Annotated in this window: 54 protein-coding genes and 1 tRNA gene (1 of these 55 only partly in view); 14 read left to right on the top strand and 41 right to left on the bottom strand. The window is 54.4% G+C overall.

Annotated elements, in window-relative coordinates:
* The 9 genes from pqqE to pedF all read right to left on the bottom strand — a co-directional run.
* On the bottom strand, window positions 1–857 hold the 5' portion of the coding sequence (gene pqqE, locus ACN0V1_RS16215) for a pyrroloquinoline quinone biosynthesis protein PqqE (RefSeq protein WP_417545986.1). It extends 301 nt beyond the left edge of the window; the window shows 857 of its 1158 coding nt (coding positions 1–857); it begins with the start codon at window positions 855–857; its stop codon lies off the left edge, out of view.
* Complete coding sequence (pqqD, locus tag ACN0V1_RS16210; protein WP_417545985.1) at window positions 854–1147, bottom strand: pyrroloquinoline quinone biosynthesis peptide chaperone PqqD; 294 nt, start codon at window positions 1145–1147, stop codon at window positions 854–856. The genes pqqE and pqqD overlap by 4 nt, the downstream gene beginning before the upstream one ends.
* Entirely contained in the window at window positions 1147–1902 is a 756-nt protein-coding gene (pqqC, locus tag ACN0V1_RS16205) for a pyrroloquinoline-quinone synthase PqqC (RefSeq protein WP_417545984.1), read from the bottom strand. The genes pqqD and pqqC overlap by 1 nt, the downstream gene beginning before the upstream one ends.
* The gene (gene pqqB / locus ACN0V1_RS16200; protein WP_417545983.1) at window positions 1899–2834 is read right to left on the bottom strand and encodes a pyrroloquinoline quinone biosynthesis protein PqqB; all 936 of its coding nucleotides are present in this window, start codon (window positions 2832–2834) and stop codon (window positions 1899–1901) included. Before pqqB ends, pqqC begins: the two co-directional genes overlap by 4 nt.
* A gap of 56 nt (window positions 2835–2890) precedes the next feature.
* Window positions 2891–2962, bottom strand: coding sequence for a pyrroloquinoline quinone precursor peptide PqqA (gene pqqA / locus ACN0V1_RS16195; RefSeq protein ID WP_007153157.1), 72 nt, complete (start codon window positions 2960–2962; stop codon window positions 2891–2893).
* Between the two features lie 344 nt (window positions 2963–3306).
* A complete protein-coding gene (locus tag ACN0V1_RS16190; protein ID WP_417545982.1) occupies window positions 3307–4827 on the bottom strand; it encodes an aldehyde dehydrogenase family protein in 1521 nt (506 codons plus the stop codon).
* Between the two features lie 189 nt (window positions 4828–5016).
* A complete protein-coding gene (locus ACN0V1_RS16185; RefSeq protein WP_417545981.1) occupies window positions 5017–6792 on the bottom strand; it encodes a PQQ-dependent methanol/ethanol family dehydrogenase in 1776 nt (591 codons plus the stop codon).
* Between the two features lie 212 nt (window positions 6793–7004).
* A complete protein-coding gene (locus ACN0V1_RS16180; RefSeq protein ID WP_417545980.1) occupies window positions 7005–7961 on the bottom strand; it encodes a transporter substrate-binding domain-containing protein in 957 nt (318 codons plus the stop codon).
* Between the two features lie 78 nt (window positions 7962–8039).
* Window positions 8040–8468 carry a cytochrome c-550 PedF gene (pedF, locus tag ACN0V1_RS16175; protein ID WP_417545979.1) on the bottom strand — a complete coding sequence of 143 codons (429 nt, stop codon included), beginning with the start codon at window positions 8466–8468 and terminating at the stop codon, window positions 8040–8042.
* Between the two features lie 392 nt (window positions 8469–8860).
* Here pedF and ACN0V1_RS16170 point away from each other — a divergent pair, with 392 nt between their 5' ends.
* The 4 genes from ACN0V1_RS16170 to ACN0V1_RS16155 are packed head-to-tail and all read left to right on the top strand — an operon-like array spanning window position 8861 to window position 12575.
* A complete protein-coding gene (locus tag ACN0V1_RS16170) occupies window positions 8861–10036 on the top strand; it encodes an ABC transporter substrate-binding protein (RefSeq protein WP_417545978.1) in 1176 nt (391 codons plus the stop codon).
* 42 nt (window positions 10037–10078) lie between these two features.
* Complete coding sequence (locus ACN0V1_RS16165; protein ID WP_417545977.1) at window positions 10079–11053, top strand: YVTN family beta-propeller repeat protein; 975 nt, start codon at window positions 10079–10081, stop codon at window positions 11051–11053.
* Window positions 11050–11775, top strand: coding sequence for an ABC transporter ATP-binding protein (locus ACN0V1_RS16160; protein ID WP_417545976.1), 726 nt, complete (start codon window positions 11050–11052; stop codon window positions 11773–11775). Before ACN0V1_RS16165 ends, ACN0V1_RS16160 begins: the two co-directional genes overlap by 4 nt.
* Window positions 11772–12575, top strand: coding sequence for an ABC transporter permease (locus tag ACN0V1_RS16155; RefSeq protein ID WP_417545975.1), 804 nt, complete (start codon window positions 11772–11774; stop codon window positions 12573–12575). The genes ACN0V1_RS16160 and ACN0V1_RS16155 overlap by 4 nt, the downstream gene beginning before the upstream one ends.
* 21 nt (window positions 12576–12596) lie before the next feature.
* Here the strand turns inward: ACN0V1_RS16155 and ACN0V1_RS16150 are convergent, their stop codons facing one another.
* The 3 genes from ACN0V1_RS16150 to ACN0V1_RS16140 are packed head-to-tail and all read right to left on the bottom strand — an operon-like array spanning window position 12597 to window position 15065.
* Entirely contained in the window at window positions 12597–13286 is a 690-nt protein-coding gene (locus ACN0V1_RS16150; protein WP_417545974.1) for an ATP-binding cassette domain-containing protein, read from the bottom strand.
* Window positions 13279–14067: an ABC transporter permease gene (locus ACN0V1_RS16145; protein ID WP_417545973.1), complete on the bottom strand. Its 789-nt coding sequence runs from the start codon at window positions 14065–14067 to the stop codon at window positions 13279–13281. Before ACN0V1_RS16145 ends, ACN0V1_RS16150 begins: the two co-directional genes overlap by 8 nt.
* On the bottom strand, window positions 14064–15065 hold the full coding sequence (locus ACN0V1_RS16140; RefSeq protein ID WP_417545972.1) for an ABC transporter substrate-binding protein: 1002 nt from the start codon (window positions 15063–15065) through the stop codon (window positions 14064–14066). The genes ACN0V1_RS16145 and ACN0V1_RS16140 overlap by 4 nt, the downstream gene beginning before the upstream one ends.
* A 272-nt stretch (window positions 15066–15337) precedes the next feature.
* Here ACN0V1_RS16140 and ACN0V1_RS16135 point away from each other — a divergent pair, with 272 nt between their 5' ends.
* Window positions 15338–16015, top strand: coding sequence for a response regulator (locus ACN0V1_RS16135; protein ID WP_417545971.1), 678 nt, complete (start codon window positions 15338–15340; stop codon window positions 16013–16015).
* 43 nt (window positions 16016–16058) lie between these two features.
* On the opposite strand, the gene ACN0V1_RS16130 is transcribed toward ACN0V1_RS16135, so the two are convergent.
* The 3 genes from ACN0V1_RS16130 to ACN0V1_RS16120 all read right to left on the bottom strand — a co-directional run bounded on the left by ACN0V1_RS16130 (window position 16059) and on the right by ACN0V1_RS16120 (window position 20834).
* Window positions 16059–18356, bottom strand: a complete 2298-nt coding sequence (locus tag ACN0V1_RS16130) for a NahK/ErcS family hybrid sensor histidine kinase/response regulator (protein ID WP_417545970.1) — start codon at window positions 18354–18356, stop codon at window positions 16059–16061.
* The gene (gene nosP / locus ACN0V1_RS16125) at window positions 18328–19491 is read right to left on the bottom strand and encodes a nitric oxide-sensing protein NosP (RefSeq protein ID WP_417546041.1); all 1164 of its coding nucleotides are present in this window, start codon (window positions 19489–19491) and stop codon (window positions 18328–18330) included. Before nosP ends, ACN0V1_RS16130 begins: the two co-directional genes overlap by 29 nt.
* Before the next feature lie 242 nt (window positions 19492–19733).
* A complete protein-coding gene (locus tag ACN0V1_RS16120; RefSeq protein WP_417545969.1) occupies window positions 19734–20834 on the bottom strand; it encodes a porin in 1101 nt (366 codons plus the stop codon).
* 373 nt (window positions 20835–21207) lie between these two features.
* On the opposite strand from ACN0V1_RS16120, the gene ACN0V1_RS16115 reads away from it, so the two are divergent.
* Window positions 21208–23325 (top strand): 4Fe-4S binding protein, encoded by a 2118-nt coding sequence (locus tag ACN0V1_RS16115; RefSeq protein WP_417545968.1) that lies wholly within the window; start codon window positions 21208–21210, stop codon window positions 23323–23325.
* A 124-nt stretch (window positions 23326–23449) separates the two neighbouring features.
* Here ACN0V1_RS16115 and ACN0V1_RS16110 read toward each other — a convergent pair.
* From ACN0V1_RS16110 to rpsB, 16 genes are all read right to left on the bottom strand, one after another.
* Window positions 23450–23526: transfer RNA gene (locus ACN0V1_RS16110), tRNA-Met, on the bottom strand.
* A gap of 67 nt (window positions 23527–23593) precedes the next feature.
* A complete protein-coding gene (gene rnhB / locus ACN0V1_RS16105; RefSeq protein WP_417545967.1) occupies window positions 23594–24283 on the bottom strand; it encodes a ribonuclease HII in 690 nt (229 codons plus the stop codon).
* Window positions 24284–25465 carry a lipid-A-disaccharide synthase gene (lpxB, locus tag ACN0V1_RS16100; protein WP_417545966.1) on the bottom strand — a complete coding sequence of 394 codons (1182 nt, stop codon included), beginning with the start codon at window positions 25463–25465 and terminating at the stop codon, window positions 24284–24286.
* A 20-nt stretch (window positions 25466–25485) separates the two neighbouring features.
* Window positions 25486–26277, bottom strand: coding sequence for an acyl-ACP--UDP-N-acetylglucosamine O-acyltransferase (lpxA, locus tag ACN0V1_RS16095; protein WP_417545965.1), 792 nt, complete (start codon window positions 26275–26277; stop codon window positions 25486–25488).
* Window positions 26277–26714 carry a 3-hydroxyacyl-ACP dehydratase FabZ gene (gene fabZ, locus ACN0V1_RS16090; protein ID WP_417545964.1) on the bottom strand — a complete coding sequence of 146 codons (438 nt, stop codon included), beginning with the start codon at window positions 26712–26714 and terminating at the stop codon, window positions 26277–26279. Before fabZ ends, lpxA begins: the two co-directional genes overlap by 1 nt.
* An 11-nt stretch (window positions 26715–26725) precedes the next feature.
* The gene (lpxD, locus tag ACN0V1_RS16085) at window positions 26726–27751 is read right to left on the bottom strand and encodes a UDP-3-O-(3-hydroxymyristoyl)glucosamine N-acyltransferase (protein ID WP_417545963.1); all 1026 of its coding nucleotides are present in this window, start codon (window positions 27749–27751) and stop codon (window positions 26726–26728) included.
* A gap of 48 nt (window positions 27752–27799) precedes the next feature.
* Window positions 27800–28294: an OmpH family outer membrane protein gene (locus ACN0V1_RS16080; RefSeq protein WP_417545962.1), complete on the bottom strand. Its 495-nt coding sequence runs from the start codon at window positions 28292–28294 to the stop codon at window positions 27800–27802.
* Window positions 28295–28341: 47 nt separating this feature from the next.
* Window positions 28342–30660 (bottom strand): outer membrane protein assembly factor BamA, encoded by a 2319-nt coding sequence (gene bamA / locus ACN0V1_RS16075; RefSeq protein ID WP_417545961.1) that lies wholly within the window; start codon window positions 30658–30660, stop codon window positions 28342–28344.
* A 44-nt stretch (window positions 30661–30704) separates the two neighbouring features.
* Complete coding sequence (rseP, locus tag ACN0V1_RS16070; RefSeq protein WP_417545960.1) at window positions 30705–32054, bottom strand: RIP metalloprotease RseP; 1350 nt, start codon at window positions 32052–32054, stop codon at window positions 30705–30707.
* Between the two features lie 48 nt (window positions 32055–32102).
* Window positions 32103–33287: a 1-deoxy-D-xylulose-5-phosphate reductoisomerase gene (ispC, locus tag ACN0V1_RS16065; RefSeq protein ID WP_417545959.1), complete on the bottom strand. Its 1185-nt coding sequence runs from the start codon at window positions 33285–33287 to the stop codon at window positions 32103–32105.
* Window positions 33288–33289: 2 nt separating this feature from the next.
* Entirely contained in the window at window positions 33290–34132 is an 843-nt protein-coding gene (locus tag ACN0V1_RS16060) for a phosphatidate cytidylyltransferase (RefSeq protein WP_417545958.1), read from the bottom strand.
* Window positions 34133–34153: 21 nt separating this feature from the next.
* Window positions 34154–34924, bottom strand: coding sequence for a polyprenyl diphosphate synthase (uppS, locus tag ACN0V1_RS16055; RefSeq protein WP_417545957.1), 771 nt, complete (start codon window positions 34922–34924; stop codon window positions 34154–34156).
* A gap of 70 nt (window positions 34925–34994) precedes the next feature.
* On the bottom strand, window positions 34995–35552 hold the full coding sequence (gene frr / locus ACN0V1_RS16050) for a ribosome recycling factor (protein WP_339782139.1): 558 nt from the start codon (window positions 35550–35552) through the stop codon (window positions 34995–34997).
* Window positions 35553–35594: 42 nt separating this feature from the next.
* Window positions 35595–36323: a UMP kinase gene (pyrH, locus tag ACN0V1_RS16045; protein ID WP_291948757.1), complete on the bottom strand. Its 729-nt coding sequence runs from the start codon at window positions 36321–36323 to the stop codon at window positions 35595–35597.
* Between the two features lie 181 nt (window positions 36324–36504).
* Window positions 36505–37374 (bottom strand): translation elongation factor Ts, encoded by an 870-nt coding sequence (tsf, locus tag ACN0V1_RS16040; protein ID WP_417545956.1) that lies wholly within the window; start codon window positions 37372–37374, stop codon window positions 36505–36507.
* 93 nt (window positions 37375–37467) lie between these two features.
* Window positions 37468–38220, bottom strand: a complete 753-nt coding sequence (gene rpsB / locus ACN0V1_RS16035) for a 30S ribosomal protein S2 (RefSeq protein ID WP_417545955.1) — start codon at window positions 38218–38220, stop codon at window positions 37468–37470.
* A gap of 260 nt (window positions 38221–38480) precedes the next feature.
* Between rpsB and map the strand changes: the two genes are divergently transcribed.
* From map to dapE, 6 genes are read left to right on the top strand one after another with little or no spacing between them, the layout of a single operon-like run.
* Window positions 38481–39251 (top strand): type I methionyl aminopeptidase, encoded by a 771-nt coding sequence (gene map / locus ACN0V1_RS16030; protein ID WP_417545954.1) that lies wholly within the window; start codon window positions 38481–38483, stop codon window positions 39249–39251.
* Window positions 39252–41897 carry a [protein-PII] uridylyltransferase gene (locus ACN0V1_RS16025; RefSeq protein WP_417545953.1) on the top strand — a complete coding sequence of 882 codons (2646 nt, stop codon included), beginning with the start codon at window positions 39252–39254 and terminating at the stop codon, window positions 41895–41897.
* Window positions 41894–43090 (top strand): succinyldiaminopimelate transaminase, encoded by a 1197-nt coding sequence (dapC, locus tag ACN0V1_RS16020; protein WP_417545952.1) that lies wholly within the window; start codon window positions 41894–41896, stop codon window positions 43088–43090. The genes ACN0V1_RS16025 and dapC overlap by 4 nt, the downstream gene beginning before the upstream one ends.
* Window positions 43091–43093: 3 nt before the next feature.
* Complete coding sequence (locus ACN0V1_RS16015) at window positions 43094–43435, top strand: ArsC family reductase (RefSeq protein ID WP_417545951.1); 342 nt, start codon at window positions 43094–43096, stop codon at window positions 43433–43435.
* A 17-nt stretch (window positions 43436–43452) separates the two neighbouring features.
* Window positions 43453–44481: a 2,3,4,5-tetrahydropyridine-2,6-dicarboxylate N-succinyltransferase gene (dapD, locus tag ACN0V1_RS16010; RefSeq protein ID WP_417545950.1), complete on the top strand. Its 1029-nt coding sequence runs from the start codon at window positions 43453–43455 to the stop codon at window positions 44479–44481.
* Complete coding sequence (dapE, locus tag ACN0V1_RS16005) at window positions 44468–45604, top strand: succinyl-diaminopimelate desuccinylase (RefSeq protein ID WP_417545949.1); 1137 nt, start codon at window positions 44468–44470, stop codon at window positions 45602–45604. Before dapD ends, dapE begins: the two co-directional genes overlap by 14 nt.
* A 71-nt stretch (window positions 45605–45675) precedes the next feature.
* Here dapE and ACN0V1_RS16000 read toward each other — a convergent pair whose 3' ends face one another.
* A complete protein-coding gene (locus tag ACN0V1_RS16000; protein ID WP_291946286.1) occupies window positions 45676–45894 on the bottom strand; it encodes a SlyX family protein in 219 nt (72 codons plus the stop codon).
* 194 nt (window positions 45895–46088) lie between these two features.
* On the opposite strand from ACN0V1_RS16000, the gene ACN0V1_RS15995 reads away from it, so the two are divergent.
* Window positions 46089–46634 carry a cold-shock protein gene (locus tag ACN0V1_RS15995; protein ID WP_417545948.1) on the top strand — a complete coding sequence of 182 codons (546 nt, stop codon included), beginning with the start codon at window positions 46089–46091 and terminating at the stop codon, window positions 46632–46634.
* Window positions 46635–46720: 86 nt separating this feature from the next.
* On the opposite strand, the gene ACN0V1_RS15990 is transcribed toward ACN0V1_RS15995, so the two are convergent.
* The 3 genes from ACN0V1_RS15990 to ACN0V1_RS15980 all read right to left on the bottom strand — a co-directional run bounded on the left by ACN0V1_RS15990 (window position 46721) and on the right by ACN0V1_RS15980 (window position 48985).
* On the bottom strand, window positions 46721–47095 hold the full coding sequence (locus ACN0V1_RS15990; protein WP_417545947.1) for a hypothetical protein: 375 nt from the start codon (window positions 47093–47095) through the stop codon (window positions 46721–46723).
* A complete protein-coding gene (locus ACN0V1_RS15985; RefSeq protein WP_417545946.1) occupies window positions 47067–48479 on the bottom strand; it encodes a hypothetical protein in 1413 nt (470 codons plus the stop codon). The genes ACN0V1_RS15990 and ACN0V1_RS15985 overlap by 29 nt, the downstream gene beginning before the upstream one ends.
* Window positions 48480–48544: 65 nt before the next feature.
* Entirely contained in the window at window positions 48545–48985 is a 441-nt protein-coding gene (locus ACN0V1_RS15980; protein WP_417545945.1) for a VOC family protein, read from the bottom strand.
* A gap of 111 nt (window positions 48986–49096) precedes the next feature.
* Here ACN0V1_RS15980 and ACN0V1_RS15975 point away from each other — a divergent pair, with 111 nt between their 5' ends.
* Window positions 49097–49993 carry a DUF1853 family protein gene (locus ACN0V1_RS15975; RefSeq protein ID WP_417545944.1) on the top strand — a complete coding sequence of 299 codons (897 nt, stop codon included), beginning with the start codon at window positions 49097–49099 and terminating at the stop codon, window positions 49991–49993.
* Between the two features lie 30 nt (window positions 49994–50023).
* Here the strand turns inward: ACN0V1_RS15975 and ACN0V1_RS15970 are convergent, their stop codons facing one another.
* The 6 genes from ACN0V1_RS15970 to ACN0V1_RS15945 all read right to left on the bottom strand — a co-directional run.
* Window positions 50024–50596 carry an AAA family ATPase gene (locus ACN0V1_RS15970; RefSeq protein WP_417545943.1) on the bottom strand — a complete coding sequence of 191 codons (573 nt, stop codon included), beginning with the start codon at window positions 50594–50596 and terminating at the stop codon, window positions 50024–50026.
* On the bottom strand, window positions 50586–50999 hold the full coding sequence (locus ACN0V1_RS15965; RefSeq protein ID WP_144779802.1) for a TA system antitoxin ParD family protein: 414 nt from the start codon (window positions 50997–50999) through the stop codon (window positions 50586–50588). The genes ACN0V1_RS15970 and ACN0V1_RS15965 overlap by 11 nt, the downstream gene beginning before the upstream one ends.
* A gap of 117 nt (window positions 51000–51116) precedes the next feature.
* Window positions 51117–52244, bottom strand: coding sequence for a hypothetical protein (locus ACN0V1_RS15960; RefSeq protein ID WP_417545942.1), 1128 nt, complete (start codon window positions 52242–52244; stop codon window positions 51117–51119).
* Window positions 52244–55717: a toxin VasX gene (locus tag ACN0V1_RS15955; protein WP_417545941.1), complete on the bottom strand. Its 3474-nt coding sequence runs from the start codon at window positions 55715–55717 to the stop codon at window positions 52244–52246. The genes ACN0V1_RS15960 and ACN0V1_RS15955 overlap by 1 nt, the downstream gene beginning before the upstream one ends.
* Window positions 55718–56542: a DUF4123 domain-containing protein gene (locus ACN0V1_RS15950; RefSeq protein WP_417545940.1), complete on the bottom strand. Its 825-nt coding sequence runs from the start codon at window positions 56540–56542 to the stop codon at window positions 55718–55720.
* Window positions 56539–57321: type VI secretion system Vgr family protein (locus tag ACN0V1_RS15945; protein WP_417545939.1), on the bottom strand; the 783-nt coding region annotated here is incomplete at its 5' end. The genes ACN0V1_RS15945 and ACN0V1_RS15950, both read right to left, overlap by 4 nt.

Raw genomic sequence — 57321 nt, 5'->3', positions numbered from 1 at the left:
ACATTGGGGAAGTCGATCGGCAGCAGGCGAGCGCTGTGGCAGGGTAAGGCGGTGCCGTCTGGAGCCACCGTCAAAAAAAGACTGCCCCAGCCATTCATGCAAGGTTTTGGGCGTTCTTCATAGTAATCGGGGGTAACAAAAATCAGCTTCATGGCCGAGCCTTCGTCCATCAGGCGGGCCCGATTCTGATTCACTTCATGCTCGGCTTTTTCCAGCTGTGCCCGCGACGGCATCAGCCCTTCACGATTCTTGAAAGCCCAGCCGTAGTACTGACACGTGGCCAGCTCGACGTAATCTGCGCCCAGGCGATCACACAATGCAACTATGTCATTCATCTGATGGATATTATGGCGGTGAATCACAAAGTTGAGAACCATGGGGTACCCGGCTTCTTTCACCGCGTGCGCCATCGCCAGCTTTTGCTCAAACGCCTTGCGAGAGCCGGCAACAGCATTATTCAATTCCGGATCTGATGCCTGGAAGCTAACCTGAATATGATCCAGCCCGGCTTCGGCAAACGACTCAACTTTGGCCTGGGTCAGCCCTAAGCCAGACGTGATCAGGTTGCTGTAATACCCCAGATGGCGTGCCTCGGCAATCAGTTCTCCCAGATCCTGGCGCACCAGCGGCTCGCCCCCGGAAAACCCCAGTTGTGCCGCGCCCATTTCACGCCCCTGGCGCAGCACCCTGACCCACGCCTCAGTGCTGAGCTCACTCTGGGTCTGGGCAAAATCCAGAGGGTTCGAGCAATACGGACATTGCAGAGGGCAACGATAGGTCAGCTCGGCGAGCAGCCACAACGGGGGGCCAATGCTGGCTGGCTTCTGTCCAGTCGAACTGGAGGTCAGAGAGGTCATGAGAGTTCAATCCAGTGTTGCTGCCTGGCGTGGTCCAGAAATTCGATCACGTCGCCTTCAAGAGCACCGGTTTGAGGAAACGCTGCCTCTAGCGCAGTCACAATATCCTGCACGCAACGCTGGCCGTCAATTTCGCCCAGTATCGCACCGGCGCTCTCATTAAGCTTCACCATACCCTCAGGGTACAGCAACACATAACCGTTCTGCGCAGGCTCCCACTGGAACCGAAACCCGCGACGAAAACGAGGGGTGTCTGTCGTTTTGATCGCATTTTCTGCCAGATTTGCCATTACAGCCCCCGATGCCAGATTTGCTGATCAGTCACCGTGTGAAACGGTGGTGTGTTATGGCTGTAAGCCATCGTGAGTGCGTCCAGAAGGCTCCACAAAATATCCAGCTTGAACTGCAGGATATCAAGGGCTCTGGCCTGCTCGGGGGCGGTGGTGAAATGCTCAAGCGTAATCGCCAGGCCGTGCTCAACATCGCGACGGGCTTCCGAGAGGCGCTTGCGGAAATAGTGGTAACCAGACTCGTCTATCCACGGATAATGCTGCGGCCAACTGTCCAGGCGGGACTGGTGAATTTCCGGTGCAAACAGTTCCGTAAGGGAGGAACACGCTGCCTCCTGCCAGCTGGCGCGGCGCGCAAAGTTCAGGTAGGCATCTACCGCAAAACGCACACCTGGCAGCACATGACGCTGGTCAATCACCTCTTTTCGGGTAAGCCCTACAGCCTCCGCCAAGCACAACCAGGCTTCGATGCCGCCCGCATCTCCGTGGTGACCGTCGTGATCAAGAATGCGTTGCAACCACTGTTGGCGAACCTCGGCGTCTGGGCAATTAGCCATGATGGCGGCGTCTTTGCGCGGAATCATGATTTGGTAATAATACCGGTTGGCTACCCAGCCCCGGACCTGTTCAGGGCTGCATTGTCCGCCATACATGGCCCGGTGATACGGGTGGTGAATATGGTAATACTGCCCCTTGCTGCGCAGCACTCGCTCAAACTCTGTCGCGTTCATGGCAGTATTGACGATGGCGCTCATAGCTTCTCCGACAGATCAATATGCATTCCGTCCCAAGCCACATCGATGCCGTGCTGAATCAATTGCGCTCGCTCATCAGAGTCTTCATTCAGAATCGGATTCGTGTTGTTGATGTGGATCAGAATCTTATACTTGGCGGGCACAGAATCCAGTACCTCAATCATCCCGCCCGGGCCACTCTGGGCCAGATGGCCCATGGCCTGACCGGTTTTGGTGCCTACTTTCTGGCGGATCATTTCGTCGTTGTGCCACACCGTGCCATCCACCATCAGAACGTCGGCTTTGCGCATCCACTGCAGAATGTTCGCATCGGGCTTACCTAGCCCGGGAGCGTATAGCACAGTGTTACCCGTACGTGTGTCCTCGATAAAAATGCCAATATTATCGCCTGGGTGGGGCTGATCCCTTCGCGGCGAATACGGCGGCGCATTACTCAACAGGGGAATAGCCGTCAGTTTCAGATTCGGGGCGCAAGGAACAACAAAGGCTTCTGGCGCTCCGTCATCAAGCGGGATTTCTTGCCAGCGCAACCCACCGTTCCAGTGCGCTAGCATCGGGAACAGCGGAAAGCCGGAACTGAGGTCTTCGTGTACCTGCGCCGTACACCATAGATCAAGTGGTAGCCCTTCTCGCAGCGTTAACAGGCCCGTCGTATGATCCACCTGGCTGTCCATCAGCACCACGGCCTCAATACCGGTATCACGCAGGGCGCGCGCCGGCTGCATAGCTGGAAACATTGCCAACTGAGCACGTATATCGGGGGAAGCATTGAACAGAATCCAGCGCTCGCCGTCTTGACTGACGGCTATGGACGACTGTGTGCGTGCACGAGCGTTAATAGTGCCCTTTCGCAAGCCATCGCAATTGGCGCAATTGCAGTTCCACTGAGGAAAACCGCCACCTGCCGCCGAACCAAGAACCTGAAGATACATAAGCAGAAGCTCCGAAAGTAAAGCGGCCGGCGCTTGGGCACTGGCCGCTTCAGTCTTCAGCGGTTGGCGAAGTACATAGTGACTTCGAAACCAATACGCAGGTCTTCATAAGCTGGCTTTGTCCACATAATGCTCACCTCTTTTGTCATGATTATTCGGGCATCAGGAAACGTTCGGTGATGGTCACCGCATCCCCAAACTCCATCCTAAAGGCAGCCGCAAGCCACCAACATGGTACTTTCGCACTGTTTTCAGGTCGCCTTTAGTTGCAGTCTGGCAGCAACTAAAGGGCGCAGAGCGATACAACAGCAATCCTGAGAAAAAAAAGGGCCCGCGAAGGGCCAAAAGAGAGCGACACAGATGCCAGGGTCTCCACAAAAACTCCCCGACAGACGCCGGGGAAAGAAGGCGCACATTCCCTGTGCAGTTTACCAACCAACCTGTGTGGAGGAGCTGGCCGGTAGCATTACAATCAGAAAAAGCCCAGCGGATTAATGTCGTAACTGGTCAACATGCATTTGGTTTGCTGGTAGTGATCCAGCGCCAGCTTATGGGTTTCGCGACCAATACCGGATTTCTTGTAACCACCAAAGGCAGCGTGGGCTGGGTACGCGTGGTAGCAGTTCATCCACACCCGACCGGCCTGGATCTGGCGACCCATACGATAGGCAACATGGGTGTCACGGGACCAAACCCCCGCACCCAGACCAAACTCGGTGTCGTTAGCGATGGCGAGCGCCTCTTCCTCGGTTTTGAAGGTGGTTACCCCCACAACCGGGCCGAAGATCTCCTCCTGGAAAACGCGCATCTTGTTATCGCCCTTAAACAGCGTGGGCTGGATGTAGAAGCCGTTAGCAAACTCGCCTTCCATTTGTTCTCGGTCACCGCCGGTCAACACCTGAGCACCTTCCTGCTTGCCAATTTCAAGGTACGACAGGATCTTGTCGAACTGTTCCTTGCTGGCCTGAGCGCCAACCTGCACATCGGTGTCCAGCGGGTTGCCGCGTTTGATTGCCTTGGTGCGGGCGACCACTTTTTCTATAAATTCGTCGTACATGTCTTCCTGCACTATCGCGCGTGACGGACAGGTACACACTTCACCCTGATTGAAGAAAGCCAGAACCAGACCTTCCACACACTTGTCGATGAATTCAGGCTCGGCCTTCATCACGTCAGAGAAGTAAATATTCGGTGACTTGCCACCCAGTTCCACGGTAGAGGGGATGATATTTTCAGCCGCGCATTTAAGGATGTGCGACCCAACCGGTGTTGAGCCGGTAAAGGCGATTTTGGCAATACGCTTACTGGTCGCCAGCGCTTGGCCAGCTTCAATGCCGTAACCGTTAACCACGTTGAGCACACCCGGCGGCAGCAGGTCGCCGATGACTTCCATCAACACCAGTATGCTCGCAGGTGTCTGCTCGGCCGGCTTCAGCACAGTACAGTTACCCGCCGCCAGGCATGGGCCTAGCTTCCAGGCAGCCATAAGTATTGGGAAGTTCCAGGGGATAATCTGCCCGACCACGCCTAACGGCTCGTGGAAGTGGTACGCCACGGTGTTGTTATCAATTTCGCCCATATGGCCTTCCTGGGCGCGAATGCAACCAGCAAAGTAACGGAAGTGATCAGCGGCCAATGGAATGTCGGCGTTCAGGGTTTCACGGACGGCTTTACCATTATCCCAGGTTTCCGCAACCGCCAATTTTTCGAGATTGGCTTCAATGCGATCAGCAATTTTCAAAAGGATATTTGAGCGCTCTTGAGCCGAGGTACGTCCCCACGCGGGGGCTGCCTTGTGCGCCGCGTCGAGCGCCAGCTCGATATCTTCTGCAGACGACCGCGGGATTTCACAGATAACATCACCCGTTACAGGGGTAATGTTATCAAAATACTGCCCTTTTACCGGGGCAACCCACTCACCGCCAATGTAATTTCCATAACGGGATTTAAAAGAAACGGCGGAACCTTCTGTTCCTGGTTGTGCGTAGATCATGGCTTCGACCTCATGTTTATTTATCACTCGCCAACGGGGGGGCAATCGCGTTTACCCATCCAATGTAGACACTAACTCTCACCCATTGAATGCTGCGATGGGGGCGAAAAACTCCTCCCTTGGTAGTAGATGCCAGCCGACCGATGTTGCCCGTGGCCTGCTGGCGCCCAATTTCATCGCATCCGGGGATTACTGACTTGCAACTCGGTCCTTTGGTAGCTTAAAGGTCCAGACCGTACCACCCTGGTTAAAATGCTTGACCACTTTGGCCACTTCACCCCCCCAAAGCGGAACCGCCCCACCCCAGCCAGAAGCCACTGAGACAAACTGCTCACCGTCCATCTGCCACGTAACCGGGGTGCCAACCACTCCGGAGCCGGTATTGAACTTGTAGAGCTCTTCACCCGTCTTGGCATCAAAGGCTTTCAGGTAGCCCTCTGGCGTGCCAGTGAAAACCAGGTCACCCGCTGTAGTCATTACGCCGCCCCACAAAGGCGCGGTATTTTCATAACGCCACACTTCCTCACCGGTTTTCGGATCCATGGCGCGCAAAACGCCAATGTAATCGTCGTTGGCAGGCTTGATTGTGAAACCGGCGCCTAAAAATGCTCCGCCTCTTTTATAAGAAACCGGCTCATTCCAGATATCCATGGACCACTCGTTAGAGGGCACATAGAACAAGCCAGTTTTCTGACTGTAAGCCATAGGCATCCAGTTTTTGCCACCGAGGAACGCCGGTTGCGCTACAACTGCTTCGCCTTTCGTGCCATCAGTGACAGAAGGATCTCCGGGGCGGCCACCCTCTGCATAAATCGGCCGGCCGGTTTTGGGATCGAGCCCCGTCGCCCACGTGATTTTATCTACAAACGGAAAGCCACGAATGAAGTCACCGTTTTCACGGTTCAAAACATAGAAAAAGCCATTTCGATCGGCGGTGGCCGCAGCCATCACCGTTTTTCCGTTTTCCTCGTAGTTAAACGAAATCAGCTCATTTACACCATCGTAATCCCAGCCGTCGTGGGGTGTGGTCTGAAAGTGCCATTTGATGCTGCCATCGTCCGGATCAATGGCCAGTCTTGAGGATGAGAACAGGTTGTCACCCGGGCGCAGGTGCGAGTTCCACGGCGATGGGTTACTGGTACCAAAAAACAGCGTATCGGTATCCTGATCGTAAGTGCCGCCCAGCCAAGGTGCTGCGCCGCCGGTCTTCCACATATCACCGGGCCAGGTGCGCCCGGCTTCGCCACCAGAAATACCATTTTCAACTTTTTCGCCATCTTCGTACACATACCCCATGTGTCCTTCGACCGTGGGGCGCGTCCAGGCCAAGTCACCGGTTTCAGCATCGTAAGCTTCCACTTTGCCAACAACGCCGAACTCGCCACCGGCTACCCCGGTAATTATTTTGCCTTTTATAATAATTGGAGCGGCAGTGATGGCGTATCCTGCCTGGTAGTCCGCCACCTTCTTAATCCACTCAGGCTTGCCTGTATCCTTGTTCAGAGCCACAAGCCTGGCATCCAGAGTGCCGAAGTATACTTTGTCGCCGTAAAGGGCTACGCCGCGGTTAACCACATCACAGCAAGGCATGATGCCGTCGGGCAGGCGGGCATCGTACTGCCAAAGCTCTTCGCCGGTTCTTGCGTCAATTGCGTAAACGCGGGAGTAGGAGGCGGTCACGTACATCACGCCGTCCTTTATCATGGGCTGGGATTCCTGGCCGCGCATCTTTTCGCTGCCGAAGGAAAATGCCCATGCAGGCTGCAAATACTGGATATTATCTGTGTTCAAGTCTTCAAGCGTGCTGAACCGTTGCCCTTGAGTACCCATACCATAGGTGACAACGTCTTCTGGCGTATTGGCATCGTTGAGGATATCTTCGTCGGTTACGGCCTGGGCGCCGCACGACACTGCCACCGCAAGGGTGCTGACTGCAATGCGAATGCCGAATCTGTTCAATCTCATGGTTGCGCTCTCCGAGTCTCTTGTTGTCGGTTTTCGGTGAACCGGGAAGTTTTCCCGCCTCTCTGCAGATTCTTCGCTTTGCCTGCCCAATCAACAATGATTCCCGAGGAGTGGTTTTCTCATCACTTGGTCGTACGACCCAAATAGAAAAGCCCACGCTGAATGCGTGGGCTTCGTCCGAATTCAAGAAAGTGAATCGCTCGCAACCAAGTTCAGGGCTGGCCCTCGGCTCGTGCAATCGCTTCGTCACCCAGGAACTCCCGATAATATTGGGGGACGCTGTAACTCAGGTTAAACTGAGAAAATAGCTCGCTGAGCTCGCCAGACTGCACCAGCTTGCCAACGATCTCCTCAAGGGCATAGCCCAGTTGTCGGTGTGTGTGCTTGATCGCCATACCCACATCCCAAACCTGCTTGTTGATACCCGGAAAACCATTACTCGCGTGCTTGAACTCACTGTTTTCCACTTTTGACAATTGATAGTCAATTTCTGCGCGCATGCCCATGACGGCGCTCACCCAACCATCGCGCATGGCACTGAAGGCGTCCTCCACGTTTGCGTAATGGCGTACCTGTTCGCGCAAACGACCATTTAACCCGGAAGAGAGATAGAAATCCGGCAAGGTGTCAATTTCCACACCAATCGGGTGGTACTGGAACATTGCGACAGTTTCCACCGAGTCCATCTTTTTCGGGTTGTAAGCAATTTGCCAGGTTTCTTGCTGGTAAGGCCCGAACAGCACCACCTGTTCGTTCATGTATTCGCCGGTGGAATCCTGCATATAGGCGTATTGTTTGTCGTAAGGCACCCGCATCATCACATCTGCAAGACGTTGTTTTGCCAGGTAATGGCCCTTCCAGACGTTGTTGCGCAGGTCGTCTCCCAGGTTTTCATCCGGCACGATCCAGTGCACTTTGAAATCCACACCCATGGCCTTCGCAATGCGTTTGCCAAGCTCCACATCAATGCCCTGAGGCGCACCGTTCACGGTGTAAGAGTATGGTGGGAAATTCTGGTAAACACCCACCTTCAAATAACCGGACTCCAGAATAATGTCGTAACTGCGCTCCGCAGGCCGGTTCAGCAACGCGTTCCCGTCATCCACTTCCTGGGCAAAGCCCGTTTGCAACAGCAGCATCAATGCGAATACTTGAAACAGCGCTTTCATTGTTACTCCCCCCAACGGCGACAGGCCGGCATATAGCCGACCCGAAAACAGCCCCTTGAATTTCGAAACCAGTGCCATTTACTCAGGTTTTGGCAAGGATTCGATGTAGGTTCTGATTGCCCAAATGGCATTTTGCTCCAGGGTTTTCTTCCACGATGGCATACCACGATCGGTGCCATTTTGAACGCGGCCCATATAGTACTCGTCGTCCCATTCTGTAAGCTCGCGCAAATCTGGTGTCAACCCACCAGACATTGCTCTGATACCGTGGCAGCCGGCACAGTTGCCAGCATAAGCACTTTCGCCAATCTCCACCGCCAGAGCGTTTGCATCGCCGTGTGAGCCACCCTTTCGGAACGGATTTTCTGCCAGGATTTCATCTCCGAGAACTGGAAGATTACCGGTATCCACTGGTTGTGGGGTGACATTGCCGTGCGCCATCACCAAGCCCGCTGTTCCCAGCAGGGCCGCCGTTGTCAGCGCTTTGAGTGAGAAGGAGATTTCCATTGCACTTACCTTTGTTGATTCTTCGTGCTCTGGCGATTGGAATCATGAAATGCCAGTTGTTGATACCCAGTCTAGAAAGCTCGGCGACCAATCCGAATGCCACTTTGGGGGCTTCAGCTTAGTTCCTTAGTCGTAGGCAATCAGGGCAAAGGCCAAAGCATGACAGCCTCAGCGCTTCACCTGAAATTCGCGCGGTATCAGCAGAAAAATTTTGTGAAAGGCCGTCATTGATTTATCCGTTCAAGGACACTGGAAACCCTACCGACCATGCTAAAGAGGCTGCTTCAGACCGGAATAGTCCTTTAGTACTGCCAGTTTGCTACTTTCTGAATATTCCCGGAACTTTTTCCCTTCTCTAAGCTGGTCAGACAATAAAAACCCCGGAGGGCCTCATGTTCCGACCCGCGTCTTTGATCGTCACGCTCGTTTTTAGTCTTCTAAGCGCGCTGCCACTCCATGCCTCTGAAACGATCGCCGTGAAGGTAGGGTATGTACAGTGGGCGCCAGACCAGGGTCCGGTGCTGTCCAACGTGCTTCCCGAGCCCGAGGATGCCGGCCTGCGAGGCGCCGAACTGGCGATTCGCGATAACAGCACCACCGGGAAATTCATGGGCCACACGTACACCCTCACGTCCAGAGTGGCCGAATCAGAGCAGACGGCGGTAGAGGCCTTTGAGGCGCTGCAGCAACAAGGGGTTGATCTTTTTGTCATCAATACGCCTGCGAGCACATTGACAGCGATGTTGGATAAAGCCGACACAGATACGCTGGTATTCAATTCCGGTAGCCCAGACGATGCGCTGCGCGCTAGCGAATGCAACCCGAACCTTCTGCACACTCTCCCAAGCTACGCGATGCTCACCGACGCTCTGGGCCAGTGGTTGAAAATGCGGCGCTGGAGTCGGGTTTTTCTGATTACGGGGCCAACCGCAGCAGACCAGGCGTGGGCCAGCGCATTTCGCCGCTCAGCCAAACGCTTCGGCGTAAAAATTATGGAAGACAAGCCTTGGACCTTCGATGCGGATCTCCGTCGCACCGCGGCCAAAGAGTTGCCATTGTTCACCCAGGCTAGCGATTACGATGCGGTGGTGGTGGCCGATGTGCGCGGTGATTTTGGTGAATACGTGCCGTTCAACACCTGGCTGCCAAGGCCGGTGGTTGGCACACAGGGCATGTCGCCTGTGGCCTGGCATCGCGTTGTAGAAAGCTGGGGCGCCGCACAGCTACAGAGCCGCTTTTACAATTTGGCCAGCCGCAACATGACCAGCGAAGATTACGCGGCGTGGGCGGCGGTTCGCTCTTTGGGAACGGCCGTTACCCAGCTTGGTAAAGCCGACGCCAAGAGTCTTCGCAGCTTTATTTTCAGTGATCGCTTTCAGCTGGCGGCGTTCAAAGGCCGTCAGCTGACCTACCGCTTGTGGAATGGCCAACTACGTCAACCCATTCCGCTGGTGCACCCAAGGGGTTTGGTGGCGAGTGCGCCAATCGAAGGATTTATTCATCCGAAAACGGAAATGGACACCCTCGGGCTCGATGAGCCAGAAAGCACCTGTCGTATCAACGGCTGACCGCCTGTGCGTTCGCCATCCAGAATAACAAGGAGTTCTCCAATGACATCGCTACTCAGACAAACCGCTTTGGCTGCCCTGGTAGGGCTGTCCACGCCGGCTATGGCAAGTCTGGCTTACGTATCCAATGAAAAAGACAACACCCTGTCTATTATTGATACGGAATCACAGCAGGTCATCGACACCATTGACGTTGGCGCACGGCCGCGCGGTATCTTGTTGTCAAAGGACTTCACCAAACTGTACATCTGCGCCAGCGACGACGACACCGTTCAGGTGCTGGATCTGGCCACCCGCAAGATTATCGACACCCTGCCCTCCGGTGAAGACCCCGAGCAATTCGCACTGCATCCCAACAACAAGCATCTTTATATCGCCAATGAGGACGACGCGATCGTCACGGTGGTAGATGTCACCACAAAAAAGGTTCTGGCCCAGATCGACGTAGGCATCGAACCAGAAGGCATGGCAGTGAGCCCGGACGGCAAATGGGCGGTGAATACCTCAGAAACCACCAGCATGCTGCACTGGATAAATACCGAAAGTTTTGAAATTGAAAAGAACATAGTGATCGGCCAACGGCCACGCCATGTGGAGTTCAGCAACGACAGTAAAGTTGCATGGACCTCAGCCGAAATTGGCGGCACCGTGCATATTATTGATGTCGATAAACTCGAACAAATTCACGAAATGTCGTTCAAAGTGCCCGGCGTCAACCAGGACAGAGTTCAGCCCGTAGGTATCGAGTTAACCTCTGACGGAAAATACGCTTTTGTTGCGTTAGGTCCCTCCAATCACGTGGCTGTGGTCAACGCAAAAACCTACGAAGTTCTGGATTACCTGCTGGTCGGTAGCCGGGTGTGGCAACTGGATTTGAATAAAGACGAAACTCAGCTCTACACTACCAACGGCGTGTCTGGGGATGTATCGGTTATTGATGTAAAAGCTATGAAAGTCATTAAATCCATCAAGGTAGGCCGCTATCCTTGGGGCGTGGTCATCGATCCCAATTCATGACTATCGAAGCCCGTAACATCAGCTTTCGCTATGGCAACAAGCCTGTGCTTCAGGAGGTCGGTTTTACGCTGACCTCCGGGGGGTTCCACGCGTTGCTGGGCCCCAATGGTGCAGGAAAATCCACACTGTTCGGATTGCTGACCCGGCTGCTGGCACTGCAACAAGGCGATATACTGCTCGCCGGGCAGTCCCTGAAGAAGCAGCCAGCTGATGCCATGCGTCAAATAGGTGTGGTATTCCAGCAGAACGCGCTGGATCTGGATCTGTCGGTTCGGCAAAACCTGATGTATCACGGCGCCCTTCACGGACTTTCGCGCAGAGAGGCTCGCAGCCGCGGCGACCAGGAACTGCAGCGGTTTGGATTACTTGACCGGGCGGGCGATGCAGTTCGCGAGCTTAACGGCGGTCATCGGCGCCGGGTCGAAATTGCCCGCTCCTTGCTACATCGTCCTTCACTGCTTTTGCTCGACGAGCCTACCGCCGGACTGGATGTTACCAGCCGCAGGGCCCTTAACGATCACGTGCGCAGGCTCTGCGAAAAAGATGGTCTGACGGTACTCTGGGCCACCCATTTGATTGAAGAAGTACGCGCTCAAGACCGGGTGCTCATTCTGCACCAGGGCCAGCTATTGGCAGACGCTAAAGGCTTCGAAATTTGCTCTGCCGACGGCAGCAAGAGCCTGGCCGAGACGTTTGAATCATTGACGGGAGGCGCGCCATGACACCTGCTCAGTACTGGCATTGTTTTGTCGGCATCCAGTTCCGTGAATGGCTGCGCTTTTGGCAACAACGCACCCGGTTTGCCAGCGCGCTGGTACGCCCACTGCTCTGGCTGGTCGTATTTGCCGCCGGTTTTCGCGCTGTCCTTGGCATTTCCATTATTCCGCCCTATCAAACGTATATTACCTACGAGACCTACATTGCACCCGGACTGTGCGGCATGATCATTCTGTTCAATAGCATGCAGGGCGCACTCTCCATGGTTTATGACCGGGAACTTGGCAGTATGCGGGTGCTATTGATGAGCCCGTTGCCTCGCCCCTTCCTGCTGATAAGCAAATTGCTGGCGATGGGTGTGGTTTCCGTTGGCCAGGTCTATGTTTTCCTCTTGCTGGCTTTACTTGTAGGTGTGGAACCGCCGCTTTGGGGGTATCTGGCTGTACTACCGGCTTTGATACTGACGAGCCTGATGCTTGGCGCGATGGGCCTGTTAATTGCCATGTGGATCAAGCAGCTGGAGAACTTTGCCGGGGTGATGAACTTTGTCATTTTCCCGATGTTCTTTATGTCCTCCGCGCTGTACCCGCTCTGGAAAATGAATGAGGCAAGCCCCTGGCTGTACTGGGTATGCCAGTTCAACCCCTTTACTCATGCAATAGAAGCCATTCGGTTTTCGCTGTATCTGGAGTGGAATCCTTTGGCCTGGGGAGTGATGACCGGGGTTACGTTGGTTCTGGTTGTTTTGGCCACTGCCGGCTTCCGGCCGCAAAGAACCAAAATACTAAGCAGCAAACCGGGCTGACCTGGAGCCCGCGAGCAACGCCTAATACCCGAACCTTTGTCTCTGGTCCGTTCGCTCAGGGTTTCTCAATGTTTCTAACAGATTTTCGACCAGACCGGCCTCTTCAACCGCACCATCCCACTGCAACTGCGCCGGCTTGCCATCGAGATACCACAGTCGATTGGCCAGAGTAGTGGCATCCCCGCCATCGTGGGTCACGCAGATCATTGCCATAGCGGGATTGGCCTCGAGAATCGCCACGATCAGCTGTCTAAGCTCACCAGCCATCACAGGATCAAGGGACGCAAAGGGTTCGTCCAGCAGCAACAATTGCGGCTTTATCGCAAGGCACCGAGCCAAGGCGGCACGACGGGCCATACCCAGAGATATCTGGTCAGGCAGGTAGTGGCCGTAACCGGCCAAGCCAACCCCGACAAGGTACTCCTCGGCCTCCGGCGCCGAGACACCCACAAGCTGAATATTGGCTCTCAGGCTGCGCCAGGGCAACAGACGATGCTCCTGGAACAGATAGCCTACCCCAATCTCTTCACGACCAATGATGGCGTTAGCCGGCACTTTCGAATCCAGCCCGGCTATGGCGTTCAGCAAGGTGGTTTTACCTATGCCCGAGGGCCCAAGCAGACAGATACGATCACCGGGATCCACCTTAGTGGCAATCCCTCCCAACACCGGCTGTGCAAAATCGCGGCCTGCGATGCGTAACTCAAGCATGGGTCTCCTCAGGCTGGCGCCAGCGGCTGGATCGGCGCTCCAACGGCTGCAGAATAGCCAGTTCTATCAGTTGAACCACGGCGATGAAAGCCAGGCTGTAGGCGAGAATGGTGGCCACGTCGAAGACCTGGAAGGCCAGTTGGAGCTGGAATCCCACCCCGCTGGAGCGGCCGAGCAATTCCACCACCAGTACGATTTTCCAGATCAGGGCCAAGCCACCTCTCGTGGCGGCCATCAGGTAGGGAAACAGTTGCGGCACCCAGACCTCCCGAAACCGCTGCCAACGGCTGAAGCGATAGACAGTTGCCATATCCTCCAGTCGGAAATCCAGGCTACGAGCCCCTTCCCGAACAGTCACAGCAACGTTGGGAACCTTGTTGATGACCACGGCCATAATTGCGGCCGACTCAACAAGGCCGAGCCAAACGTACATCAGGATAATGGTAACCAGTGCCGGCAGATTCAGCAGCAAAACCAGTAACGGATCAAAAAGAGCATTGATGGCAGTCGACCGCCCCATTGCCAAGCCAACCAAAGCGCCAAGCGACATGGCCAGAAAAAACGCCAGTACAACACGGCGCAGGGTGGCAGACAGGTGATACCAGAGATCGCCGGAACTGGCTTCCCGCATCAGGGTATCCAGCACATCAAGCGGAGAAGGTAGCAGTGCTGACTGGACAAACCACGATATCAAAGCCCACACCATCACCACTGACGGCAATACAATCCAGTAAATCCAGACCGGCGGTCGCCCTCGTTTCGCAGCGCCGCCGTTTGTCATGGTTGTTTCCGATAGAACAGGCGATCTGGCATAAGCAAACCCGCGTCTACACCTGTCAGGATCTGCAGCTCCTTTAAGTTCGCAACACGATGGTCCGTCAGCGGTTTCGGAGTTCCGGCAACGAAACCATCTCGCAAAGCCTTGAACACTGAGTCCTCAGGATTCCGTAGAAGTGGCCGTAACCGCTCCCAGGCAGACGGTCTCGCTGAAAGCTCTGCTTTTGCTTCAGCCACCGAAACAGCAAAACGGTCGATGAGTTCTGCGTGTGCGCTTGCCCATGTTTCAGGAAACACATACCCCAGTACAGGTAGATTGGAGTCCAGATTCAGGGCGACAAGCAAGTCGGCCATACCAAAAGCCGAGCGCCAGCCACCCTCCCCTTTCAAGCGAGCGGCAAAATGCCAGTAGGTGACGATGGCATCCATTTGCCCGCGTTTGAGCCCTTGGCTCAGCAACGGGGGTGCGGCAAACTGAATCTCGGTTGAGTCTGCCAGGTCGATACCCTGAAGTGACGCCACCTTCTGAAGCAACACCCAGCCTTTGCTGTCTGGCCCCCCGGCAACCCCGATACGCAGCCCCTGAAGGTCGGCCAGGCTATGCACACCAGAGTTTTCTGGCACCACGATGTCACCAATCCGGGATGAGAACGGTATGTAGAGATAGGGGCTACCAGCCTGATACCTTGACTGAGCCCACAGCAGATCTGCAACAGCCCCGTCCGCTGAGCCACTGGTCACAGCAAGGTGCGATGCCGAAAGATTAGCAACCACCCTCAGTGCCAGGCGGTAGCCATGTTTGCGATCCAGTTGCTGATGTGCAATATGATCCAGCTCCCAGTGCGCCGTACCAAACTGCAAAACACTAACGGACAATTCCGGCAGTTCTGGCTGTGGCTTATCCGGCCCGGCCAGAGCACCTAATCCATAGCACTGAGCTAAAATCAGCAAAGCGACCGCAGCAAGTGCAGACCGCCCCGACTTTCGTTGTGGTAAATTCATTCCTACACAATACGAACCCCGGTGATGCGCAAGAATAGTACTTTGGTGGCTGTTTTTTGGTGCGATGGTCGCATTCAACTAATGGCCGGGGTGGCGTGTAATGGAAGCATCACAATAATAACCCGGAGCTTAGCGTCATTCAGCCGAGCTAACGACCTTCTGAACTGGGGGCTGCCGTGCTTAACCAACTCAATGCTGTACTGTGTTCCGAAACCCACTCTCACGATTCGGGGAAAGTTCCCGATACTGAAAATAGACAGGTAGACACCCCCATGGAACCTGCGTACAAGATTCTGATCGCCGACGACCACCCGCTTTTTCGGGAAGCCATCAGCAACGTCATCGCATCGGGCTTTGAAGGCAGCGAAATCATCGAAACCGACGATCTGGACAGCGCGCTTAAGGTCGCTCAGGAAAACGATGACCTTGACCTGATCCTGCTGGACCTGAATATGCCAGGAATGCATGGCCTGAATGGCCTGATCACCTTGCGCAACGAAGCGCCAACCATTCCCGTCGTGATTGTCTCGGCTGAAGAGGAAAAACAGGTGGTGCTGCAAGCCATCACTTACGGTGCAGTGGGTTTTATTACCAAATCATCGCCGCGCGCGCAGATGACCGAGGCTATCCAGCAAATCCTCAACGGCAATGTGTACCTGCCCTCGGATATCATCCGTTCTGGCAAAGAAAGCGCCAGCCGGCGCAGACGTAACGACGACAACCCCATTTCTCCGGAACTGCTTAATTCCCTGACCCGACGCCAATTACTGGTACTGGAGCGGATGTCCAAAGGAGAGTCTAACAAGCAAATTGCCTACAACCTCAACATTGCCGAGACCACCGTCAAGGCCCACGTTTCGGCTATTCTCCGCAAACTCAGTGTGCACAACAGGGTGCAAGCCATCCTGTCCGCCAGCGATGTGGATTTTAGTGAATACCTGAAGCGTTAACACCTGAGCCAGGTTCATAAGCATACGGCGAGGGCGCGGCTACTTAGCGCTGGTTCCGCCGTTGCAGACTAATCAAATGACTGAGCGTACTTTTGAGCTTCAGCGGCTTGACCGGTTTGTTCATCAACACATAACCAAGGTCTCGAATGTGTTGTTTGAGTTCATTGGTGTAGTTTGCGGTAATCATTACCACTGGGGCCGGGTGAAGACGCCGCCCGTTAATGCTGGCAACAATATCTGCGCCAGTCTCATCGTTATCGAGATGGTAGTCGGCAAGGATCAAATCCACCGGGCTTCCAACCGGGTCTAACTGGCGCTCCAAATCCGCCAGCGACGTGGCACCGGTTACCCGACAATCCCAGCCTTCCAGCAGAGTTTTCATACCTGCACAAATTGCGTGATCGTTATCAATCACCCAGACCCTTGCGCCGCCCAAGCCCTGATCTGCCATCGCATTATGTAACACCTTGCCGGCAGTACCCACGCCTTTGGGCTGAAGTCGACCCATCGGTACGCGCACGCTAAACACCGACCCTTTACCTTCAACCGACGACACCGAAACATCATGGCCCAACATGCGTGCAATTTTATCTACGATGGCAAGGCCAAGGCCCAGCCCCTTGTCAGGACGCGAGCCCTCAGGTCGGATACGCTTGAATTCCTGAAAGATTTCGCTCAGTTTGTCCTGAGGAATACCCGGCCCGGTGTCCCAGACCTGAAGCAGTATGTGATCTTTCTGGCGCCGGCATCCCAGCAAAATCCGGCCACTGCCAGTATAGCGAATGGCGTTGGTTAAAAAGTTGCGCAGAATCCGCGCCAATAACTGAGAGTCTGATTCCACAATCGCCGAAGACGCCACAAAATCGAGCCTTAGGCCTTCCGCAACAGCCATTTGCTGGCATTCGCGGGCGATGTTATTGAGAAGATCACGCAAATCAAACGCGGTGACATCTGGCTTAATCACACCGGCATCCAGTTTGGAAATGTCCACTAAGGTGCCTAACAGACTCTCAACGTCATCCAGCGAGGCGCTGACCGAACGCACCTGGCTTTCGGCTTTCGGGCCAAACGATTGCTCTAACAAAGCACTGGTGAACAGTCTGGCAGCATTCAGGGGTTGCAGCAGATCATGACTGACAGCAGCCAGGAATTTTGTTTTCGACAGATTTGCCTGCTCGGCTTCCAATTTTGCCTCTTGCAAGCGCGCCTCTGCAGAAGCGCGCTCGCTGATTTCCTGACGCAACTGGCTGTTGGCCTCCGTCAGCGCCGAGGTGCGCTCTTTGATCCGGTGTTCAAGATCGTCATAAGCTTGCTCCAGCGCCAAGGCCGTTTTGCGGCGCTCGGTAATGTCGCGAATGAGCACAAAAAACCCGACCACATCGCCACGCTCATCAAAATTCGGCACGTAGGAGCGCAGCATGAAACGCACCAGCCCCTGTTCACCGGTTTCTTCAAACTCGAAGTTCACACTATGGCCAGCCAACACTTCCTGCATCTGTGGCAACAGGCGTTGATACAGTTCTGCCGAGTGCAGCTGATCAAGGCGCATACCCAGGGGTGACTCGCCGTTGCGGCCATACCAGGCTTCGTAAACCTGGTTGCAAAACTGAATGCTCAAGTCCGCACCAACGTAAGCAATCAACGCCGGAACGTGGTCAGTGACTACACGAATCCAGTGTTCGCTTTCTTCAAGCGCCTTGATGCGACGGGCCATTTCGCTATTTTTTACATCGGTTATATCCGAATACAACACCACCAATCCACCCTCACGGGTGGGTCGCTCAGTCATTTGCACCCAACGATCATTGGAAAGCAGAAACACGACACCTTCTGAGTCCGGCTCGCGATGTTCTTCCACAATCAAACCCGACGCGAAAGCCAGTTCTCGCACGCTCTCAATACTGGTACCTGGGGCTGGCATCGCAACACCGGCATGGCGCCAATAGCTGCGAAAACGGCTATTGCTTTGCACCAGTTGGTGGCGGTGGTCAAACAGCACAAACCCATCAGCAATACTCTCGATGGCATCACTCAGGCGCTGACGGGTTGTTTCCGCCTCTTCACGCGCCCGATTCAATGCCTTATTGCTGCCGCGAAGCTCCTCCATTGCCTGGTTAAGTGCTTCTGTGCGCTCCCTCACCTGTTCGGCCAGCACTACCGAGTGTTCAAACGCCGCGTAAGGTTCCGGCTTATGGGCCATTCCGGATTCCACCCGCACAATTAATGCGTCGCGAATTTTACACAGTCGTTCATTATCGGCTTCAAGCGCCGCGATACGCTCCCGCAGAGACGCATCCGGCTGCGACTGAGAGTTACAGGGAACTGGAATCAGGCTGGCCAATAACCACCCCCGTGAATGTTTGATTAATATGCATTCCGTTGAACTGCTCGCCGTAGGTGTTAAAACCCACTACCTTGTGATGGCGTAGAAATTCAGACACCGCCTCGACTTCCCCGGTCAGCTCCGCCTCCAGGCGACGTAGAAAACAATCACAACCGATAGTAATCAACGGCGGCCCGACCATGCCTTCGGAGATTTCGAGCTGCTCCCGCACGCTGTCCAACAGTGATTCGGGCGCCATAGCCGTCATTACGATGCCAGTCTCCACGGCGCAGTAAAAAGTCAGGCTTTTATCCGGATTGACACACTGTATCGACCGCACAAAATAATGGCCGCCGACTTTTACACCCAATGGCTGCAGCGCAAAAACCGTGCGATCCAGTTTATCGACTTCAACGCCCACGGCTCGAGCGTACGCATCAGCGGCGGGCTCTGCATTCAACTCATAAACCGTTCGGCTGTCAGAACAGGCGCTTGTAACAACCAGCTTTTCGTAACCTTCAGTCATGTGGTGACTGGAAAACACGCGAAAATCCAATGGCGTGTTAACCAACAGAACCATTGCTGCACCGGCGTGGAAACGACCGTCGTAAAATACGTGAGTGTTTGCAAGCCGCTCATCATCGCCTGCCGATCCGCCAAACTGCGGAATACTACCAAGTGCCGAATTCAGTGTCGCAAGTACCAGCTCTTCGCGGCTGGACAGCCCGTCCAGCAAGGTGATGGCAAAGGTATTACCTTTGATGGGCGCAATTCGGGCATTGCGACAATTCGTCAGCAGGCCGTCTATCACGCTTTGCGCATCCTGCAGGGAAAAGCGATCCATTTCACGGATCAGAGCACAGTCAATCGAGAAGAACCGGCTGTCAAAACCAATAGCCGTGATGCACCCGCGATCATAGCCGCGGGTGGTAATTTCACCCGCCGACGTACAGCCCGACAGGCGCACATCCGGGAAGGCCTGCGCAAGAGCCGGGCCCAGCCCGTCGAGATCGTATTCGGCGGAGCAGAAGAACAGAACGCACCCAAGGTGTGGATGGTTAAGTTGGCTGGCAAGATTATTTGCCGCCAGGACCGGCTCGCGAAGGCAAGTGCTGGCAACACGGACAGCAAACATTGTGGTTACAGGCGGCATGGGAGATACTTCCGCAAAAAAAGAACGCCCCCATAATTCTACGGGCTCGACCGGTTTCGCCAATGAGACTTCAGTGCTTTTTATCGGTGCGCCGAAATGATCGTAAGCCATTGATCAGACTACTCCATTGTCAGAGCCTGGCAGTTGGATGCATGCAATAACCCGAAAACCAGCACTTTAGTTCTAGATCATTACGCCGCGAGCGATAGAGCGCAAACCCAACCGCCCGCAGTATACGACGTCTAGAACGTGACAACGGCCCCAAGCGCGATGGTATTGATGTCCGAGTTGGTCATGCCCGTTGTACGATTTTCGCCCTCAAACATGTTGTACTCGGCAACCAGTTTGAAGTTGCTGTTCACATCATGAAAGAAACCCAGGGTCGTGCTTTCCGTTTCAAGATTCAGAATTTCAGCGTCAGTCTCACCATAAGACAACACTAGGCGGTTGGGCCCGAAGGCGTAGGAACCCTGAACCAGAAAGCCATCAGCGTCATCTTCAGTGACTGGGCTGTTGCTAATCAGCACCGGGTTGTCACCCTTTGAGGTAAAACCAGACGCTGCCAGAGTCAAACCCGCCAGCGAAGCTTTCACACCGTAGCCAAGGCCGCTGCTATCAACCGTAGTGCCGGCATTTTCAGCTGATTGATAACGGCCGTTTAGCCAACCGGTCAGCCCTAATCCGTTCACATCGGTGCTATAGGTTATCTCCGACTCAAACCGCGGAGCGGAATTCTCATCGTTTGCCCCGGTAACCGTATCTGCTGGATCAAGAACACCGACAGCAATATTGAATCCGGACATTTCCGGAGCGCGATAGGTTATCTGGGCTGAAGGCGTCGGGTACGGGTAACCAACACCGATGTTGCCGAAAGACACCCCACCGGCCGTACCCGGAGAACCAAAGCCCATCAGAATTTCATCAAGAAATATATTGGAGCGCGCGTAAAGACCAAAATCCTTACCGATCAATACCTGGCCAAAGCTACCGTCTACGGTGGCGTAAAACTGGCGCACGTCAATAGCGGTGTCAATTGGCGAGTCAAGGCTGTCGTTGATCGATGTCCAGAATGAAGAGCGACCTCCCAGAGTCAGATCACCCATTTCTTTGCTGAAATTAAACCCGATGGTGTTGGGCAAAAAACCCATCTTGATGCGGGAGTCTCGGGTGTCACTCAGATCATTGTCGCGATTTACATAAAATGCGTTGAAATAGCCATCAACAGAAAACGTTGTGCCGTCCTCGTTATACAATTCGACCGCCGCATTTGCTCCAGCACTGGCACCCATCGCCGCTGCCATTGCGATGAACAGTCTCGACCTTCTGATATTGTTGTTGTTCATAATTACCCCAGTATGTTCGTCATTCAGGATCAGGCGACCTTTAGCAAATGCCGCAAGCGACAGCTGTTGCCTGAACTTTATAATCGGCTACCAGAGAAACCGGAGGTATCGGCCGAGGGATCCGGTTTTATGCTTATTTGGGAGGGAGTAGAAATAGCACTTTTGGACTAAGACATTCATTCATCCGGTTTTGCGCCATCAATCGGAATCCTGTGCCACACATGGCCAATCACTCATCCAAATCAGTGCCTTATTTAATAGATGGACAAAATCAACCATAAAGTAGCAGGCGGCTGACTCCGAGGTCGTATTGAGTCAAAACGTAAACTCAATAGCATGGAAGGAACCACCCGAAAAATACCAGGAGTAACTCATGGTCGGGCGCATCGTGCTCTTTTTTCTGTATTTGTTTGTTTGTAATTCTGCAGCCCAGGCCGAGCTTTCTGAACAGAAAAAAGCCCTGATCCAGGAATTATTTCCGTCGGCGACGATTATCGATGAGAAACTGGAAGACTTCCCGGTTTATCCCGTTTACCAGCTTCAGGAGTTACTGGGCTACGCCTACGAGTCCGTTGATCTGAGCAGGCTTCAGGGATTCGCTGGCAAACCCATCAGCATGCTGGTCGGTATGGACATCCGAGGCCGTTTTACCGGGGTAAAAGTGCTAAACCATCACGAGCCGGTGTTTTTACACGGCTTGGGCGAAGAGCCGCTATTTGACTTTGTCGATCAATACGAGGGGCGGTCGCTACGTGAACAGATCATCATTAACACTTCCAACACCGGTAGCCAGGGGCGAACCGCCGACGGAAATTCAGTGTATTTTGACGGTGTCAGCAAAGCCACCGTCTCCGTTCTGATCATCAACGACACGGTTCTTTCATCCGCCTTAAAGGTGGCTCGCAACAAACTCTCAGGCTTCGCGCAAGCCGCACCAACAAGAGCAAAACCAGACTTCTTTGAACCACTGACGTGGCAACAGCTGCTCGATCGTGGCTACATTGGCCAGTGGCGTCTAAGCCGCGAGGCTATTGAGTCTGAACTCGGCCGACCCTTGGCAGATTATCCTCAGGATTTTGAAGGCTCCGGCAACGAACCATTCACCGAACTGTACTTCACGTACATCAATTCCCCGATGGTGGGTCGTAACCTGTTGGGAGAAAGTGGCTACCAAACGCTGATGGCGCGGCTGGCGCCAAGCGCTCAGGTGATGCTCGTGATGTCGCGGGGAGCCTTTCCTCACGTCTCCGAGAGCTTTGTACCCGGCAGCAATCCGCAGCGTCTGAGCCTGAGCCAGAACGGGCTGGCTGTGGAAATGCGGGATTTGAACCTGTCAGGCCAAGGTTTGGAATTGCAGGCGGCCGGCATACCCGACCTGGCCGCCCAAAACTTTTTTCGCACGGGCGGAAGCGCTGGTTTTAGTCCAGGTGCCGATGCCACGTTAAATTTCCACATCGAACTTTCCCGCAACCACCTGGTGCAAGACAGCGCCATTATCGAAGTGCCTGTTCGATTCAACCCGGATTTGTTTGAAGCAGTGGAACCGGCAGCGTCGCTTCAGGATGAGCGCGAACCTGTATGGATTGGCCTTTGGAAGCAACGTTGGTGGCAGATTGCGATTTTACTAACCGCGCTGGCTGTGTTGACCGTGTTTTTTGCTCGCCAGAAAACGTTGAGCCGGTACCCAAAACTGGTTCATCGGTTTCGTTGGGGGTTTCTGTTCTTCACCCTGTTCTTTATCGGCTTTTTCGCTCAGGGTCAGTTATCAGTGGTCAATATATACACGATTTTCCTCGCGATCTCAGATGGCCTCTCACTTAATGTCTTCCTGCTCGACCCCATTATTTTCATTTTATGGCTGTACACATTTATCAGCCTGTTCGTTTGGGGGCGCGGTCTGTTCTGTGGCTGGCTGTGCCCGTTCGGTGCACTTCAGGAGATGACGGCCTGGCTGGGGGGAAAGCTTGGCCTGCGTCAGATCAAAGTACCCGAGTATTGGCACCGTCGCCTGATTCTTATTAAATATCCTATTCTGATCGGCTTGGTGGGTACGGCTTTCTATTCGCTCGCATTGGCGGAAAAGCTGGTGGAAGTGGAACCCTTCAAAACCAGCATCACCCTGCTTTTTGTGCGCCACTGGCCATTTGTGGTGTATGCCGTTGGGCTGCTGGTTGTCGGGATGTTTATCCACAAATTCTATTGCCGTTATCTCTGCCCATTAGGCGCCGGACTGGCAGTTATTGGCCGCCTGAGGCTGTTCAGCTGGCTGAATCGAGTGGAGTTGTGCGGCAGCCCGTGCCAGCATTGCAAAAATGCCTGTGGTATTAACGCCATTCGTAAGGATGGCCGAATTGATTATGATGAATGCATTCAATGCCTGGAGTGCGTAGTCATACTCAACGACGATCAACAGTGCGTAGACAAGCGCGTGCAGAATAAGAAGCATCGGCGCCAAGCCAACATACTGGCCACCGATGCTGGTCACTCCTGACAGGTTTCAACCGAGCAACAACAAAGTTAATCGAATATTAAATAACTGGCTTGGTACAAAAAAGAGTTTCGAGGCTTGGAACGCAAAAAGGCAAATCAGTAACTTACTGATTTGCCTTTTAATATGGTAGCGGGGGCAGGATTCGAACCTACGACCTTCGGGTTATGAGCCCGACGAGCTACCAGACTGCTCCACCCCGCATCAAACTGGTTGTTACCGGGTTGCCCCGATCAACGTGCGCGTATAGTAAGGACTCGCGAGAGCATTGTCAATTACTGTTTTCAAAGAGGTCTGTTGGGTAATGAAGTTCTTGTGCCACTGTTGCCGCCGGTTTCTTGAAGAATCCGACCTGCTCCATCGCTTCCTGAACGGGCCGAAATGACTTGCGATGCTCTGGCGTTACGCCCAACCGGAACAAGGCTTCCATGTGCACGGGTGTCGGATAGCCTTTGTGTTTGGCAAGGCCGTAACCCGGATATTTCTGCTCCATCGCTTCCATTTCGCGGTCACGGGTCACTTTCGCGAGTATGGATGCGGCACTGATCGCTTCTACCCGGCTGTCTCCCTTTACCACCGGCTCGGAGGGCCAGTGCCACTTGGGGCACTTGTTCCCATCCACCAGCACGTATTCAGGTGCAATGCCAAGACCGGCAACGGCTCGCTCCATGGCAATCATTGTGGCTTGGTAAATGTTGATCTGATCGATCTCATGGGCCTCGCAGCGCCCTAAACACCAGGCGGTAGCGTGCTCAATAATTTCTTCATACAGCACATTACGCCTTTTTTCTGTGAGCTTTTTTGAATCCGCCAGCCCTACAATGGGCCGATCTGGATTAAGAATTACCGCCGCGGTCACTACCGCGCCGATGAGTGGCCCACGCCCTACCTCATCAACGCCGGCCAGTAGCCGGCCCTGATAGGCACATTCAAACGGAGGTAATGCTGGAGTGCGACCCATTCAGCGAACTCTCGCCTCAATAAGCCGCGAGATTGCCTGGGCAGCCTTCTCGTCGGCGTCCTGTCTCAAGGTGAGGTGCAGCTCTGTAAAGGCTTCCACCAGTCGATCACGTTCCTGCTGGTTTTCCAGGCGTTCCAGCACTGCAGAGCCAAGTGATTCCGGTGTTGCGTCGTTCTGCAAAAGCTCTGGAACCAGAGGCTGCTTTGCCAACAGGTTCGGTAATGACACATGAGGTACTTTCACCAGGCGGGAGATCAGTGCGTAGCTCAAGTTGCTCAACCGATAACCCACTACCATGGGTTTCTTCAGCAACATGGCTTCGAGAGTCGCTGTTCCGGAGGCCAGCAACACGACGTCTGACGCCGCCATCACTTCGCGGGAGCGGCCTCTCACTATAGTCACCTGCAGCTTTACTTCGAGCGCTTCAATAAGATCGCGAACCTGCTTTTCCCGTTCACGGTTCACACAGGGGATGACCAACTGCATATCCGGTCGCTTGGCCTGTATCCACCGCGCCGCTTTCAGGAACAGTGTACCCAGACGCTCAACTTCACCGGTTCTGCTTCCTGGCAGTATCGCCAGCAATGGCACGTTGTCATCAAGCCCCAGTTCCTGACGGGCTTTACCCGTTTCAGGGACCAGAGGGATACGGTCTGCGAGCGGGTGTCCTACAAATGCTACGGGTACCTGATGCTCTTCATAAAACCTGGCCTCAAACGGCAGCAGGGTGAGCATCAAGTCTACGGATTTGGCGATTTTGAAGATTCGTTTTTGGCGCCAGGCCCAGACGGAGGGGCTCACATAATGGACCGACGGGATACCCGCTTCACGGCAACGCCGCTCAATGGCAAGGGTAAAATCAGGTGAGTCAATTCCAATGACCACATCAGGTGGTGTGGCAAAAAAATAGCTCAGCAACCGGGACCGAATGCTGAAAAGCTCCCGGATGCGGCCAAGGACTTCCACCAGCCCCATAATGGACAGGCGTTCCATGGGCACCAAAGAATGGAAACCTTCAGTGATCATCTCATCGCCCCCGATACCGACAAATCGGGCGTTCGGGTACCGAGCGCGAAGTGACCGAATCAGGCCTGCGCCGAGAATGTCCCCAGACGCCTCACCTGCAATAATTCCAAAGGTTATTTTACGATCACTAGCAATCGTAGCCCGGGGGTGATCCATCAAACAAGGCTCCTGCCAGCTCAGCGGATAATGCCGCGATGAGCTCCGCGCAGGGAGTCGATAAGCACACGCACTTCCGGCGTATCGGCATAGGCATCTTCCAGCGCTTCAACAGCCTGCTCTGTTGTAAGCCCCTGGCGGTATATGATCTTGTAAGACCGGCGCAGAGTCATTAAAACCTCTTTGCCGAAGCCCCGACGTTTAAGGCCCTCAACGTTCATTCCGTGAGGCTCAGCCGACTGGCCAGCCGCCATAACATAAGCCGGGATATCCTTGAGCACGATACTGCCACCGGCCGCCATGCTGTGCGAGCCAATATGACAGAACTGGTGCACCATGGTGCCACCGCCCAGAATGGCGTAATCACCCACCGTTACATGGCCGGCAAGCGTTGCGCAATTAGCAAGAATGATGCTGTCGCCAATGACACAGTCATGGGCCACATGAACATAAGCCATCAACAGATTATTACTGCCAATACGGGTTTCACCCTTATCCTGCACAGTGCCCCGATGAACGGTGCAATTCTCGCGAAAAACGTTGTTGTCGCCGACCACTAATGTGGTTGGTTCCCCTGCATACTTTTTATCCTGGCATTCCTCACCGATACTGCAAAACTGGAAAATCCGGTTATTCCGGCCGATTACCGTTGGTCCTTTCACAACCACATGAGAAAGAATCTCTGTGCCTTCGCCAATCTCAACGTTCGGGCCTATGTAACTCCATGGGCCGACCGTTACGTTGTCCGCAAGCTTGGCTGATGGATCTACAATCGCCTGAGGATGGATACCCGACCAGTCATTTGTCGCCATTAAACTTCTCTCTCAGCGGTCAGTATCTCTGCCACGCAAACCACCTCACCATCGACCAGTGCGCGACACTCAAATTTCCAGATACCGCGTTTTCCCGAGATAAACTCCGACTCCAAACACAGTCGGTCTCCGGGTAACACGGGGCGTTTGAAACGCGCCTTACTGGAGCCGGCCAGATATTGGACTAACCCATCCGAAGGTTTCCGCCCCACCGTCACAAAACCGAGAATGCCGGAAAGCTGCGCCATGGCCTCAATAATCAGCACACCCGGCATAATCGGGTTGCCTGGAAAATGGCCGGCGAAGAATGGCTCGTTAAACGAGATGTTCTTGTAACCTTTGATCGACTTGGCCTTTTCAATCTCGGTAACCCGGTCCACCAGCAAAAACGGATAGCGGTGCGGCAGGTATTCCAGTATTTCATCGATGTACATCATTTTGATCGGCCTCAGCCCTTTGATTTCTTTTCCAGTTCCTTTATCCGCCGTGCCAGCGTATCCAACTGGCGGAAACGTACAGCATTTTTGCGCCATTGCCGATTCGTGTCTGCGCTGGTGCCAGAAGAATAGACTCCCGGTTCCCGAATATCTCCGGTTACCAGGGTCATGCCGGTAAGGTGCACCTGGTTGGCAATTTCCAGATGCCCGGCCACTCCGGCGGCTCCACCAAAAACACAGTGACTGCCAATCCGTGTACTACCCGCAATCCCGACCATAGCAGCCATGGCAGTGTGGTCGCCAACGCGAACGTTGTGAGCAATCTGAATGAGATTGTCGAGTTTCACGCCATTGCCGATAACCGTGTCATCCAGTGCGCCACGGTCAATCGTTGTATTCGCGCCAACTTCAACATCATCACCCAGGACAACACGCCCGAGTTGCGCGATTCTATGCCACTGGCCTTTCTCGTTGGCAAAACCAAATCCATCAGAACCAATCACCGCACCGCTGAGGATATGGCAGCGCTGCCCCACAACGACATCGTGGGCCAGGGTCACTCTGGGACGGATAATGGAGCCTGGGCCAATGCTGGTTCGAGCTCCGATAATGCACCCTGGCCCAACGACAACTTGCTCGCCAATCACAACATTCGCTTCAATAACGGCGTTAGGGCCGATACTGGCGCTGACCGCTATTGTCGCGCTGGCATCAACCACGGCCGAAGGATGAATGCCTGGCGGCGCGACGGGTGCAGGATCGAACCAATGACTGAGCCGAGCATAGCCCAGATACGGATTATCGAGTAACAGGAGATTGGTCGGACGATCTACCGCGGCCGCAGGCGATAGAATAACAGCTGCAGCGCGGGTATCAGACAGGTGCTTTGCGTAAGCGGGGTTTGCCAGAAAGCTGAGCTGATCCGGGCCAGCTGCCTCCAGAGTCGCGAGGCCTGAAATCCGGGTTTCAGGGTCGCCCCGGAGCTCTGCCCCCAGAGCTTCTGCGATCTCGCATAGCCGGTAAGACGTTTCTGTCATCACGCGCTCCACAACACGCTCGTGAACCCGAAGGCTCTCCGGCAGGATTTAACGGTTCAGCTTATCCAGAAGCTGCGGGGTAAGGTTCATTTCCGGCTTCACATAAACGACAGCTTCACTAGGCAGAATCAGGTCAAGGTCGTGCTCTTCGAGCAGTTCTTTCACCGCCGCATCTACCTCCGGGCGAGCCTCTTCAAGAAACGCCTGCTTCCGCTGGTTAACGGTGGAGTCGAGACGCTGCTTGAGAAAGTTGAACTCTTTAACCTTCTCCTGGAATTCACCGGCAAGCTTGTTACGCTCGCTCTCGTTCATCATCGCACCGTCTTTTTCCAGACGCTCTTTCAGTTTGCGGGCAGCCTCCTGAGTTTCGCGGACTTTCTCCTCGTCGCCAGCAAAGTCTTTCTGGAGACTTTCACTGAACGTCTTGGCATCCTCCGACGAAAACAAAGCCTGACGCAGATCTACAACACCAATACGGCTCTCGGCCACGGCAGGCATTGCCAGTGAAACAGCTGCGGCAAACATCAGCAAAGTTCTGAACATAATAAGGCTCCTGTTTTTCATTCGTTCTTGTTTCTTGTGTGTCTGATTCAGAATGTCTGACCCAGTGAGAACTGGAATATCTGAGTATCGTCACCAGGCTTGTCGTTAAGCGGTTTGGCCAGACTGAATGCCAATGGGCCTACCGCTGTAATCCACTGGAAACCGACGCCGGCCGATAAGCGCACCTCCTTCAGCTCTGGGCTAAATCCCCGGTCCGTATCGAATACCTGTCCGGCATCCAGGAAAAACGCCGTCCGCATCGAGCGGCTATCTCCGGCGAACGGGGTCGGGAATATCAGCTCCAGTGAACCCTCAGTAAGAAGGTTACCACCGAAAGGATCGGGGTCAGAGAAATCGTTGGGCGCGTTGGTGGCGCGCCTTCCGAGGGAGTTCGCCTGATAGCCACGGACCGAGCCGTAACCACCTGCAAAATAGTGTTCATAAAATGGCATGATTGAACGGTCGCCATAGCCATCCCCGTAACCAATGTCTGTTCTGGTGCGCAGCACCCAGCGATTGGTATCTGTGAGCGGGAAGTAAAAGTCGGTTTTGTGGCTCACTTTGTAGAACGTGAGATCACTGCCAGGCACCGCAACATCGAGTGACAATGAGTGGCTGTAGCCGTCTGAGGGCAACACACCACGGTTGAGTGTGCTGCGGCGCCAACCACCAAACAGGAAGTAGTTATTGAATGTGTCGCCTTCTTCATCTATAAATTCGCGCACTTCCTGCGAAGTGAACACGCCGCCGTTGACCTTGGAGAGCGTATATCCCGCCCCGAAGTTCAATCGCGTGATGTTGTCCGTAGGGTAACCAAACGTAAGACGTCCGCCATACTCATCCAGGAGATAGGAAGTAATATCCTCTTCTTCAAAGTCGGTTTCACGGGCAAAAATGCTGAATCCCCGGCTAACACCATCTACAGTGTAATAAGGGTCGGTGTAACCAATATTGGCACTCTTGACCGAATCACTGACATTCACACCAAACGATACGCGCTTGCCGGTGCCGAAGAAGTTATTTTCAGAGACGTTAGCACCAAGAATAACACCGGAATCCTGAGAGAAGCCCACAGAAGCAGAGAGGCTACCCGTTGGCTGTTCTTCTACGGAGTAGTTAACATCTACCAGGTCGTCCGTACCAGGCACGGGGACGGTTTCAACATTGACCCCCTTGAAAAAGCCAAGCCGTTCGAGGCGGGTTTTGGAAAACTCAATGCGGTCCGAGGAGGCAATACCACCCTCCATCTGAGTCATTTCCTGTCGCAGGACGTCATCACGGGTGGACACGTTGCCATCGAAGTTGATGCGGCGAACATAGGCTCGCTTACCCGGTTCAACAAAAAAGGTAACGGCTGCAGTGTTGTTATCGCTTGGCTCAGGCACGGCATTCACGCTGGCAAATGCATAACCTTCCTTCCCCAGCCGGAAGGCCAGGGTTTCCGAGATCGCCGTCATGCGGGCACGGGAGAACACATCCCCCTCATCTACCGGAATCAGCTTCCGCAATTCCTCCTCATCAATAATGAGATTGCCGCGAAGCCGGATCTCGGAGATCGTGTACTGAGACCCTTCGTTCAATGCGATCGCGATGAAGACCTGCCGCTTATCTGGCGAAATGGACACCTGGCTGGATTCCACATTGAAATCAAGGTAACCACGGTCGAGGTAGAAAGAACGCAGCGTTTCCAGATCGCCGCTCAGGCGTTCCCGCGCGTATTTGTCTGAATTCGTAAGGGAGTTCCACCAGCTACTGGTCCGCAGCTCGAAGAGGTCCCTCAGTTCCTCGTCGCTGAAGTCGCGGTTACCTACCAGGTTGATGTGCTGGATGGCGGCAACGGTACCTTCATTAATATCCAGTCGAATGGCTACGCGGTTGCGCGGCAGCTCTTCAGCCGTTGCTTTTACCCGGGCGTTGTAACGGCCCTGACCAATGTAGGAGCGCAAAATCTCCAGCTCAAGCCTTTCCAGCGTTGCCCGGCGGAACACCTGACCTTCCTGAAGCCCGGCGCCGGCCAGAGCATCCATCAGCATGTCAGTTTCGATGTTCTTGTTGCCTTCAATGTCGATCGACGTAATTGAAGGGCGCTCCCGCACGGTGAGGATGAGAGTACCGGCATCGCGGCTGGCATCTATGTCCGTGAACAGCCCGGTCCGGAAAAGTGACTTGATCGCCTCTGCCAGCTCGGTTTCATCCATCTGCTCGCCAATATTGACAGGGAAAGCGGAAAACACAGAACCCGCAGAAACACGCTGCAAGCCTTCCACCTCAATATCTGCAACCGTAAATTCATCTGCAAAAGCTGGCTTCATGCCGGTTGCGGCAACAGCGAGGCCAACGGCTAGACCTAGAAGAGAACGTCTCATTCAATTATTTCGCCTGGTTAATGCGCGTAAGGAGCCCGCAATTCTCACAACCGCATCAGGTCGTTGTAAAGAGCAAACACCATTAATGTGAGAATCATTGCCATACCAATTCGTAACCCAAGCGCCTGAACCTCGTCCGAGAGCGGTTTTCTGCGGATTGCCTCAATGGTGTAATACACTATGTGACCACCATCCAGAACCGGCACTGGCAACAGGTTGAGAATACCTAGGCTGACACTGAGATAAGCCAGAAAACGAACAAAATCTTCAAATCCCGAACTGACACTGGCCTCGGCCACCCGGGCAATTGTAATCGGACCACTGAGGTTACTGGGCGAAAGCAGCCCTGTAACCATTTTCTTGATGGCAACCAGGGTAAGGCGTGTATCCGCCCAGGTTTCATCCAACGCAATAGGGATCGCCGCCAGAGGACCGTAGCGAACGTCTCGCATCACACTGTCAGGCCAGGAAACCGCTTCAACACCGGCACCGACAAACCCGATTGTCTCTCCATTATCCAGTTTTTTTGCTTCCGGAGTAATCTGAACAAATCGCTCTGAGCCGGCGCGCTCAATGGTAAGAGCCAGCGTTTGTCCGGGAGCATTGCGAATAAAATCTACCAGATCAAACCAGGTACCCACTGGTAGATCATTCACCGCAAGAATGCGATCCCCTGCCTGAAGCCCTGCACCCTGCGCAGCCCCGCCATCTGAAATCTGGCCAAGAACAGCAGGCACATCCGGCCGCCACGGCGTAATGCCGAATTCTGCAAGCGGGTTGGGCGTGTCTTCACTCAGACCCCAGCCGCCGAGTTCACCACTCAGGACTCCCTGGGCTCCGCCGCTGGATACGTCCAGGGTTATCTCACCCTGTTCTCCCGCACGCTCGAGGATGCGCATGTTCACATCACGCCAGGAGCTTACCCGGTGGCCGTCAACGGCATGAATCTCCATACCTTCCTGCAGACCGACTCGCTCAGCAACACTCTTCCCGGCAACGTCGCCCACAATCGGCGCAACGTGGGTAACACCCACCACACCGAGCACCCAGTAGGCAAAAATTGCGAAAAGAAAATTGGCAATCGGGCCTGCTGCTGCAATAGCAATCCGCTGGGAGGGTGACTTGGAGGTAAATGCCTGGTCTCTGAGCTCTTCAGGAACCGGCCCTTCGCGCTCATCCAGCATTTTGACATAGCCACCCAGAGGAATAGCCGCTATGGCAAACTCGGTCCCATGGCGGTCATACCAAGAGAATAGCGGCTTGCCGAAACCCACCGAAAAACGAAGTACTTTCACACCACAGCGGCGCGCTACCCAGAAGTGGCCATACTCATGGAGGGTGACGAGTATGCCCAGGGTAAGCGCAAGAGCAAGTAGGGTTTGAATAATCTGCATAGCTTTCCTGGTATTGGCGCCAAGCCAGGCGAAAATCTTTATTTTATATCAGACAGTTAACAGCCCGATCTGTTCCCGCGCCCGCTGCCGTGCTTCCGAGTTTTTCGCGAATATGATATCAAAGCTGTCTGCGGACACCACCGGCGTAGCCGCAAGAGTTCTCTCAATAACAATCGGTATGTCTGTAAAAGCCAGGTTCCCGTTCAGGAACTCGGCCACTGCAACCTCATTCGCAGCGTTCAGCACCGCAGGCGCTGTACCGCCTGTTTTAAAGGCCTCGGCCGCTAACCGCAAACAGGGAAAGCGCAGCAGGTCCGGTCGTTCAAAATGAAACCGCCCTATCGTGAACAGATCGAGCGGCGCAACCCCGGCACCGATACGTTCCGGCCAAGCCAGCCCGTTTGCAATGGGCGTACGCATATCCGGGCTGCCCAGCTGAGCCAGCACAGAACCGTCGGCATACTCTACCATGGAGTGGATAATACTTTCCGGGTGAACGTGGACCTCTATCCGATCGGGCGTGATGTTAAACAACCAACATGCCTCAATCAGCTCAAGCCCCTTGTTCATCAAGGTTGCCGAGTCTACAGAGATTTTCTGACCCATGGACCAGTTCGGATGAGCACAGGCTTGAGCCGGAGTAACAGAATGCAGGGCTTCAGCGCTATGCTCACGAAAAGGCCCGCCGGAAGCCGTCAGAAGAATCCGGGTAATACCGGCACCATCCGGATCGCGAATCTTGCCTGCAGGCAAGCACTGGAAGATCGCGTTGTGCTCGGAGTCTATGGGCAGCAACTCGGCGCCGGAAGCCGATACAGCGTCCATAAACAGCTTGCCAGACATAACGAGCGCTTCTTTATTTGCAAGTAACACACGCTTACCCGCGTGGACAGCGGCAAGCGTGGGAGCCAGCCCGGCGGCCCCCACAATAGCAGCCATAACAGTACAGGCTTGCGGAGAGGAAGCGACTTCACATAAGCCGGCCTCTCCGCTTCGAACAGAAATGTCCGGGAAATCTGACAACAGTTCAGCGAGTTTTTGCGCTGCGCCAGCATCTGCCATCACCGCAACCCTGGGGTGAAACTCCCGGCACAACGCCGCAAGCTCTTCTGCACGGGTTCCGGCGGTGAGTGCATACACTGAAAAACGCCCCGGGTGGCGCCGAATAACATCCAGAGTGGAGAGCCCGATCGATCCCGTGGCACCAAGAACCGTAATGGAGCGAGCGGCCATACTCAAAAGTGCCCGACCGCTGTCAGCCAGCCGAGTTGAGTGATAATAAGCGCAAATACCGGAACCGCAGCAGTAAGGCTGTCGATGCGATCCATGATCCCGCCGTGTCCGGGTAGCAACCGACTGCTGTCCTTGATGCCTCTGAAGCGTTTGAGCATGCTTTCAAGCAGATCTCCAATCACCGACACCATGCCGGTTACCAGGCTCGCAATGACCAGCAAAACGGTTTCAAATGCGCCGGCCGAAGCAAGAACACCGGCAATAAAGGCAAAGGTGCCAACGGCCGCCAAGCCGCCCCATACGCCTGCCCAGGACTTACCAGGGCTGACTCTCGGCGCAAGCTTGGCCTTACCAAAGGCCCTGCCGGCAAAATAGGCACCTATATCTGCCACCCACACAACGCAAAACACATACAAAATGAGCAGCAGGTTGTTGTCGGTGCTGCCAAACTGGAATCCGCCTGCCCGGAGATGGTTCAGACCAACCCATGCGGGCACCAGCACCAGCACGCCCATAAGCGCCCTCACCGGCACACTGCCCCAACGCTCTGAACCTGCTGGATAGCTGCGAACCAGTAAAAAACAGACAATCCACCAGACAAGGGCAAGCCAAAGCACTGCAACAGCAGGCACACTCAGAAGGCCGTAAAGAACGAGTGCGATCACTATCGCATAGGCAATCCGGCCCGGCTGCTGCTCAAAACCGGACATGTTGGCCCACTCCCAGGCACCCAATGTGATAATCACAGCGGTAAACAGCGCAAAACCCAAGGGCGGCAGGAAAAAAGTGCCGCCAATAGCGATGGGGGCAAGAACAAGAGCGGTTATGATCCGGGTTTTGAGCACAGTAGGAGTCGCCGTGGTTCGTTATTGTGGTGACGGTTTGGCCGTAATCTGGTCATCCGTCTGACCAAAGCGGCGCTGGCGTCCGGCATAGGCCTGTAGCGCTTTGCGCATCTCGTCTTCTTTAAAATCGGGCCAGAATACAGGCGAAAAATACAGCTCGGTGTAGGCCAGGTGCCAAAGCATGAAATTGCTTATGCGTTGCTCCCCTGCCGTACGAATCATAAGATCCGGCATGGGCAGGTCACCAATACTCAGGTGCTGCTGGATAAGATCGTCAGTAATGTCGGATGGCTGAAGCTGTCCCGCCTTCACCTGCCCGGCAAGCTGTCTTGCGGCTTGAGCAATATCCCAGTGACCGCCATAGTTCGCGGCAATGACGAGCGTCATTCTGGTATTGTTACAGGTAAGCTCCTCCGCCTTGGCCATGAGTTCCTGTAACGTAGCGCTGAACTCGGAGCGGTCCCCGATAATGCGCAGGCATATGTCATTGCGGTGCAATTTTCTGACTTCCCGCTCCAGGGCAAAAACAAACAGCTTCATCAGAGCGGAGACTTCGTCCTTTGGGCGACGCCAGTTTTCGCTTGAAAAAGCGAACAGTGTGAGCACCTCAACCCCTTCCCGGGCACAGGTTTCAACAACAGACTTCACCGCATCCACTCCGGCTTTGTGCCCTGCCACCCCTTTTAACCGGCGCGCCTTGGCCCATCGGTTATTACCGTCCATGATAATGGCCACATGCCGGGGCCGGCTATCAGCCGACACCGGAATCTCTGCGGATACTGTTCCCGTCATGAAATCCCCTGTACCGCCAGCAGAAAATCCCCGCCAGCCGCGTGTTTCGCTTACAAGTGAACCGAGGCGATCAGACCGCCATCAGATCCTCTTCTTTAGCTTTGAGCATCTTCTCAACTTCAGCGATATAGCGATCTGTAAGCTTCTGGATTTCTTCCTCACCCCTGCGCATGTCATCTTCGCTTATATCTTTGTCTTTCAGCAGATCTTTCATCATGCTGTTTGCATCGCGACGGGCGTTCCGGATAGAGACACGACCATTCTCTGCGTCCGCTTTCGACTGCTTGACCATGTTTTTACGGGTTTCTTCGGTCAACATCGGCATCGGTATACGAATCAGATCACCGCTGGTTGCCGGGTTCAGACCGAGGTCGGCCATCATAATGGCCTTCTCGATAACCGGTACCAGATTCTTCTCCCAAGGGGACACAGCCAGCGTACGGTTATCCTCCACGTTAACGCTCGCGACCTGCTTCAGCGGCGTCTCCTGACCGTAGTAGTTAACCATCACACTGTCCAGGATGGAGGGATGAGCGCGGCCGGTCCGGATTTTGTTGAAGGCCGAGTTCAGAGCCTCAAGGCTCTTTTCCATTTTCTTTTCGGCTTCAGCTTTTATGTCATTAATCACGTGATTTTCCTCAATTCGTTCGTCGGGCTATTTTGAGACCCGTTATTCAATCAGTGTACCTTCTTTCCCACCAGTCACGATGCGCGTGAGGGCGCCCGGACGGTTCATATCAAACACACGCAGTGGCATTCCGTGATCACGCGCCAGACAGATGGCCGTCAGGTCCATCACACCCAGCTTTTTATCGAGTACCTGATCATAAGTCAGTTTGTCGTACTTTTCCGCCGTCGGGTCAAGGTGCGGATCTGCAGAGTAAACACCATCCACCTTGGTTGCCTTCAGTACGGCATCTGCTTCAATCTCGATACCACGCAAACACGCTGCCGAGTCCGTTGTGAAGAAGGGGTTGCCGGTACCTGCGCAAAATATAACAACGTCACCGTCTTTAAGATCACGGACAGCACGGCGGCGATCATAATGCTCAACAATACCACTCATGGGAATAGCAGACATAACGCGGGTACGGATGTTTGAGCGCTCCAGGGCGTCACGCATAGCCAGGCCATTCATAACCGTTGCCAGCATGCCCATGTGATCACCGGTAACCCGGTCCATACCAGCCTCACTCAGAGATGCACCCCGGAACAGATTGCCGCCGCCAATAACGAGGCCAACCTGAATGCCGATGCCGATCAAGGCACCGATTTCAAGTGCCATCCGATCCAGAACCTTGGGATCAATACCGAAATCATGCTCCCCCATCAGGGCCTCGCCACTGAGCTTGAGCAAAACACGATTGTATCTGGGCTGGTTTTTCGATGATGTCGGCATACTGGTCCCCTTTTCGTCTGTTAACTGCTATCCGGAGTGATACGCATTGCAGGCTTGCATCTGACATACTCCTTGAAAAAAGGGGATCTCAGATACAAGCCCGCCACGAGAGCCGGAAAATTCCAACCAACGTGGCAGACTCAGGTGGCACTGTAACTGGCCGTTACAGCGCCGAGAAAAATCAGGCCTTGCCTGTGCCAGCTGCAGCAGCAACCTCGGCAGCAAAGTCTACTTCTTCTCTTTCAATGCCTTCACCCACTTCCAGGCGAATGAAACCAACCAGCTCGCCGCCGGCGGACTTGATCAGCTCACCTACGGTCTGTTCCGGGTTTTTAACGAAAGGTTGTTCTACAAGGCTGTGTTCCTTGAGGAACTTCTTGATCCGGCCACCCATCATTTTTTCAACGATTTCGGCTGGCTTGCCTGCCATATCCGGCTGCGCCTTGATGACATCCTTCTCTTTCTCGAGCTCTTCAGCAGGCATATCTTCCGGCTTTGCAACGCGCGGGTTAACCGCAGCAGCGTGCATGGCGATATCGCGAGCCAGCTCGGCGTCACCAGCCGTCAGAGCAACAACAGAGGCAATTTTATTGGTGCTGTGGACATAGCCACCAACAACAGGGCCTTTGATTTCAACAACACGGCGCACAGTGATGTTCTCACCAATTTTCTGAACCAGCGCTTCGCGCTTGGCTTCCAGATCGCCTGCCATCAGCTTGGCAACGTCGGTCTCGCCTTTCTCGAAGGCAACGTTCAGAACGTCGTTGGCAAAATTAATGAAGTTGTCGTCGCGAGCAACGAAATCGGTCTCGGAGTTCACTTCAACAATGTAAGCAGCGGTGTTGTCGTCAGAAATCTTGATCAGCGAAACACCTTCAGCGGCTGTGCGGCCGGCTTTCTTGGCGGCTTTGAGGCCGGAAGACTTGCGCAACTCTTCAATCGCGGCGTCTACACTGCCTTCAGATTCAACCAGAGCCTTTTTGCACTCCATCATGCCAAGGCCAGTGCGCTCACGCAGTTCCTTGACCATTGCAGCGGTAATTGCAGCCATGTTCAATCCTCTTAACTTGTTCGAATTCGGTGGGGAAGCCTACCCGGAGACTCCCCCGGGCGGGCCTTACATCTTAAACGTGACGCTTATGCATCACTCAGCAGTCGGAGCGGTTCCTGCAGTTTCTTCACTGACTTCTACAAACTCGTCAGCGCCTGCGCCGCCAGCCTGTGCTGATTCAAGGCACGTATCAGCAACAGCTTTCACATAGATCTGGATCGCACGGATGGCATCGTCGTTGCCCGGAATCACGAAATCTACGCCGTCCGGATTACTGTTGGTATCAACAACACCGATAACGGGGATGCCCAGCTTGTTGGCTTCTTTGATAGCAATGCGCTCGTGATCAACGTCGATAACGAACAACGCATCTGGCAGGCCGCCCATATCCTTGATACCGCCAATAGAACGCTCGAGCTTATCCATTTCACGGGTGCGCTCGAGAGCTTCTTTCTTGGTCAGCTTGTCGAAAGTACCGTCTTTGCTCTGGGCTTCCAGATCACGGTAGCGACGGATGGACTGACGGATGGTTTTGTAGTTGGTCAGCATGCCGCCGAGCCAGCGGTGGTTAACAAAAGGCTGGCCGGAACGCTCTGCTTCTTCCTTGATGACCTTGGCCGCGGCGCGCTTGGTGCCAACGAACAGGATCTTGTTCTTGCTCTCTGTCAGCTTCTGAACGAAGTCGAGCGCTTCATTCATGGCAGGAACAGTCTGCTCAAGGTTGATGATGTGAATCTTGTTACGGGCGCCGAAGATGAACTTCGACATTTTCGGATTCCAGTAGCGAGTCTGGTGACCGAAGTGAGCACCTGCCTTGAGCAGGTCACGCATATTTACCTGAGCCATGATATTACCTTAGTTTAGCTTCGGGTTAGTCCTCCACGCGTCCGATTGCCCCAACCAGGCTCCTGTTAACACTTAAACAGGAGCAGGCACCCTGGGACAACGTGCTGACACGTGTGCGAATTTGCCGGATTTGTTTCCAGCGGGCGCGTTTATATCACAAAATGCAGGCCTCCCGCCATTAATTTTGCGCCGGGGCTTCCTTGTACCCAGAGCTCCAGCCCCTTAAAATACGCAATTGATACAAATTAACGGGAAGCCTAATGCAAGTATCGATCAAGACTCCGGAAGAAATTGCAAAGATGCGTGTGGCAGGCCGTCTGGCGGCTGAGGTTCTCGAAATGATCGGGGAACACGTGAAGCCTGGCGTTTCAACGGGAGAGCTCAACCAGATCTGCCATGACTACATCGTCAACGAGCAACAAGCGATTCCTGCTCCTCTGAACTACAAAGGTTTTCCTAAGTCGGTATGCATTTCAGTCAACCACGTGATCTGCCACGGCATACCTTCAGAGAAAAAGATTCTGAAGGACGGTGACATCGTCAATATTGACGTTACCGTTATAAAAGATGAGTACCACGGCGATACCAGTAAAATGTGGATCGTCGGAAAGCCAAAGCCCGGTACTGAGCGCTTGATCACCATCACTCAGGAATGTCTCTACAAAGGCATTGAGTTGGTTAAACCAGGCGCTCGCCTGGGAGACATTGGCCATGTAATCCAGCAGCACGCCGAAAAGCATCGCTATTCGGTGGTACGGGACTACTGCGGCCACGGCATTGGCAAAGTATTCCATGAAGAGCCGCAGGTTATGCACTACGGCAATCCGGGCACTGGCATGGAACTGCAAGAAGGCATGACCTTCACCATCGAACCCATGATCAATCAAGGTAAGTACCACACCAAGCTGCTACCGGATCAATGGACCGTGGTTACCAAAGACCACAAGCTTTCGGCACAGTGGGAACACACCATTCTTGTCACCGCCGATGGTTATGAAGTACTGACCAAACGGTCGGAGGAATCCTTCTAAGTGAACCTTGATGAACTGGAGGCCAGTATCAGCCGGGACCCATCCCCTGTGATGGCCGCCAGGGAGCTGTTAAAAAAACGCTATGACGCCGATGCCGAAGCCTTTAGACAGGGCGCCGATGTGAGGGCTCTGGTTCATTCCAGAGCCGAGACCATCGACACCGTACTGAGGCTGATCTGGAATCGCTACCCTTTCTCTGACTCAACCGATATTGCGCTCATTGCCGTTGGCGGCTACGGGCGAGGCGAACTCCATCCACACTCGGATATTGACCTGCTGATTCTGACACGCAACGGTATTGACCCGGGCTGGCAGGAAGAGCTTGGTGCCTTTGTCACTCTGCTTTGGGATCTCAAGCTCGACATTGGCCACAGCGTTCGCAGTATTGAAGAAAGCAAAGCTGCAGCGCGGGGCGATATAGCCACTCTGACCAACCTGTTGGAAACACGCACCATCGCCGGCCCCGATGAGCTGCGCAAAGAACTGAGCGAGCAAGCCTACTCCGACAATATCATCTCAGACCGCGACTACTTTATTGCCAAGCGTAAAGAACAACAGCGGCGTCACAAAAAGTACAGCGACACCGAGTACAACCTTGAGCCCAATGTGAAAAGCTCACCCGGTGCCCTGCGAGACATTCAGACCATCGGCTGGATAACCAAGCGGCACTTTGGCCTTCAGAGCATTGCCGACCTGACCCGCTTCAGCATCCTGACAGAAGAGGAACATCAGGTTCTTGTTCAGGGCGAAACCCTCCTATGGCAATTGCGCTACGGGCTCCAACTGATCGCGGACCGCAACGAAAACAGGCTGCTGTTTGACCATCAGCGCGCTCTGGCGCAGATGCTGGGCTACAAGGATGAAGGCAAACGGCTTGATGTCGAGCTGATGATGCAATCCTATTATCGCACTGTGTTGGCGCTGGCAGAGCTCGCCGACGTTATTCTCCAGTTTTACGATGAGGCGATTCTCGGCACCGGCACGGAAGACAACATTCAGCCTATCAACAAACGCTTCCAGATTCGCAACAGCTATATAGAAGCGATAAACAACCAGGTGTTTGCCTACTCGCCCTACGCGATTATGGAAATTTTTGTGCTGATGGCCCAGCACCCTGAAATAAAAGGGATCCGGGCTACTACCATCCGGTCTTTGCGGGCACACAGACACCTGATTGACGATGCCTTCCGAGCTGACCTTGCCGTGACATCCCTGTTCATGGAATTGCTACGGACACCCCATGCGCTGGATGAAACCCTCTCAGCCATGAAAAAGTACAATGTGCTAGGCCGCTACCTGCCAGAGTTCGGCCAGATTATCGGCCAGATGCAGCACGACCTTTTCCATATCTACACCGTTGACGCCCACACCATGCGGGTTGTACGCAATATGGTACGGTTGAACGGCACGGACGCCCGGAACGACTACCCCTTGGCAGCCCGGCTTATTCACGGGCTTCCCAAACGGGAGGTTCTTTATATTGCCGGGCTGTATCACGACATTGCCAAGGGTCGTGGTGGAGATCATTCAGAGCTTGGCGCTATCGATGCAGAGTCGTTCTGTAAACGTCATCATCTCGGGGAGCGTGATACCCAGTTGGCATCCTGGCTGGTGGAAAACCATCTGCTGATGTCCATGACGGCCCAACGCAAGGATATTTCTGACCCGGACATCATCCAGTCATTTGCCCGGGCTCTGCCCAGCCAGGCGCACCTGGATTACCTGTACATCCTGACAGTGTGCGACATCAGCGCAACCAACCCGAAGCTCTGGAACACCTGGCGGGCGTCCCTGCTGCGCCAGTTGTATATGGAAGCCAAACGCGCCTTGCGGAGCGGCACAGAGATTCCCGTTGATCGGCAGGAGTGGGTGCGCGCAACCAAGTCTGAGGCAAGAGAAATTCTCCACGCCCAGAACATTACCGACGAGCAGATAGACGCTATTTGGGATACTGTCGATGAAGACTACTTCTTGCAGGACTCCACGGTTGATATCGCCTGGCAAACTGCAGCCATTATTAACCATGGCGACACGCCAGGACCGCTGGTACTCATCCGGGATACCCACGGTGGCCCGACAGACGGCTATTCCCAGATCATTATTTACATGAACGACCGGGCAACCCTGTTTGCCGCCACAACTGCGGTACTGGAGCAGCTCAACCTCAACATTGTGGACGCACGCATCAGTTCAAACGAAGGCCCCTACACCATCAGCTCATATGTCGTGCTGGATGAAAAAGGCCAACCTCTGGGCGTCGACCCGGCCCGCAAGGAACGGGTGCGCAAGCGCCTGATCGAAGAGCTGGATGATCCGGAAGACTACCCGGACATTATTCACCGCCGCACACCACGGCACCTCAGGCACTTCGCGTTCCCGACAGAGGTAGTGTTCTCCAATGACACCATTAACGAACGCACGGTTATTGAAGTGGTAACACCCGACCGTCCCGGCCTTCTGGCGCGGGTGGGGCAGGTTCTGCTGGACCATCGTATACGCCTGAGCAATGCCAAAATTGCTACCTTGGGTGAGCGGGTGGAAGACGTGTTCTTTGTGACCGACGAACACGGCGAACCTATCAGTGATCCCGCCGTGTGCCTCGCCCTGCAGAAGGACCTATGCAAAATGCTGGATGACATTCAATGAATCCGAATCTGGACAAGCTCCACCCCTACCCGTTCGAAAAACTCGCCAAATTAAAGGCTGGTATAGCAACGCCGGACAATCTGCGCCCCATTTCCCTGGGCATCGGTGAACCCAAACATCCTTCCCCTGAGTTTGTGAAACAGGTGATTGCCGCCAACCTCGACCGGCTGGCCAACTACCCCACCACCAAAGGCCTCGACGAACTGCGGCAGACGATCAGCAAATGGGCCACGCGGCGGTTTAAACTACAAGCCGGATCCCTCAGCCCGGATCACAACATCGTTCCGGTGAACGGCACCCGGGAAGCTATATTTTCGTTGGTGCAGGCGGTGGTTGATGCGAGCAAGTCTGCAACGGTTGTTAGCCCGAACCCGTTCTACCAAGTGTATGAAGGTGCGGCATTTCTGGCAGGCGCTACGCCAGTTTACCTGCCCTGCGATGGCTCCAACGGTTTTATTCCGGATTTTGACGCTGCACCTGAGTCTGTATGGCGCGATTGTCAGGTTCTGTTCCTGTGCTCCCCAGGCAATCCCAGTGGCGCCGTTATGCCTCGGGAAATCCTGACGAAGGTTATTGAACTGGCAGACAGGCACGACTTCATTGTGGCTTCAGACGAGTGCTACTCCGAGCTCTATCCTGATGAAAACAATCCGCCCGAGGGGCTGCTACAAACCTGCGCAGCTATCGGTCGGCATGACTTCGCGCGTTGCGTGGTTTTTCACAGCCTTTCGAAACGCAGCAACTTGCCAGGCCTGAGATCGGGCTTTGTCGCCGGCGATGCGAGCATATTAAAAGGCTACCTCAACTACCGCACCTATCATGGTTGCGCCATGCCTGTTCACAACCAGTTGGCCAGTATTGCTGCCTGGCAGGACGAAACCCATGTGAGGGACAACCGCTCGGCTTACCGCGCCAAGTTTGAAGCTGTGGTACCCATTCTTCGTGAAGTCATGGACGTGGATTTCCCCGATGCCGGCTTCTACCTTTGGCCAGTCACTCCGATGGATGACGAAACCTTTGCGAAAGAGCTGTCGGCACAGCAGAACGTTCATGTGCTGCCCGGTCGCTACTTGTCCCGTAAAGTGGACGGTCACAACCCGGGAGAAAACCGGGTTCGCATGGCACTGGTTGCGCCACTGGAAGAGTGTGTGGAAGCTGCAAAGCGGATGGTTGAATTTGTAAAGGCAAACTGACCTATGAAGCTATATGGCCTCCGGAACTGCGACACCGTCAAAAAGGCCCGTAAATGGCTTGATGAACAGGGCATTTCCTACGAATTTCACGACTTCAAAAAAGACGGACTCGACGAGGCTCGACTGAGCCAATGGGAAAACGCGGTTGGTTGGGAGCTCCTTCTGAACCGCAGAGGCACTACCTGGCGCAAGCTCAGCGACGAGGTTCGTGATACCATTAGTGCCCAATCTGCCCATGGCATCATGCTTGAAAACACCTCCATCATTAAACGGCCTGTGGTCGAGTATGAAGGATCTGTTTATGTCGGCTTTAACGCCAACGACTGGGCATCACTGATCAAATAAACAGGAGCAATCACCACATGAGCTTTGCATTCGGTATCGGTATCGGCACCCAAAACAACCAGGGCGAATGGCTGGAGGTTTTTTACCAGCAGCCGATCATTACACCCGAAAAAGAGCTGATCGATGTGGTAGAAACTGCCCTCGACTACAAAGGCGGCAACCGGGCTATCCAGGCAACCGCTGAGCAGCTTGTGCAGTTTGCCAACGCGCTGCGTCAGATCGGCGCGAGCGATCAGGCCTCACTTGCGGAAAAAGCGGCCGGCAGTAAACGCCCGGTGGTCGTCACGATCCTGGAAACGGATGACACCGCCTCCAGCACGCCAGAGGTTTACCTTAAGCTGCACCTGATCTCTCATCGCCAGGCCAAACCTCACGGCGTCAAGCTCGATGGCATCTTCGGCCTGCTGCCGAACCTGGCCTGGACCAACGAGGGCGCCATTGATCTGAACGAACTGTCGGAGCGCCAGCTCAAAGCCCGCCTGGAAGGCCGCTCACTGGAAATAAAATCCGTCGACAAGTTCCCACAGATGACCGATTACGTGGTACCAAATGGTGTTCGTATCGCAGACACAGCCCGTGTGCGTCTTGGCGCCTATGTGGGTGAAGGTACAACCGTAATGCACGAAGGCTTTATCAACTTTAATGCCGGTACCGAAGGCACCAGCATGATTGAAGGCCGCATATCGGCGGGCGTTATGGTTGGCAAAGGGTCTGATCTTGGCGGCGGCTGTTCCACCATGGGCACACTCTCTGGTGGTGGCAACATGGTTATTTCCGTTGGTGAAAACTGCCTGATCGGCGCCAATGCGGGTATTGGCATCCCCCTGGGCGACCGTTGCAAGGTTGAGGCCGGCCTGTACATAACCGCCGGCACCAAGGTTGCCCTGCTGGATGACAGCAATGAGCTCGTAGAAATCATCAAAGCCCGTGATCTGGCCAACAAGCCAGACTTGTTGTTCCGTCGCAACAGCCAGACCGGCGCGGTTGAGTGCAAAACCAACAAATCCGCTATCGAGCTGAACGAAGAACTGCATGCAAACAACTGATTCTCAAACACTCGAACTGGCTACCGATCTGATCAGCCGGGCATCAGTCACGCCAGATGACGCTGGCTGCCAGAAACTGATGATGTCTCGCCTGGCCCCTTTGGGTTTTATTGGCGAACACATGCGCTTTGACGACACGGACAACCTCTGGGCCCGCAAAGGTTCTGAGGGGCCAGTGCTGGCTTTTGCAGGGCACACCGACGTGGTTCCCACAGGGCCGGAAAGCAAATGGGCACACCCTCCGTTTGACCCCGTTATCAAAGACGGTTATCTGCATGGGCGTGGCGCCGCCGACATGAAGGGCAGTCTTGCGGCTTTCATCACCGCCTGCGAGCGCTTTGTCAGTACTCATCCGGACCATCGCGGCTCTATAGCCTTGCTGATTACAAGCGATGAAGAGGGCCCGGCCCAGAACGGCACCGTGAAGGTAATTGAAGCCCTGGAAGCCCGCTCGGAAAAGATGGACTGGTGCCTGATAGGCGAGCCCTCCAGCACCCGGAACGTCGGAGACGTGATCAAAAATGGCCGGCGCGGCTCATTGCACGGTTATCTTACCGTTCAAGGGGTTCAGGGCCACGTAGCCTATCCGCACCTTGCGGACAACGCCGTTCATGCCGTTGCGCCAGCACTGCATACACTGGCTAACGAGTTCTGGGATAACGGCAACGATTATTTTCCGCCAACAACCTTTCAGATCACGAAAGTCGAAGCCGGCACCGGGAGCAACATCATTCCAGGCGAGTGCCTGGTGCACTTCAACTTTCGTTACTGCACTGAAAATACGGCGGAAAGCCTGGAAGAGCGAGTGGTAGCCGTTCTTGACCGGCACAATCTTAAGTACGATCTACACTGGCACCTCAGTGGCCGGCCCTTCCTGACCGACAAGGGCGCTCTGGTCGCGGCCTGCCAAAGCGCCATTCGCGACGTGACCGGGCGTGAAACGGAGCTTTCCACATCAGGCGGCACATCTGACGGGCGCTTTATCGCACCCACTGGAGCGCAAGTTGTGGAGCTCGGCCCGATCAACGCCACCATTCACAAGATAGACGAGTGCGTGAAAGCTGAAGATCTGGATACATTATCCCGGATCTATGAGCAGATACTTGTGGAATTGCTGGCTTGACTGGTTTTTTACAGACTGAATAGCGTACGCGAAATGCCGAGGCAGTTGCTTCGGCATTTTTTTATACAGCGTCAGTAATGGGGCGGAGGGGTTTCTTCCTCTTCACGCTTCAAGTGGGAGGGTGAAACATCTTTCAACTGGTTGTGTAATAACCGCTTTGCGTTCCAGAGCTCGCGGATATCCATTTCCTGTTTCGCTACCTGCTCGCTCAGGGTATTGATTATATCGTCCTGAAAGGCGAGCCGTGTTTCAAGCTCGTCCAGTCTGGCTTGCAGATCGTTATGGCTCATCGGGTACTGAAACTCCGTCACATATAATGGCTATTTGGTCAGCAGTCCGGATAATCTGCTATCATGCCGCTTTTGGCCGCCAGAGTTTCCGTTTTTCCGGAAATCAGGCGGTATTCACTGGCCGGGTGTGCGATTTTACCCGATATCCGGTTTTTTATCGTCAGCGTTAATAAATAATGGAGATTTCTCAGTCAATGCGTAATCCAGCCAAAGCGATCCTTGTTGCTCTCCTGATCGCGATTCCAGCACCATTGGTACTTGCCCTGCTGCTATCATTTACCCCCGCACCACTTCGCCTGATTGCCGTAGGCGAATTTGTAGAGGCTCTGGGCAGCACTCGTGGCATCGCCGCATACATCATCACCTTTATCGTTTTCGGCGTTGCCGGTTTTCTGGCCGTCGCCATTGCAGCCAGGCCCCAGCCTGCACGCAGCGCTTCACAGCGTGTAAGCTCGCCGTCACGGAATCAGGGTTCTACCCAGAACTATGCCGATGATGATGACGCCGACTATGATGACAACAGCCCGGAAGGCGACGAGGAAGGCACTGTAAAGTGGTTCAACGTTAAAAAGGGATTCGGTTTTATCGTTCGTGACAGCGGAGATGAAGTCTTCGTTCACTTCCGTGCTATTCGCGGAAGTGGTCGTCGGGTACTGCGGCAGGGCCAACTGGTTCGCTTCAGCGTGGTTGATGCGGACAAAGGCCTGCAGGCAGACAACGTTTCTATTCTGAGCGAATAAAACGTTCGTTGATGTAAAACAAAAGGCAGCCCTCAACTCATTGCGGGCTGCCTTTTTAATTTAACGCTATCCAGTTCCCTGTTATTTCAATTCCAGGCTACGAGCTGCTCACCCCGGCTGTCCAACCGCCACCACTTCTCATCTTCTGCAGGCTCACCCTCTTTCCACTCTCCCGGGCTGCAGCGGACTTCCGTATCCATAGCCCGCCATGCACTTCGGGCACAATCGAGATCACTGCTCCAGGGTAGCCGTTCGCCTTCGATAATCAGTGACGTATACCGCTTACCAAAAGCTTGCGGATACAGCGTTATTTTCAATTGGCCTTCATTAAAGTTGGCAGAGCCTTTGATGACCGACGAAACATCGCTGTCATCAAGCATTAATTGCCCAACATGGCTTTCCAGCCAACGGTTAACCGCGCCTGCTTCAAGGTCACGAATGTAGATTTCCAGATCCTGCACCCGCAGATTCTCCATGCTGATGATCACAATGGAGCACATAGTGAACCGGCCCGCGCCGCGCTGCAACCCAGCGCTCAAGTTCCTGGCGCAGATCCTCCAGAGTAAGCCGACGCAGCGCTCCGGCAGCTTTGCGCTCGTGCCATTCCACTTCCGTGGCGGCACGTAACAGGCTTACCTCTTCCAGTGCCTGCTCAATTTCATTCAGTGATTCCTGCCGTGCCAGCGCAACCAGGCTTTGGCGCCGGAGAGTGTTCGCCTGGCCAGAAAGCGCCACCGAATTTGCCGGGCCGCGACGGGCAAACAGGTCAAGTCGCGCCGCAGCGCGCTCCACCCATTGCAACATACCTCCTGGCGTGCTGACGCACCGGCTACGCCGGGAGGCCGCAAACTGAGCAACGGAGCAAGGCAACTGAATGTTCCAGCGGCGCTCAATAGCAGCCTGATGGGCGACAAGAATGGCCTTACGCTGCGCGACACTCGAAGGGCCCATGTTGAACGTCTCCAGCGCCCGGCCCAGCCGTTGTTCCAACAAGCCGCAGCTATCATCACTGCCCGATGTATCGGGCCCCAGAAGCAATAGCGGTCCCTGCCAGCGCAGAATCAGCTCCGAGGCAAGGCCGAAAGGACGCTCCATCAGAGCCAACAGGTCGGCCGGGGTTATATTATCAAGCACAAGAACGGGCCAGGGTGCTCTGGCAGCCGCCGGGATGACGGCAAGATCGCTGGCCATAAGCTCAGCTTCACGGCGCAGATCCATTTCAATATAGGGTTGCGTCAGCCACGACAGCAACGAGCTCAGCCAGGAGGACTTCCCTGCCCCGCGCTCACCTCTGATCCATACGAGAGAGTTCGGCGTTGCGGCAAGTGTGATGGCGACATCGTCCGCCAGCTCGGCCCATTCCGGGTCGATAATAACAATCGGCGCGGCTTCATGTTCTTCAATGCCGGATTGCTCGGGGCCTACAGCCGGGTCACCCGCTTCTGGCCAGCGTGAAACCTGTTCAAGAACCGCAACATAAGCCTTTCCCTGCAAACGTTCTGCCCTCCGGGCAAGCACCTCGAGGAGTTGAGGCCAGTCCAGCCAGGCGGGCGTGCCAAAGAATTCACGCGCGGCCGCCAACCAATAGATCAACTGGGAAGAAAGCAGGCCTTCACCACCCACCTCGGTCACAATGGGCTGCTCGCACTGGATGGTGCGGGTCAGCTCATCCATATCCACACCCGAGCCGCGCAGGAAGTTGCTCGCGGAGGGGCTGGAATCCAGCAGTGCAAGCAGGAAATCTTCTACCGTGATAACTGCCCCGCCACGGCGATCAACATGATCGCGAGCGCTCAGTAATGCAGTCTGACATTGAGGGGTAAGGCATCCCTGCCAATCTTCCATGAAACATCTCCCTGTTTTTTTGCATCATCCTGATGCCGTAGAAATTAAGTCGGTAATTTTGCTATTTACCAGGTTCCCGTATTTTCCATACTGACCCAAGGCTCCTTGGGCGCCAGCGCTTCACCTTTCTGAAGCAATTCCACGGATATGTTGTCTGGCGAACGGATAAACGCCATATGGCCGTCCCGAGGCGGGCGGTTGATAGTTACGCCATTCGCCTGCAGGGTCTCACACAAGGCATAAATATCATCCACCCGGTAGGCCACATGACCAAAGTTTCGGCCACCGGCATACTCTTCCGGATCCCAGTTGTAGGTCAACTCAAGCATTGGTGCTTTGTCTTCACGAGCACGGAATTCATCCTCACTCGCCGCAAGGAACACCAAGGTAAAGCGGCCTTTTTCGCTGCTCTTACGATCTATTTCGACCATACCGAGCAGATCGCAGAAAAAATGCAGTGTTTGCTCAAGATTACTTACACGGATCATTGTATGCAGATATTGCATGCCATCTCCTGTCGCTTCTTGGTTCATCGTGCCGGAGGCACCCGCGATTCAGCCACCATCCCGAAGTGCGCCTGGCCTTTATTAAGTAACAGTTTACGGTATTCTGAGCGAATGAATGCAAACCTTCCCTCTGAGCTGATTAATTCTTACCACACGCCAGCGATACGACACCTTGCATGGTTGTGTCAGGCACCGCAGCTGATGCGCTCGCCGATCACATTTGAGCCCGCACAACATGTGCCCTCAAACTATGCCGATATCCTCAAAGCCTGGGATCAGGATATTGAGGCAGCACCATCATTGCTGAGTGAACCACCGCAACGCCGGCTGGGTTTCTATTTCGAGCGACTCTACCAGGTTTTGCTCGAGGACTTGCTTGGCTGGCCTATCCTGCTGAAAAACCAACAGATCCAGTCAAGCGGGCGCACCATCGGCGAACTGGACTTCGTGGTGCACAACAAGAAAGATAATCGCATTGAGCACCATGAAATCGCGATCAAATTCTATCTCGGTGTTTCAGAGTACGCCGCTTCAACACTCTGGTACGGCCCCAACGCCCGTGATCGGCTTGATATGAAAACAACCAGCCTTCTCGAACAACAGAGCCGCCGCACACAACTACCCGAAACAATCGCACTGCTCGCGGAATCCCGTATAGCAGGCCCGCTGACCCCGCGAATTTTCATGCCAGGGTATCTTTTCTACCCCGACGATCAGCCTGCGGTAACGCCGAATTATGTTCCGGCAGGGCATCTTCGCGGGTGCTGGATGTACGCCCACGACGTGAGGGCGATAGACACGTCTCAATGGGTTGTACTAAACAAACCGCATTGGATTGGCAACTGGTTTCAGAGTGAGCCGCCGGAGACAGAGCATACCCGGGAAGCTCTGAAGCGTGTCGAGAACAAATCCGTTCCGCAACTGTTCGCAGTGCTGCGGGAAGATCGCCAAACGGGTAACTGGCTCGAAACCGACCGGGTGTTTGTGGTGCCAGAAACCTGGCCCTGAAATTCCTGCCAAGACTCTTGCGCAAAAACTTTATCCATCCAGCAAGTCTCGCGCCCATGCGGGCAACGTCTCACAGTAGCTCTGCCACTCGCCGTTTTCCCAGACGGCAACACGAACAAAGGGCTGATCCAGGCTGGAATTATCAACAAGATGTAGCTCATCCGCCAGCCCGACGCATTCACGCAAGTTGGCGTACGTTCTCGGAATCCTGCTCTCTATTTTTTTCTCCGGCACGTTGTGGCCACCAGACTGTACGCGAGTGGTGACGCGGGCCTTGTTCAGCGCGGTGGTTTCCAGATGAAAATAGAACATTCGGATACGGAAACCTGCCGCCTTCGCAGCCCCCAAAAAATCTATTTTAGAAGGGTGAGAAAAAACCGTTTCAAAACAGAAACTCTGGCGCTCTTTCAGAAGACGGAACCGCTCTTTCTCAGCAATCAGAGCCGCCTCGTAACTGTGCTTTTCGGGAAAATCAGGCCAAAGGCTGCGCGCAATATTATCTGCATTGACCAAAGGAATACTGCGCCGGGCAAGAAAGCGCTCATAAAACGTAGACTTGCCCGCACCATTACCACCAACGAGCAGCCAAAGCTCAGGCTGCATCGTCGCGGTCGCTCACGGCTTCAAACCGCCCATTGCGGAATTGGCCGATCTGGCGCATACCATCGGGGTAAATAGCTTCCAGGTACCCAGGTTTGTCAGCGGCGGCCTGATAAACCGTCCGCCCCCGAGCAATCGAGCGGCTCAATTCGCCGCTGTCGCGGGCCTGATTCACTTCTGCCCACAAATCATCACTCGTGACCGTTTCCGGAACCACTGGCTCCACCTTCACGCGCCGAATGCCCTGAAGAATGGCAATTAAATCCTCCGCGCTTACCTCCCCCGCAACCACACGACCTATCTCGGCCCAATACTCGATCTGTTTGGGTGTAGAGCGGCGGTGGACCTGCCCCTCGGCAGCGGCGTGACGGACCAGATTATCATCCAGACGAATGGCGATAGTCATGTGAACCTCCAATGGCTTGGCCTTTAATATTTACAGATTACCACGAGCGTTGCGCTTTGCAACAATTGTCACAAATAGATCATGCATCCAAGAGCTCAAGCAAGCCCTGTTCTTTGCTCATGCCGTCATCGCTCTCCTGGAGATGGCCTCGTCGCTTACGAGTGCAAAAATTTCCAGGGTGGACTTGCCGGGATGTATCTTTTGCAACTCCAATACACGCCTGCTCTGGCGCTTCAGCTCCTCGCTCGGCACCGCCCATTGGTTTTCCGGGAGTGCTTCAGACCAATCAGACATTGCCTTTGGCAAGGTCTTTCGGCTCACGCGTTTGATCTTTTGGACCTCCCATTCCACCAGCCGGTTCGGGATCGTCCAGAAGGTCACAAGGTGGTATAGGTACCAGCCGATCAGGTAGAACATTCCCCGCTTGCCTTGCCTGTATTCGCAATGGAGGCGTTTGCGGGCGTTGCGGAAGACATGAACGCCTTCCCACGGCGGATCGTCCGGGCCTTGAAGTTCCAGTGGGTCCTGGATTTCTTTCAGGGTGTGCACTTCATATTCCATGTACGCCCGGATCGCTTCCCAGTTGCTGATGGCCAGCGGCAGGCCCGGGGTTTCAAACTCCAGGGTATATTTCTCACCCGTTTCCGGGTGATAGAAGCCAATGCCGAAGCCGTACTGGCGTTGCACGCCATATTCCGTAGCGCCTTGTGCTTCTGTGACCCAGGCGACCAAGTCTTCCCAAGGGACGAAGATCGGTTCTTTCTGGCCCTCAGGTACAAAACATACTTCACGGCGTTGGCGATTGAAGCGGGTGGGGATTACGGATTCATGTTTCAGGTGCTCTCGGTGCCAGATACCAAGACCAACCAAGAGGAAGAAACTACATCCCCAAATGGCAAGTGGGAAAGTGATGTCAAAAACGCCCCAGAAAGCATGGACTCCATCAGGCCAACCGTTCCCTAACCAATAAAACAACAAAAAGGACATCAGGGGAATGATAAAAACTGTGAACAAAAACAATCCCAAAGGTCCGCCCAACACTATTTGCAAACCAAACACCGGCGTCACCGCCGTTCCAAAGTCCAGGTAGCCATCATTAACTTCCCCCACCGCATGGCCATGATCCAACGGCGGCAGGCCTGTTGGCAGCGGTCTGGGTGATAAAAAAGTCAGCCGCCCGCTTGGGAAAGGCTCGGAACGACCGGCACGTGGCAGTTGTTCTGACGGATTGGTTTTCGAGTTCATTAAAGGTTATCCATCACTAGAAGTGGCTGGCGGAGCTGCCACCAGGAAATCTCAGCTTTCGGTGTGTTTTGCACGGGTGTCAGGGGATATCGATTGTCTGGGGTGGCCTTCAGCATATACACAACACCTGAGTATGCCCCACTTGGTTGCAGAGTCTCGAGCTTGAGCATCAGGCCGAGATCTCGGGTTCGGATACCATGTTTAGTTTTCTCATGGGCCGGTGGCCTGAAATTCAGTTGCAGATGCTCGACACCATCCGGCTGTTCGAGGTTAGCCAGGATCGCACCGGTACAAGGTACCCAGGTTTCTGGATGGAGGAAAAACATCCCCCTCTGCCCTGGCTGGATTCGCCATGCGGCGACCGACACCCGGTGAAGCGGCTCACCCACCAGGGAATCCAGCAGGCTATCCGCAGGCAAGCCGTAGCAGTTTAACTGTAGCCTTGAAGGTTCTTCATCTTCCCCTGGTATTTCGTCAAGAGTGACACTGTCGCCAATCCGGGCAAAAGCCTCTCCGTAGTCTTCAAGCGACCCTTTGTGTATCTGCTCGGACTCCCGAGACCAAGGCGTAGTTTGCAGCCATTTATCCCGCTCGCTCAGATTGTAACGGTTATACACCCAGGTGCCGCCCAGTTCAAAAACCGTGAATATTAGTCCCGCCACGTTGAGACGAGCAAACAGGCCGGACAAGGTTCGGCCTGCAGTCGCCCAGGCTTTTGCCCGAGCGACTCCCTTACTGGCGCGGCTGACAGCGAGCCCCGAACGTGCGGTGCGCACAAATCCGTAAAAATTTGTAACGGCCAGTCCCCCGCTGCCGATCATACCCAACACCGCACCAGTCTGTGCTTCAGCATTGCCGGTCTGAACCGCTCGAAGCCAGTTTTCTCGATGTTTATAGGTGCTAAGAGCTGAACTGAAAGCCCCCGCTCCAAAAGCAAAAATGCCCAGCCCTAAGTGCAACTTACCCATCCGCATATGAACACGCTCAACAGCACTACTTTGCCAAGCACTGGCTAGAACCTTAACCCTTGCGTTGTACGCTGTATCCATCAAGCCCTGTGCGGCCAAGAAACCTGCACCTGATGTAGCAAGGGCACTTTCCGCAACTCGAACATAACTACGCTCAGCCACATTTTGGGCCCTGGCCTCGCCAACGGCACCAACAAGATTAACCAGTTGCGCTACGAACACCAAAAACCCAAGCCCATCCCCCATCAAATTCACCCGGGGAGCCGAGGCCAGACCCTGCCGGAAATGCCCGACCAAGCGCCCCAGCTCCTGCTGATCCAATGCCGGCAAAATCAACGTCAGGCCGGCACGGCCGGTGGTTGCTGTTTCCAGTTTCAGGCCGGTGTCGATTTCCTCAACCGGGCTGATAGCAGCGGCTACGTGCTTACCAATTTCACGGTGCTCTTCACGGGTGGCCTTGAATTCAGCCACCAGCCCTATGGCTCTTTCGGAACGATGGCCGTGTGTTGATTTGGCAACATCATGGTCGTTCTGCAGCTGTTTCATCCGTTGATCAAGCTGCAGCATCTTTCTGAGGTTTTCCCGGAACGTCGCCAGCTCAGTGCTCGAAGCGATGCGAAATTCCGCTTTACCCTGGCCTATGGCATCCAGCATGCCTCGCTTGAAAAAATACGGCAGATCCCGGAAGAGATCGTCCAGCTCAGGCAAGGTCTGGCTTTCGATCGCTTTGTACAGCTCGCCAATAGCGCGCCCCTTGGCCAGGGCAATAGCCGGAGTGATGGTATCCCCCACTGCCTCTGCTTTATATTGAATTAACCGCGAGTAGTTGGAAAAATCCGGGAGCTTATCCTTTTCTGCTGCTCTTATGCGCTTTACCCAGTCCGCCGCTCGAGTTACCACCGCATAGCCGGCAGAACCAACTGCCATATAAGCTTTCGCCAGTTCACCATCTGCGGACCGGTCGTTCTTTGGCAAGGTCTGAAACAATAGGCGACTGTACTGAGGGTTCTGTTTCAGCCACTCCAGTACGCCTTTACTCGCCTCATCAGAACGGCAGATGTCTTTAAGGCAGGCGTATTCCAGATCCAGGGCGGCCTCGAGTTGCGCCTTGTCTTCCGGGTCAAAATACCACGCTGCATCGTGATAGCGATTGTCTGTCAGAAGCTTGACACGGTCATCGGTTATAGCCGTCAGTAGCGCCTGCCAGCGAGCAAGCTTGGTACGCTGGGCAACCATGAACTGATCCATAGCGTCACGATCGATAAGATCATTGACCCCACGGTGGCCGAAACCTTGCCCTTCCAGAATCATCTTCAGGTGGTCGCGGTAGTTCTTCTCCAGAGCAGCAATGCCGTCAATGTGGGAGTCCACAAAATCCGGCGGCATCCCCTCCATGGCTTGTCGCAGATACCACTCGTCCACCGCTCTCTGCATTTTTGGAATAATGCTGTAAGCGTTAGTCCGGTTGGCTGTCCCCCGAATAGCTTCAACTCTCACTTTGACCTCAGCTGGAAGCGAGGGGTCGTTAGGGCCGGGCCGCTTCTCGCCTTCCAATTGTCTCAAGGCCGCCAGCAAGGCCGACTGGGTACCTGAACGATCGCTTTCAGACATGGCATCCAGATCCTGCTGCATGGACGCAATGGCAGGATGATCCGAGTTTGCCATCATGGAACCCAGGCCTTGTTCATCCAGCAAGGTCATGGATTCGATCAATGTGCCAAGAAAGTAATCTCGTTCGCTGTCTCCATCTTCTGTCCAGCTCTCAATCCATCCAACCACATCGTCCTGATGCTGAGCAAGATCCAGCATAACGCCCACATCGTCTCTCAAAACCAGGCAGAGGCAGTTGGAGGTATCGTCGATGTCTTGCTGCTTTATCAGCTTGCCGAACCGGCTTCTGTGGTAATAGGGCTGATTTTCCCAGTGATAGGGTTCGCCTTCCTGTGGATGGGCACCTTCGACTGACTCCGGCGAATCGTCTTCGGCAAATTCGGCTACTCGTGCTTTCGCCTGATCCGGTGTGAGAAGAAATTTTCCGCCACTCAGCGGTGAGGCGCTAGCGAGGTCGATTTTCTGTAACAATGCATCACGCTCTTTCGGGTCATCCAGTACCTGCGCTTTTTTGCGCGCTGTCCACGCCATCTCACAAAAAGTGACATACAGCGTGTGAAACGCAGGGTACTCGAGCCTGCCACCGTTATGCCCTGTCAGATCTCCGTCTTCATGCAGATATTCGTGAAGCTCCTCTGAATCAGCATCCAATACATAAATATAGCCATGCCGCGGAAGGCGATAACCGATGGGCCGGGAGCTCAACGAGTATGGATAGCCTGGGTCGGTATCGACGGGTGCGATTTCCACTCTGCCGTAACGAACAGGCAGCAGGTGAACAGTTTTCAGCAATGGACAGGAGGCAGGCTCATCAATAGACGTGCCTGGCTGTTCCCAGCACAACAGATCACTGCTTGTTCGGTCATTAACGGGGCGTTGTATCCTTGCCATCATTCATCCTCGATCCATCGGGAATGCGGGTTCAATAGCGGCCTTTCCGGCTGCTTGGCTGGGCAGTGTAGCGAACAGGAATTGCATAGCCTCTCGCAGGCTGCTGCATCCATTGCCAAGTGCCTCATCCAGTGTTTTACGGAGTGCCGGATAGGCCTCACGCAATTGAGGCCCACCTAACTGATTGCGTACTGGCTCCTCAAGGCTGTTCCATATGTGCAGCGCGTCTTTGCGCCGATTAAAGGCTTCGAAAGCACCCCTCAGTTCCTGCGAAACGGTAAGTTCTTTTATGTGATCAATCCCAGTGCGTGGCGCAACTGCTGGCGGCTTGATCGTTTGCCACTGCTCGCTGACAAGATCCGGAACGATCAGCCGATCCACGATACTACTTGAAGGACAGGTCAAATTGTTCCCGATAACCAACCGCGCCAGCGCCGGATGAGCAATACGCATCAGCTCTTCACACTCGGGGGCCGTTTTGATCTGCAGATGAGACCGCATCCAGCGGCTAAAGGTCGTACGATCTGTGGCAGAAACCAGCAAGTAGCCTTGCTCTTGTGTAGGTCCCTGCTCCAGAAACCCCTTCAGCACTGAGTCCTCCGGCCCGCTTAACCAAACGAGCCAGGGGGACAGGTCCGAAATCACCTCCCAGCGAGTTGCAGCGTACAAGCACTCTGCACTGATCGGCTGATCGCCAGCCCACTGGTATATCTGTTTGCCAAGCTCCGGGATAGCGACACCATCCAGGATAAGCCCAACAGCGGAATGATCCGGCCAGTGGAGGTGATCAAACGGCGAATCAGAAATCGGGAAGCCATCCGGATTCATGAGTTACTCGCCTCACAGAGAGGGCAAATTGCATTGCCTTTCCTGAGCGCAGCCACTTGGGACTCTACATTGATTGCCCGGGCGTTTTCTCTCTGCCCTACGCCCACTAACATCACGTTCGACGGCGCGACTGGCTGGTCGCCATCAATCAACTGCGGCATTTCCGGTATAACAGCCCCCTGCCCCGAACCACACCCCGGGCTCCCCCCGGAATTAATCTTGATCCCCGGCCCACTGAGCGTCACACCGCTGGGATCCAACTTTATAAAGCTGCCGCCGCCGACAATGGTGAGTTCAACACCTGCGTCCAGCACGACTTTGGCGCCAGCCTTGTAGTGAACCTCATTGCCAGCCTCACACAGCGTCGCGCTGCCGGATTTCTGGTGCAGAGTGCCACCAATGTTCCGGCTGCAATCAGCCCCAACGGTCTGCCGTTTTTCGCCATCAATGGTTGTGTGGTCGTTGTTTTTTACATAGCTGAAACGATTATTCTCAACGGTCAGGTGGCTGTCGTTGTTGATGACTTCCGTGCGGTTGTTTTCGGTGAGCAGGTCCAGATCATTCTGGGCGTGGATGTAGACCTGTTCTTTATCGGCTTCGTCTTCAAACCGCAATTCGTTGCTGCCCTCGCCCTTGTGGGTCTGGGTTTTCAGGGTGGTGCGGGTTTTGTGTTCCGGCAACGCATAAGGCGGAGTATTGGTAGCGTGGTAGGTGCGGCCGGTGATGATGGGCTGGTCCGGGTCGCCGTCGAGGAAGGAGACGATGACTTCGTTGCCAAT

The organism is Marinobacter sp. (assembly GCF_048266785.1).
In the GTDB taxonomy this organism is placed as follows: domain Bacteria; phylum Pseudomonadota; class Gammaproteobacteria; order Pseudomonadales; family Oleiphilaceae; genus Marinobacter.
The sequence above is the reverse complement of the archived record's forward strand: the minus strand, read 5'-3'. Positions and strand labels throughout refer to the sequence as shown.

Excerpts from the sequence above, each read along its gene's own strand:
- fabZ (WP_417545964.1), bottom strand. The coding sequence starts at position 26,714 with ATGATGTACATCGATGAAATACTGGAATACCTGCCGCACCGCTATCCG.
- ACN0V1_RS15985 (WP_417545946.1), bottom strand. The coding sequence starts at position 48,479 with ATGGAAGATTGGCAGGGATGCCTTACCCCTCAATGTCAGACTGCATTA.
- pedF (WP_417545979.1), bottom strand. The coding sequence starts at position 8,468 with ATGGAAATCTCCTTCTCACTCAAAGCGCTGACAACGGCGGCCCTGCTG.
- ACN0V1_RS15995 (WP_417545948.1), top strand. The coding sequence starts at position 46,089 with ATGCGTAATCCAGCCAAAGCGATCCTTGTTGCTCTCCTGATCGCGATT.
- nosP (WP_417546041.1), bottom strand. The coding sequence starts at position 19,491 with ATGCCGCCTGTAACCACAATGTTTGCTGTCCGTGTTGCCAGCACTTGC.
- ACN0V1_RS16000 (WP_291946286.1), bottom strand. The coding sequence starts at position 45,894 with ATGAGCCATAACGATCTGCAAGCCAGACTGGACGAGCTTGAAACACGG.
- ACN0V1_RS16135 (WP_417545971.1), top strand. The coding sequence starts at position 15,338 with ATGGAACCTGCGTACAAGATTCTGATCGCCGACGACCACCCGCTTTTT.
- ACN0V1_RS16080 (WP_417545962.1), bottom strand. The coding sequence starts at position 28,294 with ATGTTCAGAACTTTGCTGATGTTTGCCGCAGCTGTTTCACTGGCAATG.
- pyrH (WP_291948757.1), bottom strand. The coding sequence starts at position 36,323 with ATGCCGACATCATCGAAAAACCAGCCCAGATACAATCGTGTTTTGCTC.
- ACN0V1_RS16170 (WP_417545978.1), top strand. The coding sequence starts at position 8,861 with ATGTTCCGACCCGCGTCTTTGATCGTCACGCTCGTTTTTAGTCTTCTA.
- ACN0V1_RS16150 (WP_417545974.1), bottom strand. The coding sequence starts at position 13,286 with ATGCTTGAGTTACGCATCGCAGGCCGCGATTTTGCACAGCCGGTGTTG.
- dapC (WP_417545952.1), top strand. The coding sequence starts at position 41,894 with ATGAATCCGAATCTGGACAAGCTCCACCCCTACCCGTTCGAAAAACTC.
- ACN0V1_RS15950 (WP_417545940.1), bottom strand. The coding sequence starts at position 56,542 with ATGAATCCGGATGGCTTCCCGATTTCTGATTCGCCGTTTGATCACCTC.
- ACN0V1_RS15955 (WP_417545941.1), bottom strand. The coding sequence starts at position 55,717 with ATGATGGCAAGGATACAACGCCCCGTTAATGACCGAACAAGCAGTGAT.
- ACN0V1_RS16160 (WP_417545976.1), top strand. The coding sequence starts at position 11,050 with ATGACTATCGAAGCCCGTAACATCAGCTTTCGCTATGGCAACAAGCCT.
- dapE (WP_417545949.1), top strand. The coding sequence starts at position 44,468 with ATGCAAACAACTGATTCTCAAACACTCGAACTGGCTACCGATCTGATC.
- rseP (WP_417545960.1), bottom strand. The coding sequence starts at position 32,054 with ATGCAGATTATTCAAACCCTACTTGCTCTTGCGCTTACCCTGGGCATA.
- rpsB (WP_417545955.1), bottom strand. The coding sequence starts at position 38,220 with ATGGCTCAGGTAAATATGCGTGACCTGCTCAAGGCAGGTGCTCACTTC.
- ACN0V1_RS16015 (WP_417545951.1), top strand. The coding sequence starts at position 43,094 with ATGAAGCTATATGGCCTCCGGAACTGCGACACCGTCAAAAAGGCCCGT.
- ACN0V1_RS15975 (WP_417545944.1), top strand. The coding sequence starts at position 49,097 with ATGAATGCAAACCTTCCCTCTGAGCTGATTAATTCTTACCACACGCCA.
- ACN0V1_RS16180 (WP_417545980.1), bottom strand. The coding sequence starts at position 7,961 with ATGAAAGCGCTGTTTCAAGTATTCGCATTGATGCTGCTGTTGCAAACG.
- ACN0V1_RS16140 (WP_417545972.1), bottom strand. The coding sequence starts at position 15,065 with ATGAATTTACCACAACGAAAGTCGGGGCGGTCTGCACTTGCTGCGGTC.
- ACN0V1_RS16155 (WP_417545975.1), top strand. The coding sequence starts at position 11,772 with ATGACACCTGCTCAGTACTGGCATTGTTTTGTCGGCATCCAGTTCCGT.
- ACN0V1_RS15965 (WP_144779802.1), bottom strand. The coding sequence starts at position 50,999 with ATGACTATCGCCATTCGTCTGGATGATAATCTGGTCCGTCACGCCGCT.
- uppS (WP_417545957.1), bottom strand. The coding sequence starts at position 34,924 with ATGACGGGAACAGTATCCGCAGAGATTCCGGTGTCGGCTGATAGCCGG.
- ACN0V1_RS15970 (WP_417545943.1), bottom strand. The coding sequence starts at position 50,596 with ATGCAGCCTGAGCTTTGGCTGCTCGTTGGTGGTAATGGTGCGGGCAAG.
- ispC (WP_417545959.1), bottom strand. The coding sequence starts at position 33,287 with ATGGCCGCTCGCTCCATTACGGTTCTTGGTGCCACGGGATCGATCGGG.
- ACN0V1_RS16185 (WP_417545981.1), bottom strand. The coding sequence starts at position 6,792 with ATGAGATTGAACAGATTCGGCATTCGCATTGCAGTCAGCACCCTTGCG.
- pqqC (WP_417545984.1), bottom strand. The coding sequence starts at position 1,902 with ATGAGCGCCATCGTCAATACTGCCATGAACGCGACAGAGTTTGAGCGA.
- ACN0V1_RS15980 (WP_417545945.1), bottom strand. The coding sequence starts at position 48,985 with ATGCAATATCTGCATACAATGATCCGTGTAAGTAATCTTGAGCAAACA.
- rnhB (WP_417545967.1), bottom strand. The coding sequence starts at position 24,283 with ATGGGTCGCACTCCAGCATTACCTCCGTTTGAATGTGCCTATCAGGGC.
- tsf (WP_417545956.1), bottom strand. The coding sequence starts at position 37,374 with ATGGCTGCAATTACCGCTGCAATGGTCAAGGAACTGCGTGAGCGCACT.
- lpxB (WP_417545966.1), bottom strand. The coding sequence starts at position 25,465 with ATGGATCACCCCCGGGCTACGATTGCTAGTGATCGTAAAATAACCTTT.
- ACN0V1_RS16145 (WP_417545973.1), bottom strand. The coding sequence starts at position 14,067 with ATGACAAACGGCGGCGCTGCGAAACGAGGGCGACCGCCGGTCTGGATT.
- pqqD (WP_417545985.1), bottom strand. The coding sequence starts at position 1,147 with ATGGCAAATCTGGCAGAAAATGCGATCAAAACGACAGACACCCCTCGT.
- ACN0V1_RS16190 (WP_417545982.1), bottom strand. The coding sequence starts at position 4,827 with ATGATCTACGCACAACCAGGAACAGAAGGTTCCGCCGTTTCTTTTAAA.
- lpxD (WP_417545963.1), bottom strand. The coding sequence starts at position 27,751 with ATGACAGAAACGTCTTACCGGCTATGCGAGATCGCAGAAGCTCTGGGG.
- ACN0V1_RS16120 (WP_417545969.1), bottom strand. The coding sequence starts at position 20,834 with ATGAACAACAACAATATCAGAAGGTCGAGACTGTTCATCGCAATGGCA.
- ACN0V1_RS16115 (WP_417545968.1), top strand. The coding sequence starts at position 21,208 with ATGGTCGGGCGCATCGTGCTCTTTTTTCTGTATTTGTTTGTTTGTAAT.
- dapD (WP_417545950.1), top strand. The coding sequence starts at position 43,453 with ATGAGCTTTGCATTCGGTATCGGTATCGGCACCCAAAACAACCAGGGC.
- bamA (WP_417545961.1), bottom strand. The coding sequence starts at position 30,660 with ATGAGACGTTCTCTTCTAGGTCTAGCCGTTGGCCTCGCTGTTGCCGCA.
- ACN0V1_RS16165 (WP_417545977.1), top strand. The coding sequence starts at position 10,079 with ATGACATCGCTACTCAGACAAACCGCTTTGGCTGCCCTGGTAGGGCTG.
- pqqB (WP_417545983.1), bottom strand. The coding sequence starts at position 2,834 with ATGTATCTTCAGGTTCTTGGTTCGGCGGCAGGTGGCGGTTTTCCTCAG.
- ACN0V1_RS15960 (WP_417545942.1), bottom strand. The coding sequence starts at position 52,244 with ATGAACTCGAAAACCAATCCGTCAGAACAACTGCCACGTGCCGGTCGT.
- map (WP_417545954.1), top strand. The coding sequence starts at position 38,481 with ATGCAAGTATCGATCAAGACTCCGGAAGAAATTGCAAAGATGCGTGTG.
- lpxA (WP_417545965.1), bottom strand. The coding sequence starts at position 26,277 with ATGGCGACAAATGACTGGTCGGGTATCCATCCTCAGGCGATTGTAGAT.